Here is a 57,092-nt window from a genome sequence, read left to right as displayed (position 1 = left end):
CTTTCAATGGCTTGTGGGGTTGGTGCCCCCTGTTCCCCGATCCTGCGTTGCGCCGCTTGCGGGTAGAACCACTACCCGCTGCACGACGCGCCTTGTCTCGGAAAACAGGGGGCGCCAACGCGGACGTGCGATTCAATCAGCGTCTCCTTAATCATGGGGGAGCAACCGCAGATTGCAACGGGTTGGCGTTGGTCCGGACGGGCAGAGCCGGTATGATTCCCGGCGTCATCCGCATGGGCCCCGGCACGCCAACGATGAATTCCTCCCAGGAGCTGCTCGATCACTTGAGCCGCAACAGTTCGCCATACCAGGATCCGCTCACGCGGATTCGCTGGGATGCGCTGTCGCCGGAGGACTTCTGGATCCCGGAAGAGGCCGTCTCGCTATTCGGTACGCCGGAATACTCGGCGTTGTCCGCCGAGCAGAAACGCCGCCTGTCGCAGTACGAGTTCCTTTACTTCATCAGCGGGGCACTGTGGCTGGAGGGCCTGTTCATGGAGCGCATCTCGCGCATCTCCATGCACTCGACCGGCCGGCTGGACCGACTGAACTACCGCCTGCACGAGCTGCGCGAAGAGGCCGGGCACAGCCTGATGTTCATCGAGTTCATGCGGCGCAGCGGCCTGGAGCTGCCGGAGAAGCGCTTCCCGAAGCCGCGTCTCGCCACCCTGGTCGGACGCTTCGCCCCGTTCGAGTCCTCGATCTTCTGGATCGCGGTGATGATCGGCGAGGAAGTGCCGGATCGGATGAACCGGCTGATCCACCAGCGCCGCGACCAGATAAGCCCCACGGTGCATGACGTCGTCACCACCCACATGATCGACGAGGCCCGCCACATGGCGCATGCCCGCGACACGCTGGAAAGCTACCTGGACTCCCTGCCCGCCTGGCAGAAGACCACCTACCGGCCGCTGATGCGCCGGGTATTCCGTCAGTTCGTGCACGCCTTCTACTACCCGACGGCGGATATCTACCAGCTCGCGGGCCTGCCCGCGGGTCCGGACTACCGCCGATTGGCACGCGACAATCCGCGCCGGGCCGCCTTCATCGACACCTGTGTCGACCCCGCGCTGCAGATCCTGCGCGCTCAGGGGCTGGTCCTGAACTGGCGATAGGGAAACATTCCGGCCAGGACCAGCACCCGGACCCGGCGCCGCCGCGTCCCGCGCGGCCACGCCGCTTGATTGGGTATCATCCAGTCCATGGCCCCGCACCTTCAGCTCCGACCTCCAAGCACGACCTGGCGTCAGATCGAGCTCGGCATCTTCATCGTGCTGCTGGTGATGATTGGTCTGCGGGTCTGGTTCCAGCCACCCTCCGCACTGGAGCAGCTCACCTTTCGCGAGGAGTTGCAGGTCGTTCTGGTGGACACCCCACTGGGCCGTTCGGAACTTGCAGTGGCCAACGGCCACGACCAGCTGGACCTCGACCTGCTGCACGGCTTTGCGCAGGAGCTGGGCACGCGCATCCGGGTCACCCGCGTGGACACGGCGGCCGAGGCTCACCAGCGGCTGCGCGAACAGCGCGTGGATCTCGCCGCCGGGTTGCTGGTCGATCCCAACGACCCCGCGGTCAAACCAGGGCCGGAGATCCTTGCGATCCAGCAACTCCTCGCCTTCTGGCGTGACAACGAATCGAACTCGGCCCTGTCCGCCCTCAACGATCTCCCCGCCGGAACCCGCCTGGGGTTCACCGCGCAATCTCCGTTGCCGGAACGCCTGCAGAACCACCTGGCCCACGTCGAGGCGGCAAGACAAAGGAGCTCAGGCATGGCGGAGGGGCCGGAATCCGGCGATCCGGAAGAGAATCCCTTGGAGATCCTGGGCGACGAGCCCCGTGACCCTCCGATTGAACTGGTACCGCTGGGAACTGCCGAGGCGCTGCGCCAGGCACTAGCCGCAGGCGAGATCGACTATGCCCTGATGAACTCGCTGGAGTTCGGGCGGCTGCGGCGCCTGCATCCGGAGCTGCGCACCGCGTACGAGTTCGAGCGCGGTGCGACCGTCACCTGGCTGTTCCCGTCCGGGTTCGACCACAGCCTGATCGAAGCGGCGGAACGCTATATCGAGCGCCTGCGCGAGAGCCGCGAACTGGAGCTGATGACCGACCGTTACCTGGGCCACCTGGAGACCCACGACCTGGTGGACGCCCTGACCTTCGCCCGCCGAGTGGAGGACCGCCTGGATCGCTTTCGCGACCTGTTCGAGAGCGCCGGCGAGCAATACGGCCTGGATTGGCGCTTCATCGCGGCGGTGGCCTATCAGGAGTCACACTGGAATGCCAACGCCGTGTCGCCCACCGGCGTGCGCGGGCTGATGATGCTGACCCAGAACACCGCTGCGGGTCTCGGCATCGACGACCGCACCGATCCCGCATCGAGCGTGGACGGTGGCACGCGATACCTGCTGGATCTGCGCGAACGACTCCCGGAGCGAATCCCGGAACCGGACCGCACCTGGATGACCCTGGCGGCCTACAACGTCGGCCTCGGTCACCTGCACGACGCCCGTCGCCTGGCGGATGCGCATGGCGACGATCCGGATCGCTGGCTGGACGTGATGCAGTGGCTCCCGCGCCTGGCCGACCCCGAATGGTACGAGCGCACCCGCTATGGCTACGCCCGTGGCTGGGAGCCGGTCGTCTACGTGCAGAACATCCGCAGCTACTACGACAAGCTGATCCAGCGCTTCCCCGAAAGCGGCGACCACAGACCGCCGCCCCCCGAGCCGTATCGCCGGGTCCCGGTGTCGCTCTAGGTGTGGAGTCTCACAAGGATGTCCACGGGACGACCGGACTGCATTCAGCACCGGCGGATCAATATCGAGCCCTCGTGCGTCTCTCCCCGAACACCCTCCGGAAAGGCCTGCATGACCCGTTCTCTCGCCGTTGTTCTGCTCTCTCTGGTAGCGCTTCTGGGGACGCCGCTTATCGCCCTGGCCCAGGATGCCGGGGATCCAACCGGCGCTGCGAACGCAGCCGCCATCATCGAGGCCGGCGGCGCCGAAGTGCCGGTGGAGCGCTATCGCGCCGACGGCGACGCCGTGCTGCTGTGGTTCCCGTCCGAGCACGGGTTGCGCGACGGCCACCGCACCCAGGCCCTGGCCCTGCAGGCCATCGGCATCGAGGTCTGGCTGGTGGACCCCTTCAGCGGCCACTTCCTGCCGGAGGCGGCCTCCAGCTTCGATGACATGCCCACCACGACCGTCGCGGACCTGATCGAGTCGGCTCACGCCGATACCGGTCGAGCCGTCTTCGCGTTCGGCCACGACCGCGCCCTGCCCTGGCTGCTCACCGGGCTTTACCAGTGGCAGCTCGCCCACCCGGATGCGGACCACCTGGCCGGCCTGCTGATGGCCAGCCCCTACCTGCACACCGGCGTGGACACCGAAGGTACCGAGCTGCAGGCCATCGTCGGACTGACCAACCTCCCTGTGTACATTCTGCAACCGGCGCAATCCCCACAGCGCCAGCAGCTCGGCCGCATCCGCGCGGGTCTCTCGGAGGGCGGCAGTGCTGTGGGCGCCCGCCTGCTTCCCGGGATCCGCGACCGGTTCTTCTTCCGCCCCGATGCCACGGCCGGCGAGCAACTCGCGAGCGAGCACTTCCACCGCGAGATCGCCTTCGGCATGGAGATGCTCTCGCGCCTGCCCCGCCAGCGGACGCCGGCCGTGGCCGAGGCGGACACCGACCTGGCCGTGCGCACCCCCACCGGCAGCGACGCGCAACTGAACACCCTGGACGAACCCGTGGCTGCCCCGCCGCTGGAACGGCCCGACCTTGCCGGCGACACCCGGCGTCTGGAGGACTATCGCGGCGAGGTCGTGCTGGTGAACTTCTGGGCAAGCTGGTGCCCGCCCTGCGTGCACGAGATGCCATCCATGCAGTTGCTGGAGGATGAACTGCGCGCGGAAGGCTTTCGCATCCTCGCGGTGAATCTCGGCGAGGACGAGGCCACCATCCGCCGCTTCATCGAGGACGAAGTGCAAACGGACTTCACCATCCTCCTCGACCCGGACCAGGCCTCCCTGAATGACTGGCGCGCGATGGCCTACCCCACCAGCTACGTCATCGACCGCGAGGGCCAGCTGCGCTACTACCTGTTCGGCGCGATCGAATGGACCGAACCCGGCGTCATCGACCAGATCCGCGAACTCCTCGACGAACAGGCGCAAGGGTAACGCCGCCGCCCGAAATACCCGCCACACGTGGGCCCTTGCGCGTGCTCGGCAATATTCGGGACTACGCTTGAGGAATGGCGGATGCCGAGGAGAATCCGATGGAAAAGCCCCAACCCGCATCGCCCCGTGTATGCGGCCTGCTCGCGAGCCTGGCACTGCTGGTGGCCTCGCCCACCTTCGCGGAGGTGGAGGTGGGCATCACCGCCGACATGGCCGAGTTCGAGGTGCGCCACGGCGACGAGCGCGTGACGGTCACCCGCGACCAGGACACCTTCGCCACGATCGACCTGGACTACGCGCAAATCGCGCGCCCCTGTCCGCCCTTCTGCATCCAGCCGATGAGCCTGGGTCGCGGGGTCGAGACGCTGGGTGAACTGGAGTTCATCGATTACCTGCGCCAGACCACCGAGCGCGACGACCTGCTGATCATCGATTCACGCACCCCACGCGAATATCGCCGCGGCACCATCCCCGGGGCCATCAACATCCCCTGGGATCGCCTGCACTTCGCCTCCGGGGCCGACCCGGACGACGTACGCAATGTGCTCAGCGACCGGTTCGACGTGGTGTTCGACGGCGACTTCTACGACTTCAGCCACGCCAAGACCCTGGTGCTGTTCTGCAACGGCCCCTGGTGCGGGCAGTCCCCCACCAACATCCGCACGCTGACCAACCTCGGCTACCCGGCCGAACGCATCAAGTGGTACCGCGGCGGCATGCAGATGTGGCACGCCTTCGGCCTGACCACGGTGGAAGGCTCCACCGACGAATAACGCACGACCGTCCGGCCGGCTATTCGGGCTCGGTCATGAGGGTACGGACGCGGTTGATGACGTCGGGGTCGTCCCATTTGATGGCGCTGTTGACGGAATAGCGCACGCGGCCGTCACGGCCGAGGATGAAGGAGCTGGGGAAGGCGAATACGCGCCAGTCGGCGGCGACCCGGCCATCGAAATCCATCAGCACCGGGAAATCCACCTGGACCTCGTCCATGAAGGCGGAGATGTGCTCGGCGCTCTCCTGGTAGTTGACCGAAACGATGGCAAAACCCTTGCCCAGGGTCTCGGCCATGCGGTTCATCGACGGGATCTCGTGGACGCAGGGCGGGCACCAGCTGGCCCAGAAGTTCAGCAGGACCACCTGCCCTGCGTAATCGGACAGCAACTGCTCATCGCCCAGGTGATCGGTGAGCGTGAAGTCGTCGACTGGTGGCGGGTGATCGCGCGCTACCAGCCCCCGGCCGGCCTCGACGTCGCGCGCGAGCTCCGGCATCGGCGCCACCGCCAGCGGGCGCGGGACACTCGCCAGCAGCCGGCCCGCCTGCAGCAACTGCGCGGGCAGACGGGCCGCCATGGCCCTTTCCTCCGGTTCGGGGTCGGAACGGCGCAGGTAGTAGAAGTCGCGCACCCCCGGGATCATCTGCACGAACACCGCGCTGCCACCCCGGCGCAGGTCGGTCAGGATCTCGTCCAGGTGCCAGCGGTAGACGCCCTGGGTCGGCTGCAGCAGAAACACGGGGAGGCTGGTGGCCCGCACGACATCCACAAACTCCGCGGGCGCCCCGGCGACCGGCGTGTCCACCATCAGGTTGGGGAAGGCCAGGGCCGCCCCGAGCACGTAAGCCGAGTCGGGCCCGTCTTCCTGCCACTTGCGCAGGCCGCGCAGCGCGGTGATGGCCGGGCGACCGGAGGCCACCAGCATGACCTCCTTGCCCGTCTCTTCATGCGCGGCGCGCAGCAACGCGGCCACGCTGACACCATCCAGGCTGCGCATGCTCTCGTTGGTGCGGGGGAGGAAATGGGCATCCAGCAGGTCCACCTGCCAGACCTCAATGCCCAGGGCCGCCAGCTCGCGGCCGAACTCGGCATGGTTGGCGTGTGCGCCCGCCTGCGGCAGCAGCCAGAGGTAGAGGCGCTCACCCTCGGCCGGGTAGACGGTCACGTCCAGCTCCACGCCGGCGGGATCCGTCACGGTCATCGAACGCGGCTCCGCGACGTCGGCCAGCACCGGCGCAGCCAGAATCAGGCACAGCAGCAGGCCAAGACGTGGCAGAACGCTCATCGACAAGGGACGCACGGATCAGGTAGACGGAAGGCGACTATAGCGCCCTGTCGGGCGGGCGGAAACATCGCCGGCCCATCCAGCAAACGGGATCAGCGCGGGTGAATGTGCCGGTAGGTACGCAGGCGGCGGGTCTTCTCCACCATCCGCCACAGGGAACGGCTGTTGTTGTAGCGCGAGACATGCTGCAGCGGGACCCACAGGATGTCGTGCGACTCGTGGCTGCCGGGCACCGGCAGGCGGTCATCGATCTCCAGCAGGAAGCGCACGTCGATGTGCTCGTGCATCGGGAAATGCGGGCTGGCGGGGATGGTGTGGATATCCAGGTCGAAGATGTCTTCCTCGACGAGCCGGATATGCTCGGGGGACAAGCCGGTTTCCTCGTGTGTCTCGCGCAGCGCCACCTGCAGGATATCCGCCTGACCATCGGCATGCCCGCCTGGCTGGAACCAGCGATGGTGCTTGCCGTGCAGCAGCAACAGGGCCTGCTCGCGATCCGGACTGACCACCCAGGCCGAGCCGGTCACGTGGGCCGGCGTCAGGTCGCAATTGAAGCAGTCCGGGTGGTCGTTGACGAAATCCAGCGCGCGGCGGACGAAGCCGGCCTCCTCGATGAAGGTCGTCTGGTGACGGGCGAGCAGGTCCAGCAGCTGCGCGCGATGCATCTCAGGTACCGGCGGGGTTGTGCAGCGCGTGGATCGCCGCGCGCGCCGCCTCGTCCACGTCGCCCTCGCGGCCGGCCAGGGTCAGACGCCCGAAGGCGCCCACCGCGCGCACATCGATCAGCGACACATTGGCCGCCTTCAACGCCTGATTCGCGGCATAGATGATGTAGCCGGCCGGCTCCGCCTCGAGGATGAACATGCTCTGATCCGGCAGGATCATGTTCCCGCGGCGGTTCTGGCGGTTGATCAGCACGGTGTGATCCGGGGTCATCCCGCGGATGGTCTCCTGCCAGGGGATGCGGCAGGGCTGACGATCCTCCTGGCTGGCGCCCAGGCGCGAGAGCAGCACGCGACCGGCCTCCTGCACCTCGCTCTGGTCGCGGTGGTGGATCACCATGGAACCGAACTCGCGCTCCACGACCTGCTGCGCGAGGTGCACGTTGGTCGCCTTCAGCGCCACGTCGGTCAGACGGTGCACCGCCATCCCCGGCGAAACCTCCACCCACAGGCAGGAGTCCCCCGGTACGGGCAGAAAGCCCTGGGAGACCGTAGCCATGTATTCCGCCAGCTGCGGCTGGAGGGAATCCATGTAGACGTAGGTACGCAGCTGGATCATCGATTCGCTCTGGGCCGGGGCCTGGGCCCCATGGGTCCCGCGCGTCGCGGCCCGAACCCGCGCGGGGCGTCCGCGCACAGGTTACGCAAGCCGCCTGCTACCGCCGGCCTGCGTGAGTACACGGGAGAATTGAGGGGCGTATTGTGAACGCAGCGGGCCTCAAGCTCAATCTCCGGGCCGCATCGGAGCCCCTGCAACGCGCCGACACAACCCCCGTATGGCCTCGTATAATGCTACGCCAGCCCAGCCGCCACAGGGATTGTCATGACAAAGCAGGACGCGGAACACCTCCTGGCCCGCGTGGAAGATGCCGACCTCGACCTGGCCGAGACCCTGCGCGAACTCGTCGACTGGCTGCGCCCGGAAGATCCCCGCAATGTGGCCCCGGTTATCGGCCGGATCGAACAACTGACCCTGGCGCTCGCGGACCACCCGGGCCTGCAGGAACGGCTGCGTCAGCGACTGGAGGACGGGCTGGAGGACGCCCGGCACCTGACGCTGTACACCGGGATCGGCCTGTTCTCGCGCAAGGGGTTCTTCCGCGAGGCGGCGGAGCTGATCTACGAGCGCATCAACCCGCGCCCGATGGATCGCCAGGATCTGAAAGATGTGCTGTTTCACGTCTTTCATCAGACCGACGATGCGGTCTGGGTCGCTGCCCTTCCGGACGATGCCTGGTGGCGCCTGCTGGAGGCACTGGGCTGCCTGTCCGGCGAGCATCCCGGGGTCCTGCACCGGGCCCGCGAGGAGATCCTCTACGCCCTGGAGATGCTGTCCATCTGGGTGGCGGCCGAGGAACTGGAACCGGAACTCCTGCGCCTGGACCCGTCGATCGCGGAGCGCAACTCGGCGTTTGTGGCCCAGGAGCGCGAGATCTCCGCCTACGTGCGCGACTATCGTGCCGCGCTGGAGGACCCCAACCGCGAACGCATGGACGACCGCCACGCCCGCGTGCTGCTGGAGCAGTGCGGCGAGCAGATCGCGCGCCTGCGCCAGCTGGCCATCACCCACGGCAACAGCCTGTCCCTGACCCACCTGCTGGAACGCCTGGACCAGACCCTCCGGCGCATCCACAAGCTGCTCGACCTGCTGGAACCCGATGCGGAGCGCGATACCCGCGCCGCCTCGGTCGGCGTGTTCCGCGAACTCATCACCATCAGCGCCCGCCAGCACGGGGTGCGCGCGCTGTGGCAGGACAACATCAAGCTGGTCTCGCGCAGCATTACCCAGCATGTCAGCGACACCGGCGAGCACTACATCACCCAGTCGCGCGGCGAATACTTCCAGATGCTGCGCTCCGGGGCCGGCGCCGGGCTGATTATCGCGGTTATGGCGCTGATCAAGATCCAGATCGGGGCCCTGGACCTGTCCCAGGCGGCCTACACACTGTGGACCAGCCTGAACTACGGGCTCGGTTTCGTGCTCATCCACATCCTGCACTTCACCGTCGCCACCAAGCAGCCGGCCATGACCGCCGCGCGCCTGGCCGCCGCCATCGAGGAGAGCGAACGGGGGACGGCCGACCCGCGCAAGATGGCGGACCTCCTGATGCGGGTGGGACGCTCGCAGTTTGCCGCGGTGCTGGGCAACGTGGGCATCGCCCTGCCCACCGCGATCCTGATCGGGCTGTTTTCCGCCCGCCTGTTCGAGGCCCCGATCCTGTCCGGCCAGGAGGCCGACTACCTGATGGACGGCCTGCGCCCGATCATGGGGCTGGCGCTGTTCTTCGCCGCGATCGCCGGGGTCTGGCTGTTCGTCTCCGGCCTGATCGCCGGCTTCTTCGACAACCGCTGCGCCTATCTCGACCTGCCCGGCCGGCTGCGGGAACACCCATGGCTGCGCCGCCTGCTGCCCACCGGCGCCCGCCACCGCCTGGCTGACTGGATCGGCTACAACTACGGGGCCCTGATCGGGAACTTCCTGTTCGGCGTCCTGCTCGGGGTCACCGGATATGTCGGCTACCTGCTGAGCCTGCCGCTGGATATCCAGCACGTGGCCTTCGCCTCGGCCAATCTCGGCTATGTCACCGCCAGCGAGGCACCCGGGCCGGGGATATTCACGCTGTTCCTGGTCTTCGTGCTGCTGATCGGGGCCGTCAACCTGTGGGTCAGTTTCGGCCTCGCGCTGTACGTCGCGCTGCGCGCCCGGGGCGTGCGTATGGGGGCCTTCGACCGCGTCTTCCGCGCCTACGGCCATCATCTGCGCGAACGCCCGCGGGAATTCCTGTTCCCCCCGCGTGCCGTTGCCGCCGCCGACGACAACGACAACGACAAAGGCGATGCTCGGTAGCCACGCCCGGGGTCTCCTGCTGCTGCCGCTGGCCATCCTGTGGCTGGCCGGCTGTGCCGGAGCGGTGCCCAACCCGTCCGGCGGCGAGTCCCGCGTGCCGATCCTCGCCCCGGAGGTCATCCAAACCGCGGACGGTGATCGACTGCCGCTGCATCGCTGGGGTCCGGAGACCCCGGAGCGGGTGGTGCTGGCCCTGCACGGGTTCAACGACCACGGCGGCAGCATGCAGGCCCTGGGCGAGGCCCTCGCCGAGCACGCCATCGCGGTCTACGCCTATGACCAGCGCGGCTTCGGCGGCACGCGCAATGCCGGCTACTGGTCCGGTCATCGGATCATGGCCGACGACGCCCGCACCGCGCTGCGGCTGCTGCAGGCACGTTATCCCGACCGCACGCCCTACCTGGTCGGCAAGAGCATGGGCGGCGCGGTCGCCCTGCTGGCCGCGTCGGAGGCGCCCGACGCCGGGGACGGGACACCGCTCGTGGCCGGCACGGTGCTGATCGCCCCGGCCGTCTGGAGCCGGGGCGACATGCCCTGGTATCAGCGCTTCGGCCTGTGGCTGGGAGCGCGCCTGGCCCCCGGCTGGCGCCTGGACGGCGAGATGGCGGCGGAACTGGATATCCACCCGACGGACGACCCCGCCGTGCTGCAACAGATGCGCGACGACCCGCTCGTGCTGCGCGACGCGCGCATCGATGCCCTCGATGGCCTGACCACCCTGATGACCCACGCGCTGGAGACCGGTCCCGACCTGCCCGCGCCCAGCCTGACCCTGTACGGCGCGCGCGACGATCTGGTGCCACCGCGCCCCCTGGCGCGCCTGCTGGAGGGGCTTTCCGCGCAGGAGTCCGGTGCCCACCGCGCCGTGCTCTACCCCGAGGGCTACCACATGCTGACCCGCTACACCCGCGCCGAAACCACCTTCGCCGACATCGCCGCCTGGCTGCAGGACCCGCAAGCCCCCCTCCCCTCCGGCCACGAACGCAGCCTCGATGCGCTAACGCAATACCTTCGGGATCTAGACTGACTGGCCCCGCCGGCGCATCAAAGCTACGCTCGATGCAGCAACCTCTGGAGAACGCCCCATGAGCCACTCGACCTCCAACCGTCTTGACGACCTGGTGGCCCGCAGTCGGCGCGACCAGGCGGAGCGCGAACGCGGCTATCGCGAGCAGGCCCTGAAGATGTATCCGTGGGTTTGCGGGCGCTGCGGGCGGGAGTTCACCCGCGCCAATCTGCGCGAGCTGACGGTACACCACCGCGACCACAACCACGACAACAACCCCCCGGACGGCAGCAACTGGGAACTGCTGTGCCTGTACTGCCACGACAACGAGCACCAGCGCTATACCGATGCCACCCCCGGAAGCGGCAAGACGGGCGGCACCACGGCCACGCACAACCCGTTCGCCGGGCTGGCCGGCATGCTCAAGGGGGACAACGATCCACAGGATGACGATTCGGGGGCGTAAACCCCCGCGACCGCTTCACAGCCGGCGCCACCAGAACTGCAATGGCTTGTGGGTTCCCTGCGTCTCGCCAATATCCGGCCAGGGAAACTGGCAGACCAGGCCCTCGGCCCGGGTGTAGCCGCGCCTCCTCCAGAAACCGTCCAGCGGCCGATAGTCCGCCGGGCGCCGCGGATGATCCTGCGGGCGCACCACCGCACAGAAGGTGGCATGCGCAAACCCCAACCGGCGGGCCGCCGCCTCGCGCTCGTCGAAGAACCGGTGCCCGGCTCCCTGACCACGAAACTCCGGCTCCAGCACTGACTCCGCGAGGTAGTAGTACGCCGCCGGGTCCAGCCCCTGCTCGCGAAACGGGGCCTGGAATTCCGCCTCGGCCGCGGCCAGAGGCAACGCGGTGGAAGCGCCCACCACACGGCCATCTTCCAGCGCCAGCACCAGCGTGCTGTCCGGGCAGTCCGCATAGTCCTGCAGGTACCGCGCCTCGTACTCCGCACTGCCGTCGTAGAGGTACGGCCACTCGCGGAACACCGCGATACGCAGGCGTGCCACGGCGTCCAGATAGGGCGTTATACCCGCCCCGCCCACGGTCCTGAATTCCATTCGTTTCGGCCTCCTGCGCTCGCGCTCAGACCGCTCCCGGGGTGTCGGCCGGGGCCGGCTGCCCCACACCGCGCAGCAAACGGCCGAGGATATCGGTCCCGCTCAGGATGCGGCGCTGATCATCGGTCCACAGCAGGATGACATCGTCGCCGACCACGGTGTCGCCACTGCTGGCCGGGCGCACCTTGAAATGCGGCACCAGCCCGCCCAGACGTCGGCCCCCATCACGCACCACCAGAGGATGATGGCAGTGATGCTGGGGATCAAAGCGTTCCGGTGCAAACAGGGCCTCGCGGGTAAACTCCGGGACCCGGATCACCGTGCGCGGCTCGCCTTCGGGGTCGGTAATCACTATCCATCCCCGCCCCGGCCGATTGAGCCGAACCAGGAACGGATCATCGGTCCGCGGCGCGATCGCGGGGAAGACCGGGCGCCCGTCCGCGAATTCCATGGCGACCACGCTGTCCGGATCCAGCGCCTGCCCCTCGTGCTGCACCAGGATGTCGTCCAGCTCCAGGAAATTGCGGGCACCGCGGCCCTCGACCCGCGTGATCTCGCTGCCGTGCGCCTGCATATGCAGATCGATCAGATAGTGCAGATCGCGCTCCGGAAAGAACCGGATCTCCTCGCCGCCGAGCCAGCGATCCAGCACCCAGGCCGTGGGGCGCGCCACCGGATACATCAGGAACTGGTAGAACCGCAGCAGCGGATAGAGCGCCCCGGCCACCTTCAGCGCGTGCCGGGAGAAATAGGACTGCGGCAGGATCTCGGCAAAGATCGTGATCACGACCGTGGAGAACAGGAACGCCGCCACGCCCCCCATCACCGAGCCCGACAGCAGCGCCAGGAGCACGTTGACGGCGACATTGCCCCAGAGGATGGTCACCAGTGCAAAGTTCGCATCGCCGCGCAGGGCCAGCAGGCGTTCCGCGCGCGGATCCCCCTTCTGCGCCTGGACCTCCAGTTCCAGCTTGCTGCGCGAGAACAGCCCGAGATTGAGCCCGGACAGGATAGCCGATTGAGAGAGGCAGACGAGGATACCCAGCCAGGTCAGGAGGCTCATGGGGTCTTTACCTTGGCTCGCGCATACATGGCATCAGGGTACCGCGCCGTACGCCGTGCGCGCCCGCACGGAACAGGCCCTGCGCTTTGCGATACCACCCCAAGCCGCTGCAGAGCATCTACACTCGAAGACGGGGCCGGTGCCTGCCGGGCCGGCCCCGCAGCGGTCCCGTCGCCCCGTCCAACGGGTACCCGGGGCCACCGTCTACGCCACAGGAGGATCTGCATGGACACTGTCTGGATCGTTGTCGCCGATGCCGCGCGCGCCCGCATCTTTGCCTGCGAGGGCCGCGCCTGTCAGGGGATGCACGAGAGCGAGACGCTCTCGCACAGCGAGTCCCGCGCCCACAACCAGGATCTCGTCTCGGATCGCCCCGGGCGCAGCTGGAGCAGTGCCAGCGGGGATGCGCGGCACGCCATGCAGGAGAGTACCGATCCCGCCGCCAACGAACGCAACCGTTTTGCCCGCCAAGTCGCCGAGCGGCTCAAGGCCGCCTATCACGAGGGCACCTTCAAGCGACTCGTGATCGTCGCCGCGCCGACTTTCTTGGGCGCCCTGCGCGAGGTACTGGACCCGACCGTCGCCCAGAGCGTTACCGCCGAGGTGGCCAAGAACGTGACCAAGTCCACCGACGCCGCCAGCCTGCGCAAGCACCTGCCGGATTTCCTCTACTGACCGACCCGCCCCGGCCCCGACCCGGGGCCGGCCTTCACCACGCGCGCCACACCCAAGCGACGGGCGCGCGATTGTGTGCATGGATCCGAGTTTTCCTGGCTCAGTGCATCAGGTCATCGGGCTGCAGCGTTCCGAGCAGACGCGGCCCGTCAGTATGCGGCTCGAACACGGCCATCTCGGCCTCGTCGATCTCCACCTCCGCGGCGTGGCGCAGGTTCAGGTCATGGCCCACGATCACAATGTTCTTCCCCGGGGCTTCGGGCGGCGTGTTCAGGTGCCGCCGCAGCCCTTCGATCAGCTCCTCGCGGCGCGCAGCATCCTGAATAATCGGCAGATTGTAGAGTTCGGTCCGGATCTCGTACTCGCCGAACCCGTAGTGCGCGGTCTCCCAGTTACGGCAGAACTCGCTGGTCAGCACCTGCTCGACCGGTATGGCGTGCCGCTCGAAGCCCTTGCCCACCTGCCGCGCCTGTTCCCGCCCGCGGGTGCTCAGGTTGCGCTGCCCTTCGCAGTCCGTCATGTCGGAGAGGTCATAGTCGTCGTGCGACCGATCCGTGGCCGCATGCCGCCAGTAGATCACCAGCCCGCCCGCCTGCAGGCGCTCGATCAGGGCCTTCGGTGCCAGCGGCTCGGCGCCGGCCGGGGCCACCATCGCCAGCATCAGGGCCAGTACTCCACCCACCATCCCGTTCCTCACCACATCACCCCCGATCTTTCCGCCCTCCCCTTTGCGTAGACGCTCCGGCGTCATTCTGCCCGGCCACGCGACCCCGGCCCGCCAGGGCGGGCCGGGGTCGCTTAGTCGAAATCCTCCGGGGTCAGTATGCCGAGCACGCGGGGCGCATCCCCGCCCGGCTCGAACACCGCGATCTCGCCTTCGTCGATGCGCACCCGCGCCGCGCGCTGGAGGTTGATGTTGTGCCCCACGATCACCACGTTGCTGTCGCCATCCTCCGGCGGCGTCACGAGATAGTCCCGCAGGGCCGTCACCAGCGCCTGCTGTCGCTGACGGTCGCGCACCGGCGGCACGTTGAACAGGTCGTCCCGAACCTCCCAGGAGCCCTCGCCGAAGGCGATCCGGGCGCTGTCGATATTGCGGCAGAACGCCGAGCTCAAAATGCGCTCGACCGGGATCGCGTGACGTTCGAAGCCGGCGCCGACCCGGCGCGCCTGCTCGCGTCCGCGGTCGTCCAGATTGCGCTGCAGTTCGCAGCGGCTCATGTCGGTCAGGTCCTGATCGCGGCGGCTGTGATCGGTCGCGGCGTGGCGCCAGTAGATCACCAGCCCGCCCGCCTGCATGCGCTCGATCAGGGCATCGGGCTCGAGCGCATCGGCACTCGCCAACGTGGGCAGGAACAGCAGGGTCAGCAACAGCCACAGGCCGGAACGAAACATCGGCATCTCCTCGCAAGAACACGCATTCAGTAGGCCTGCAGACCACGCGGCGGGGGCACCGGTTCGGTGCATCCGCCGACGGCACTCAACGCGACACTGCGTTGACGCCCCCCGACCCCAGCCCTAGTATGCCGTCACTGCCTTGCCCGGAAACCCGCGCCCCCATGACCTACTGTGTCGCCATCGACCTGGACGACGGCCTCGTCTTCGCCTCCGACTCCCGCACCAATGCGGGCGTGGACCAGGTGAGCACCTACAGCAAGATGCACACCTTCGAGATCGAGGGGCAGCGGGTATTCGTGGTCCTCGCGGCCGGCAACCTGGCCACCACGCAGTCGGTGGTGCAGCAGCTCAAGCGCGACATGGAGGAAGGCGCCGAGGAAAGCCTGGCGACGGTGGAGCGCATGTCGGATGCCGCCGAATACCTCGGCCGGCTCAACCGCGAAGAGGCGGAGAAGCATTCCGAGGCCCTGTCCCGCTCCGGTATCAAGGCCGAGGCCACCCTGATCATCGGCGGCCAGATCGGCGACGATGCCCCGGCGATCTTCATGGTCTACCCGCAGGGCAATTACATCACCACCTCGCAGCAGACGCGCTTTTTGCAGATCGGCGAGAGCAAGTACGGCAAGCCGATCCTGGACCGCATCATCGAACCGGCCACCCCGCTGGGGGATGCCGCGCGCTGCGCGCTGGTCTCCATCGACTCGACCATTCGTTCGAACCTGACTGTGGGGCCCCCGATCGAGGTGATGGTCTACGAGCGCGGCACCCTGACCTTCGACCATTACCTGTGCCTGGAGACCGACGACGCCTACCTGCGCTCGCTCACCCAGGCCTGGGACACCAACATCAAGAAGGCCTTCACCGACCTGCCGCGCTTCGACTGGGAGTCCGCCCACGCGCGCAAGCAGCGCGGGACGCGGGTCAGCCGCGGCTCCGGCAAGGCCGCAGCGCCCACTTCGAGCAAAGCGAAAAAGTCCCGCCGCTGAACGGATCGCAGCTTCACCCGCGATCCATCGAATGCCTCCCTATGCCGCCTGCGTCTGGGTTTGCGCCGGCGCGATCCGGAACCAGGTCTCCACGTTCGCACCGTGGATGTCCCCGATATCCCGCTGCAGCACATCCATGAAGGCATGCAGGCCGTCTTCCGCGATCAGCTCCTCCACATGCGCACTGGAGGCGTGGCGGCGCGCCTGGATCACCAGGCGCAGCGGCAGTTCGTTGCGCGGCAGCTTCTCCAGCGCATCCTGCACCTGAGTCAGGGCGTGGGTCACCGAACGCGGGAAGGCGGTGTCCTGCAGCAGGAACCGCACCACGTCCACACCGTTGATCCGCCGCTTAACATGCTGGCGATACATCTGGAAGCCACTCCCCGAGCGCAGGATGCTGGTCCATAGCAGCCCCTCGTAGGGCTCGGGATCCTCGCCGTCCTTTTTCAGGAGTTTGAGGGCGCCCACGTCGACATGCCGGGTGGACATGTCGGCGCGCTCCAGATTGCGCCCCAGGCGGATGAAGTCATAGGCCGCATCATGACTCATGGTGCCGGCCAGCAGCCCTGTCAGGGTCTGGCAGCGCTGAACCACCTCGGAGAGAAACTCGAACCGGCCGCGCTTGCCGATGCCCTGATCGATATGGTCACGGGCGAACAGGTACAGCTCGTTCATCACCTCCCAGGCCTCGGAGGGAACCAGATCGCGGGTGGTACGCACATTCTCGCGCGCCGCCCGCAGGGAGTTGAGCACCGAACTCGGGTTGTCGGCATCCGTCAGCAGGAATTTCACACAATTGCGTTCGTCGTCCCGCTGATAGTGATTATCGAACAGGTCCTCGTTGCCGGTGACCTCGACCAGGCCCTTCCACGACACCTGCACCGATTTCGGCATGTCCAGCGCCAGCAGATTGAAGGCCGTGACCATGCGTGCCGTATTCTCGGCGCGCTCGACATAGCGCGCCATCCAGTAAACGCGTTCGGCGACTCTCGAGAGCATCTCAGTTCTCCTCGTCCACGATCCAGGTGTCCTTGCTGCCCCCGCCCTGCGAGGAGTTCACCACCAGCGAGCCCTTGCGCATGGCCACGCGCGTCAGCCCGCCGGCGGTCACGTCGGTGCGCACCCCCTGGAGGATGAACGGGCGCAGGTCCAGATGGCGCGGCTCGATCTCGTCGCCGCACAGGGTCGGGGCGACGGAAAGATCCAGCGTCGGCTGGGCGATATAGTTGCGCGGGTCCTTCTTGATCAGCTGGGCAAACTCGGCCCGCTGCTTCTTGGTCGCGTGCGGGCCCACCAGCATGCCGTAGCCGCCGGACTCGTTGGCCGGCTTCACCACCAGCTCGTCGAGGTGGTCCAGCACATAGGCGCGATCCTTCTCGTTCACGCAGAGATAGGTCGGCACATTGGGGATGATCGGTTCCTGGTCCAGGTAGTAACGGATGATCTCGGGGACATAGGCGTACATCACCTTGTCGTCGGCCACGCCGGCACCGGGGGCGTTGGCCAGGCCCACGTTCCCCTTGCGCCAGGCGCGCATCAGTCCGGGCACGCCCAGCATCGAATCGGGGTTGAACACCTCCGGGTCGAGGAACTCGTCATCGATGCGCCGGTAGATCACGTCCACGCGCTCAAGACCGTCGATGGTACGCATGTAGACGCAGTCGTCGTCCCCGACGACCAGGTCCGCGCCCTCCACGAGCTCGGCGCCCATGCGCTGGGCCAGGAAGGAGTGCTCGAAGTACGCGGAATTGTAGATGCCGGGCGTCAGCACCGCGATCTCGGGATAGTCCTGCGGGCGCGGCGAGATCGACGCCAGCATGTCGAACAGCTGAGTCGGGTATTCATCCACCGGCAGGATGCTGGAGCTCTCGAACATCTCCGGGAACACGCGCTTGGTGACCTGGCGGTTTTCCAGCATGTAGGAGACCCCGGAGGGTACGCGCAGGTTGTCCTCCAGCACGTAGAACTGCCCCGATCCGTCGCGCACCAGGTCGGTACCGCAGATATGCGCCCAGACGCCCTGCGGCGGCTTGATGCCGATGCACTGCTCGCGGAAATTCTTCGACTGGTTCAGAACGTAGCGCGGGATCACCTTGTCCTGAAAAATGCGCTGCTCGTTGTAGATGTCGTCGATAAAGAGATTCAGCGCGTTCAGGCGCTGCTCCAGGCCGGCGGACACCTGGTCCCACTCCTTGCGCGCGATCACCCGGGGGATGATGTCGAACGGCCAGGCGCGGTCGATATTCTCGCCCTCGGTATACACCGTAAAGCTGATCCCCATCTCGAGGATCGCGCTGTCCGCGGCCTGCTTGCGGCTGTGGATCTCGCCCTCGTCCAGCGAGGCCAGATATTCCGCCAGCGCCTTGCCCGGCCCGCGCGGCTTGCCGGGCTTATTGATCAGTTCGTCATAGAATGGGGCGGGGTCATAGCGCTTCCAGTCGATGGCCATTCGTCGGATCCTCTGACGCGGTGGGCGGGTTCCTCTACAGTAACGCCTTTTCCGACCACTGGCGCGACGGCCAGGGCCACTCAGACGTCTCTCTGAGGCTTTCGTCCGCTACAGCCCGACCGAGGTTCCCATGCCCGACGCACTCGAACACCGCCTGATCGCGCTCTTCCAGCACCCGAAGATCCAGGGCTGCAACTGGCAGCCGCGGCTGTTCTGGCACGCCGCCGCGGACGGGTCACCGTTTGGGCGCCTGCGGGTGGACGGGGGCGAACTGGAGGTCTTCCTGGCCACGATCGTCGGCGAGGCTTCCACCGAGCAGGCGCGCCTGGACCGCGAACAGGACGGGAGAGGCCGCTTCATCGCGGCCAATGCGCGCCGCCACGAGCTGCCGCTCTTCACACGCCTCTGACACACCCCGGAATCATCACGCACCCGGTCATCGCGAGGAGCGCAGCGACGTGGCGATCTCCCGGGGCGGCCCCTGCGGGGCATTCCAAGGCAGTGCTTGTAGCGGAGCCCGGCGAGCGGCGCCGCTCAGGCAGGCTTGCGGAATTCGACCTGTTTCCAGTAGCCGAACAGGCTGGCCGGGGCGACCATGCAGGGTTCCTGCCCGGTGACGCGGACAAAGTCCTCGAACTCCATATCGGGGCGAAATCCGACGGCCTTGGACAGCGGGCGCAGGCAGCGCTCGAAGCCGCGCAACAGCCATTGCTGCGAGGCGAAGTGATTCACCACCAGCAGGCGACCGCCGGGGCGACAGACCCGCCACATCTCGGCGAACAGGGCGTCGGGGTTCGGCACCACCGTGGCCACGTACATCGCCACCACCGCATCGAAGCTGTTGTCGGCAAAGCCGAGTTGCTCCGCGTCCATTTCGCAAAGCCCGGATACGGCCGGGAGTCCCCCGTTCAGGCGGCCCCGTGCGACCTCCAGCATCTCCCGGGAGACATCGATCCCGACGACCTCGCAGTCGTCCGGGTAGTCCGGCAGCGAGATGCCCGTACCCACCCCGACCTCGAGGATGCGCTTGCCGGAGAGCGGTGCCAGGGTTTCCTGCGCACTTGCGCGCCCGGTCGCGAACACCCGCCCGAACGTCGCGTCGTAATGACGGGCGTAGCGCCGGTAGCTCTTGCGAATGCTGACGAGATCCATGCCGAAGCGTCCCGAATCTGAATGGCCGGGCACCGCAACCCGGTGCCCGTGAACGAAACGAGCCCGATCAGGACTCGGGTTCGACTGCCTTCATGCTCAGACGAATGCGCCCCTGCTTGTCCACTTCGAGTACGCGAACCGTCACGGAATCCCCCTCGGCGAGGAAATCGCCCACGTTCTCGACTCGCTCGTCGGAGATCTGCGAGATGTGCACCAGGCCGTCGCGGCCCGGCAGGATGGAGACGAACGCGCCGAAATCCATGATCTTGGCGACCTTGCCGGTGTACTGCCGGCCCACCTCGATATCCGCGGTCAGCTCCTCGATGCGGCGCTTGGCCTCGAGACCCGCCGCCTGGTCGGTGGAGGCAACCTTGACCGTCCCGTCGTCCTGGATGTCGATGCTCGCGCCGGTCTCCTCGGTCAGGGCCCGGATGGTGGCCCCGCCCTTGCCGATCACATCGCGGATTTTGTCCGGGTTGATCTTCATGGTGATGAAGCGCGGCGCGTGGGAGGACATCTCGTCGCGATGACGCGGCAGCACCTCGTTCATGCAGCCGAGGATGTGCATGCGGCCCTCGCGCGCCTGCGCCAGCGCCTGCTCCATGATCTCGCGGGTAATGCCGTCGATCTTGATATCCATCTGCAGGGCGGTGACGCCGTCCGACGTCCCGGCGACCTTGAAGTCCATGTCGCCCAGGTGGTCCTCGTCTCCGAGGATGTCGGACAGCACCGCAAAGCGGTCCCCTTCCTTGATGAGGCCCATCGCGATCCCCGCGACCGGCGCCTTCAGCGGCACCCCGGCATCCATCAACGCGAGCGACGTACCGCACACCGAGGCCATGGAGCTGGAGCCATTGGATTCGGTGATCTCGGAGACCACGCGGACCACGTACGGGAAGTCCTCGTCGTTCGGCATGGCCGCGGCGACGCCGCGCTTGGCCAGACGCCCGTGCCCGATCTCGCGGCGCTTGGGCGAGCCCACGAATCCGGTCTCGCCGGTGCAGTAGGGCGGGAAGTTGTAGTGCAGCATGAAGCGGTCGCGGCGCTCGCCCTCGATCGCGTCGATCACCTGGGCGTCACGGTCGGTCCCCAGCGTCGCGACTACCATGGCCTGGGTCTCGCCGCGCGTGAACACCGCGGAGCCGTGGGCACGTGGCAGCACGCCGGTGTCGATGCGGATCGGGCGGACCGTCTTGTTGTCGCGGCCGTCGATGCGCGGATTGCCGTCGAGGATGCGATCGCGCACCAGACGGTACTCGAGATCGTGGAAGGCGGTCTTGATGGCATCCGCCGATGGGCCGGACTCGGCGTCGCTGGCGAGGGCCTCGACGGCCTGGGTACGCAGCTCGCCGATGCGCTGGGTACGCGCCTGTTTCTCGGCAATCTGGTAGGCCTCGACCAGGGCATCGCCCACTACGGCCTTCACCTGATCCTCCAGCGAATCGCTGGTGGCCGGGGCCTCCCACTCCCAGGCCGGCTTGCCGGCCTCGGCCGCCAGCTCGCGGATCGCCTGGATCGCGGCCTGCATCTGCTCGTGGCCGAACATGACCGCCCCCAGCATCGCCTCTTCGGAGAGTTGGTTGGCCTCGGATTCAACCATCAGCACGGCATTCTCGGTGCCGGCCACGACCAGATCGAGGTCGGACTCCTCCAGCGCGCTGTAGGTCGGGTTCAGCAGGTACTCGCCGGCGCGGTAGCCAACCCGCGCGGCCCCGATCGGACCCGCGAACGGGACCCCGGACAGCGCCAGCGCCGCGGACGTGCCGAGCATCGCGGGGATGTCGGGATCCACCTCGGGGTTGATCGACATCACCGTCGCGACCACCTGGGTCTCGTTCTTGAAGCCTTCCGGGAACAGCGGGCGGATCGGGCGATCGATCAGGCGCGAGGTCAGGGTCTCCTTCTCGCTCGGACGCCCTTCGCGCTTGAAGAACCCGCCGGGGATCTTGCCCGCGGCGTAGGTGCGTTCCTGGTAGTTCACGGTCAGGGGAAAGAAGTCGCGTCCCGCATCGGCCTCCTTGCGGGCGACCACGGTGACCAGGACCACGGTCTCGGCCATGTTGACGAGGACGGCGCCACTGGCCTGGCGAGCGATGTCACCGGTTTCGAAGGTGACCGTATGGTTTCCGTACTGGAACGACTTCTTGTATGCCACGTTATTTCCCGTTTCCCGTGTTCATCCAACGTTGATGCCTGAATTCTGGCCTTCGCGGGCCATTGCGCGGCCCCGAAAGCGAACAGGCCCGCACCAGTGGCGCGGGCCTGTCGTGCCGGCCTTAGCGGCGCAGCCCAAGCTCCTGAACCAGGGCCTGATAGCGGTCCTGGTCGTGGCGCTTGAGGTAGGTCAGCAGCTTGCGACGCTGGCTGACCATCTTCAGCAGGCCGCGGCGCGAGTGATGATCCTGCTTGTGCTTGTCGAAGTGCCCCATCAGATGCTGGATGCGGGCCGTCAGCAGCGCGACCTGGACCTCCGGCGAACCGGTGTCGTTGGCATCGCGCTTGTGCTTCTCGACGATGGCCGATTTTTCTTCGGTAGTGAGCGACATGAAAACCTGACTCCTGAGATTACTTGACCGTTAATCGACCAGTGGCGCTGGCGATAGGCGCGCAATGGTACCACGGCCCACGCCGGCATGAACAGAATACAACCACCCGCTTGCCGGGCCGCCGTCAGGCCGCGGGAACGAACAGCCGCCGGGCCCGCACCTGCCCCGCGTCGTCGCGCACCCCCACCGCCAGGAAGGCCCCTGCGGCATCGAACACCCGGACCAGGGCCCAGCCGGTTTCGGATTCGCGCGGGGCATCGGACGCGCCCGGGGCCTCGGCGATCACCGCCGTCGCCGCCGCGGGATTGCCGTGGCGCATGGCGGCACTGGCGGCCGCATCCAGGGTGACCGCCGGCCAGTGCGCGAGCGCCGCCTCGGCGGGTTGCAGCAGGGCTTCGATGGCCGCGGCCCCGCCGGCCTCGAACGCGGCCTCGACCGTCTCCAGCGACACCATGGACTCGGCATCGAAATGGCCATGCCCGACCCGGTGCAGGGTATCCACCGCCGCACCGCACCCCAGCGCATGCCCGATATCGGCGACCAGCGACCGGATGTACGTGCCCTTGGAGCAGTGCACCTCCAGGCGCAGCCGGTCCGGGGCGGTCTGCTCGATACGCAGGGAATGTATACGGACCGGGCGCGGCGGCCGCTCGACCTCCACCCCGCGCCGCGCCAGCTCGTACAGCCGCTGGCCCTGGTGCTTGAGCGCCGAGACCATCGGCGGGACCTGGGCCTGATCGCCGCTGAAACGCTGCTCCAGCTCGCGCAGGGTGGTCGAATCAATCGCCGGCACCCGGGACTCGCGGATCACCTCGCCATCGAGGTCGGCGCTGTCGGTCTCCACTCCCAGCTGTGCCTCGGCGATGTAGCGCTTGTCCGCATCCAGCAGCCAGCCGGAGACCTTGGTCGCCTGACCGAAGCACAACGGCAGAAGGCCGGTCGCCCGCGGGTCCAGTGCCCCGGTGTGACCGGCCTTCTTCGCCTGCAGCAGATACTTGACGCGACCCAGCGCCTGGTTGGAACTGCGCCCCCGAGGCTTGTCCAGCAACAGGATGCCGTCGACCTCGCGCCGCTTGCCCGCCATGGATGGATCGCCCGACCGGAAACGCCGGGGCTCAGGCCCCGCGTTCCGGCCCTTCGCCCGGGTCACGGGCGTCCTCGGCATCCCCCTGTGAGGACTCGCCGCTACCGTCCCCGGCATCGGGATCGTCCGCGTGGTGCGCACGATCCTCGGCCAGTGCCTGGTCGATCAGCGACGACAGGTGCGCCCCGCGCTCCGGGGTGTCGTCGTAGGTGAAGCGCAGCTGCGGCACCGAGCGCAGGCGCATGCGCTGCCCCAGGGCCCGGCGCAGGAACCCGGCGGCATTGTTCAGCCCCTGCTGCGCCTCCGCGCCCTTCTCGGCTCCGCCCAGCTGGGTGAAATACACCCGGGCATGGGCCAGGTCGCGTGACACCTCGACCCCCGCCAGGGTGATCATACCGACGCGCGGATCCTTGACCTCCATGCGGATGAGCTCGGCCAGCTCGCGCTGGATCTGCTCGCCGACCCGGTCCGAGCGATGAAAGTCGCGGTTTCCGGGCATCAGAGGGTCCGTGCCACCTCGACGCGCTGGAAGACCTCGATCTGGTCGCCCGCCTTCACGTCGTTGTAGTTCTTCACCGCGATCCCGCACTCGGTGCCGGCCTTGACCTCGTTCACGTCGTCCTTGAAGCGACGCAGGCTTTCCAGCTCGCCCTCGTAGACCACCACGTTATCGCGCAGCACGCGGATCGGATTGCCACGCTTGACCGCGCCCTCGACCACGAGACAGCCAGCGACCTGGCCGAAGCCGGAGGCCTTGAACACATCGCGGACCTCGGCCAGACCGATCACCTCTTCGCGGATCTCGGCCGACAGCAGGCCGGACAGCGCCTGCTTCACGTCGTCGATCGCCTCGTAGATCACCGAGTAGTAGCGCACGTCGATCTCGTTCTCGGCGGCCAGGCGCTTGGCGCCCGCATCGGCACGCACGTTGAACGCGATCACGATCGCCTCGGAGGCCATCGCCAGGTTCAGGTCGGACTCGGAGATCCCGCCAACCCCGGCGGAGACCACTTTCACGCGCACCTCATCGGTGGACAGCTTGATCAGCGACTCGCGCAGGGCCTCGGCCGAGCCTTGGACATCCGCCTTGATCAGGATGTTCACGGTGGCGATCTCGCCTTCCTGCATCTGGTTGAAGATGTTCTCCAGCTTCGCCGCCTGCTGCGCGGCCAGCTTGCGCTCGCGCTGCTTGGTGTCGCGATGTTCGGCCACCTCACGGGCAGTCTTGTCGTCCGCGACCACCAGGACCTCGTCACCCGCCTCTGGCACACCGGACAGGCCGAGGACCTCCACGGGCATGGACGGACCGACTTCCTTCACCGCCGTGCCGGTATCGTCGAACATCGCCCGCACGCGGCCGTACTCCTTGCCCGAGAGCAGGATGTCGCCGTGCTTGAGCTTGCCGGACTGGACCAGGATGGTGGCCACCGGGCCGCGGCCCTTCTCCAGGCGCGATTCGATGACCACGCCACGCGCCGGGCCCTCGTCCGGGGCCTTCAGTTCCATCACCTCGGCCTGCAGGCCCAAGGCCTCCAGCAGTTCGTCGATCCCCTGTCCGGTATGGGCAGAGACTTGGATGAACTGGGTATCGCCGCCCCAGGCCTCCGGGATCACTTCGTGCTGGGCCAGCTCGTTCATGACCCGCTCCGGTTCGGCCTCCGGCTTGTCGACCTTGTTGACCGCGACCACAACGGGCACACCCGCCGCCTTCGCATGCTGGATAGCCTCTATGGTCTGCGGCATCACGCCGTCGTCCGCGGCCACCACCAGGATCACGATATCCGTGGACTGGGCGCCCCGGGCCCGCATCGCGGTAAACGCGGCATGGCCGGGTGTATCCAGGAAGGTCACACCATCGTGGTTGTTCTTCACATGGTAGGCGCCGATGTGCTGGGTAATACCGCCGGCTTCGCCGGAGGCGACCTTCTCCTTGCGGATGTAGTCCAGCAGCGAGGTCTTGCCGTGGTCCACGTGACCCATCACGGTCACCACCGGCGGGCGCGGCTTGGCCTCGGCGGTCTGCTCCAGACCGGTATCGATCTCGTCCTCGACCGAGGTCTCCTTGGCCGCGATGGGGTTGTGCCCCATCTCCTCGACCACCAGCATCGCGGTGTCCTGGTCGATGGACTGGTTGATGGTGGCCATCACACCCATGCCCATCAGCGCCTTGATCAGCTGCGGCGCCTTGATCGCCATCGCCTGCGCCAGGTCCGCCACGGTAATGGTCTCCGGCACCTCGACATCCCGCACCACCGGCGCGGTCGGCTTGGCAAAGCCATGCTTGCTGGTCACCGCCTGGGCGGCCGCGGACTGGGCCTTGCGGCTCTCGCCCTTCTTGCGGCGCCCGCGACGATCGCCGGCCACATGCAGCTCCTTGCGATCGTCCTTGCGCCCACCCCTGCGAGCACCCTTGCCGGCCTTCGCATCGCCTTCCGGTGCCGTGGGCGCGGCCGCCCTGGCCGCCGCCTCGCGTTCCAGACGGGCCTGTTCTTCCTTCTCGCGCTTGGCCTCCTGGGCCTCCAGTTCCTTCTGCCGGCGCTTCTGGCGTTCCTCGCGTTCAGCCGCCTCCTGCTTGCGTGCCTCGGCCGCCTTGCGCTGGGCCTCGCGCTCGGCCTCGACCTGCAGGGCCAGCTGCTCGGTGCGGCTCAGCGGACGTTTCGGCTTGGCCGGCTCCGGCTCCGGTTCCGGCGCGGCCTCCTCGGCGGGCGCCGCCTCGACGGGTTCGGGTTCGGGCTCCGGCTCGGCGGGCGCCTCGGGCTCCTCGACCGGGGGCTCCTCGGCCGCCGGGGTCTCCTCGACCGGCGACTCGGCGACCGGCTCCTCCACCGGGGCCGCGGCGCGGGTCTCTTCGGGGGACTCCGGCGCCGGGGCCTGTTCCTCGACCGCCGGGGCCTCTTCTACCGGCGCCTCGGGCTGCGCCTCGGCGGGCTTGCGCTTCAGCGTGCGCTTCTTGCGCACCTCGACGTTGACCGTCTTGGAGCGGCCCTGACCGGAGCTGACCTTGAGGGTCTGCGCCTGGGTGCGGCGTTTCAGGGTCACGCGCCCCGACTCGCCGCCTTCGCCGTGCGACTGGCGGAGGTGATCGAGCAGCTTGCGCTTTTCGGCATCGGTGATCGCCGCCTCGGGACCATCGACCTCGACGCCCGCCTCCTTGAGCTGAACCATGAGGCGGTCAACCGGTGTCCCCACCGATTCCGCGAATTGCTGCACTGTCATTTGCGCCATGGCGCCTACCTCCATTCCAGATTCTTTTCAGGCCTGCCGACAGCCCGGATACGGGTTCGCGATAACGGCGACCGGGGCTTAATCCCCGGTCTCGAACCACGGGGCGCGCGCGGTCATGATCAGCGTCGACGCCTCTTCCGTATCCAGACCGGTCATCTCGACCACATCGTCGGATGCCTGCTCCGCCAGGTCCTCCATGGTGCACACGCCATGTGACGCCAGCTTGTTCGCCAGCGCCGCGGTCATGCCCTCCATGTTCAGGAGATCCTCGGCGGGCTGATAGCCCTCACGGCCTTCCTCGGCCGCAATGGCCTTGGTCAGAAGCGCATCGCTCGCGCGGTTGCGCAGCTCCTCGACCATGTCCTCGTCGAATTCCTCGATCGCGAGCAGCTCGGCCTCGTCCACGTAGGCCACCTCGTCCAGGGTGGTAAAGCCTTCCTGGACCAGGATGCCGGCGACTTCCTCGTCGACATCCAGGGCCTCCATGAAGAAGGTGACCAGCTGCTGTGCCTCGGCCTCGCTCTTCTCGGCCGCCTGCTCCTCGGTCATCACGTTCAGTTCCCAGCCGGTAAGCTGGGAGGCCAGGCGGATGTTCTGCCCACCGCGACCGATCGCGAGCGACAGCTTGTCCTCCTCGACCGCGATGTCCATCGACTGCTTGTCCTCGTCGACCACGATCGACAGGACCTCGGCCGGCGACATCGCATTGATCACGAACTGGGCCGGGTTCTCGTCCCAGACGATGATGTCGATACGCTCGCCCGCCAGTTCATTGGAGACCGACTGCACACGCGAGCCGCGCATGCCGACACAGGCACCGACCGGATCCAGGCGCGGATCGTTCGAGCGCACCGCGATCTTGGCGCGCATGCCCGGATCGCGCGCTGCGCCCATGATGTCGATGATGTTCTGCCCGACCTCCGGCACCTCGAGCTTGAACAGCTCGATCAGGAACTCCGGCGCGGTACGGCTGAGGATCAGCTGCGGGCCGCGCGCCTCGGGACGGATCTCCTTGAGGAAGCCGCGCAGGCGGTCATTGGTGCGTACGGTCTCGCGCGGGATCATGTGCTCGCGCGGGATCAGCGCCTCGGCGTTGCTGCCAAGATCCACGTAGGTCCCGTTGCGATCGGTGCGCTTGACGATACCCATGACCAGCGTGCCTACGCGATCCTGGTACTCCTCGACCACCTTGGCGCGTTCGGCCTCGCGCACCTTCTGCACGATGACCTGCTTGGCGGTCTGGGCGGCGATACGCCCGAAGTCGACGGCCTCGACCGGCTCCTCGATCACGTCGCCAACCTGCGCATCGGGGTTCTTCTGCTGGGCATAGGACAGCAGGATCTGGTACTCCGGGGACTCGAACTCCGGGTCCTCGTCGTCCACCACGGTCCAGCGCCGGAAGGCCTCGTAGTCGCCCTCCTCGCGGTCGATGCTTACGCGCACGTCCATCTTGCCGCCGTGGTACTTGCGGGTCGCCATCGCCAGGGCCGATTCCAGGGCGTCGAAGATGATGTCCTTCTCCACTCCCTTCTCGTTCGCCACGGCATCGGCGACCAGCAGGATCTCCTTGTTCATGTCTTGCCTCTCCGCACTCGGCAGTCACCTGCCGATTCAACAAAAGCGTAGCAGCGTCCCACGCAGCAGCCGCGTTACAGCTGCTCCAGGACGCGCGCGTTGTGGATCGCGGCCAGCGGCAGCTCGTAGGCCATGCCGTCCACTTCCACCTCGATCATGGGTTCGTCCACCGACAGCAGCACGCCACGGAAATTGCGGCGATCGTGCTCCGGCCATGACAGGCGCACCTTCACCGGGTGTCCGATGTAGCGCCGGAACTGCTCGGGGGTAAACAGGGGGCGTTCAACGCCCGGGCTGGAAACTTCCAGGGTGTAGTTGCCCTTCAGGACCTGCTCGACTTCCAGTACCGCGCCCACCTGCTCGCTGACCCGCGCGCAGTCATCCACGGTGACGCCGTTCTCGCCGTCGATAAAGATCCGCACGACGGGCGGCTTGGAACCGGCGTGATACTCCAGCCCCCAAAGCTGCATGCCCTCCCCCTCGACCACCGGGGTGAGCAGCGTGTTCAGTTGTTCAGCCTTCTGCGACAAGGGCGTCTCGATCGACTCCGTCCCGATGGCGGGACCCGGAAACAAAAAAAGGGCGCCGAACGCCCCTCGTACACCTCTAACGATGGCTGCAGCGACACGTCCGCTGCGAGGCGCGCGGGAGCGCGGCCTTAAGGACCCAACCCGGCCGCGAGCAGTTGCGGCCGGACCATCGATCCTTAACAAAAAGGCCCCATACGGGGCCTCTCTGACAATTGGTAGCGGGGGCAGGATTTGAACCTGCGACCTTCGGGTTATGAGCCCGACGAGCTGCCAGACTGCTCCACCCCGCATCCGAGACGCAGAACTATACCAAAGCGCCGTCCGGCGCCGCAAGGGTTTCCGATGATTATTTACCGGGTGCGGCGCTCGCCGGTGCGCAAGTGCGGGCGCAGGTCGTAGCGCCAGATGTACCCCGGCAGCGCGAACATCGCGAACAGCGACAGGGTGATCACATAGAACTCCCAGCCCTGCGAATGGATGCCACCGGTTGCCTGGAACTCCAGCCCCTTGCCGATCAGCCCGGCGAGGATATAGAGCCCGAACCACTCGAAGATCCGGGTCCAGGGCCCCTTGGTCCCATTTTTCGGCAGCACCATCAACGCGATGCGTTCACTCAGCCACGGCAGGTTCGCGCTGATGAACGCGACTACCACAAACCCCCAGACGAGGGCCTCGAACGGAATCCACTGTGTCACGACTTACCCAATGATTGCGTAGTGGGTGAGAGACAGCAGAAGCCCCGGGAAAATTCCCAGCAGCAGTACCGCCAGCCCGTTGATGCTGAGCGCGGTGGCCAGCGCGCCGGACGGCTGCACCGGCTCCTCGGCGCCCTCCTGCGGGTCATCGAAGAACATCATCTTGACCACGCGGAGGTAGTAGAAGGCGCCAATGATGGAGAAGATCACCGCAACGATCGCCAGCCACACCAGGTCGGCGCCCACGGCCGCCTGGATCACCGCCAGCTTGGCGTAGAACCCGACGGTCGGCGGCACGCCGGCCATCGAGAACAGCAGCAACAGCATGATGAAGGCGAACCAGGGGTTACGCTTGGCCAGGCCCTTGAAGTCGTCGATCTGGTCGGCTTCATACCCCTTGCGCGACAGGAACACGATCATGCCGAAGCCACCGGCCGCGGTGATCGCGTAGACGATCACGTAGAACATCGCCGAGGCGTAGCCGCTGTCGGTCCCCGCCAGGATGCCCATGAACAGGAAACCGATATGGGCAATGGTCGAGTAGGCGAGCATGCGCTTGATACTGGTCTGCGCGATCGCAATCACGTTGCCCACCGCCAGCGACAGCACGGCCAGGATGATCAGCATCCCCTGCCAGTCCGCGTGCATCGGGCCCATGCCCTCCACCAGCAAGCGCATCAGGAAGGCGAACGCGGCGATCTTCGGCGCGGTGGCAATGAACAGCGTCACCGCCGTCGGGGCGCCGTCGTAGACATCCGGCACCCACATATGGAACGGGACCGCCCCCAGCTTGAATGCGATCGCCACCACCAGGAACACCAGGCCGAACACCAGCGGGATGTTCAGGCTGTCGTCTGCGGCCACCAGCTCGGCGGCGATCACGGCGATATCCAGCGAGCCGGTCATGCCATAGATCATCGACATGCCGTACAGCAGCAGGCCGGAGGCCAGCGCGCCCAGCACGAAGTACTTCATCGCCGCCTCGGTCGCCCGGCTGTTGTCGCGCCAGAAGGCGACCAGCGCGTAGGACGACAGCGACAGCAGCTCCAGACCCAGGTACAGGGTCAGCAGGTTGTGCCCGGAGATCATGATCATCATGCCGAGCACCGCAAACAGGCCCAGCACGTAGAACTCGCCCTTGTGGATACCGCGCTCCATCAGGTATGGACGGGCATACAGGAACACCAGGAAGCTGGTCACGTACACCGCGACCTTCAGGATGTCGGCCATCGGGTCCTTCACGAAGGTATCCGAGAAGGTCAGGACCGTCTCCGGCCCCATCAGCCACAGCGTCAGGCCGGCCGCCGCGACCAGCGTCGCCTGCACCAGGCCGTAGGTGACATCGCGCCGCGAATCCGGCAGGAACGCGTCGATCACCAGGATCAGGCACGCCATCCCGAGCACGAACATCTCGGGCACGGCGGGGAGGAAATTGGGGATCTCGAAATTCATGTCAGGCGTCCCTTCAGAGCTTCGACTGCGCGATATGCGCCACGAGGTGGTCGATGGTCGCGTTCATCACATCCAGCAGCGGCGCCGGCCACACACCCAGCAGCAGGGTGAAGAAGGCCAGCACGCCCATCAGGAAGAACTCGCGGCGGTTCATGTCGGACAGGCCGGCCACGTTGTCATTGGCCACCGCGCCGAAGATCACGCGCTTGACCAGCCACAGGGTGTAGCCCGCGGCCAGGATCAGCGTGGTCGCGGCGAGGAAGGCGATCCAGAAGTCCGCCTTGAACGCGGCCAGGATGACCATGAACTCGCCGACGAAGCCGGAGGTGCCCGGCAACCCGGTGTTGGCCATCGCGAACAGCACGAAGAACGCGGCGAACCACGGCATGGTGTTCACCACGCCACCGTAGTCGGCGATCTGCCGGCTGTGCAGGCGGTCGTACAGCACGCCAACCGCGAGGAACATCGCCGCCGAGATGAAGCCGTGCGAGATCATCTGCACCATGCCGCCGGCAATACCCAGCGAGGCCCCTTCCCAGTCACCGGTGTTGGAGTAGATGTAGAAGGCGAGGAAGAAGCCCAGGGTCACAAAACCCATGTGCGCGATCGACGAATAGGCGATCAGCTTCTTCATGTCGCTCTGGATCAGCGCCACCACGCCGATGTACACGATCGCGATCAGCGACAGCACGATCATCAGCGTATCCAGCACCGCGCTGGCATCCGGGGTAATCGGCAGCGAGAAGCGCAGGAAGCCGTAGCCCCCGATCTTCAGCATGATCGCCGCCAGGATCACCGAGCCGCCGGTGGGCGCCTCCACGTGCGCATCCGGCAGCCAGGTATGTACCGGGAACATCGGGATCTTCACCGCGAACGCCATGAAGAACGCGAGGAAGATCAGTATCTGCGCGGTCATGCCGATCTGCAGGGCATGGAAGTCCTGGATCAGGAAGCTGCCGGACTGGATGTACATCCAGATCAGCGCGACCAGCATGAACACCGAGCCGAGGAAGGTGTAGAGGAAGAACTTCAGCGTCGCATAGACGCGCCGCGGCCCGCCCCAGATCCCGATCACCAGGAACATCGGGATCAACATCGCCTCGAAGAACACGTAGAACAGCACCGCGTCCATCGCCGCGAACATGCCGATCATCAGGCCTTCCATCACCAGCATCGCGGCCATGTAGTAGGCGATGCGGTCCTTCACCGATTCCCAGGCCGCCACCACGACCACCACGGTGATCAGCGTAGTCAGCAGGATCAGCGGCATGGAGATCCCGTCCACACCCAGGTGGTAGTTCACGTTGAACGCGGGAATCCACGAAGCCAGCTCCTGGAACTGCATCTCCGCGGTGCCACGCTCGAACGCGAACCACAGCGGCAGACTGGCCACAAAGGTCGCCACGGCCACCGCGAGCCCGAGCCGCCGCGCAACATGGGGCGCGTCGCGCCCGGCGGCAAGCACCAGGAAGCCGCCGAGAATCGGCAGCCAGATCAACAGACTCAAGATAGGCCAGTCAGCAAACATGGTCGTTCCTTGAAACAGCGATGGACTTCGAGCGCATGGGTGTCGAAGCCGCTCAGATCACGTAGGCGAACATCAGGACCAGCAGGCCGATGATCATCACGAACGCATAGTGGTAGAGGAAGCCGGACTGCATGTGGCGAATGCGCGCGGCGATCCAGCCGACCGAGCGCGCAGTCCCGTTGACCAGCAGCCCGTCGATGATCAGCGCATCACCGTAGCGCCACAGCGCACGGCCCAGTCGCACGGTCCCGCCGGCGAAGAACCAGTCATTGAAGCGGTCGAAGCCGTACTTGTCCTCGAGGATGCGCACACCCAGCTTCAGCCGTTCGGCAATCACGCCGGGCAGTTCGGGCCGCTTCATGTACAGGTACCAGGCCGTACCCAGGCCGGCCATGGCCAGCCAGAACGCGGGCAGCATCAGACCGTGCAGGACGAAGCCGACCACCCCGGTGTAGGTCTCGCCCTTGGTCGCCAGCACGTCCTGCTCCGGCAGCACGAACAGGCTGTCGGCGAAGAAGTCGCCGAACAGCATCGGGCCGATGAAGTAGCCGGCCACTACCGACGGGATCGCCAGCAGCACCAGCGGAACGGTCACCACCCACGGCGATTCCTTCGGCTGCAGCGGTCCGTGGTGATGATCGTCACCATGTTCGTCGTCGTGGTCATCGCCATGGTCAGGCATGTACTTGTGCGCCTGGTCATAGCGCTCTTCGCCATGGAACACCATGAAGAACATGCGGAAGGTGTACAGCGCGGTCACGAACACCCCGGCCAGGACCAGCCAGTAGGCGAACGTCGCCCCCGGGATCTGCGAGTACCCGACCGCCTCGATGATCGCGTCCTTGGAGAAGAAGCCGGAGAAAAACGGGAACCCGATCAGCGCCAGCGAACCGATCAGCGCGGTCACGTAGGTGACCGGCATGTGCCGGCGCAGCCCGCCCATCGCACGCATGTCCTGCAGGTGGTGCATCGCGATGATCACCGAGCCCGCGGCCAGGAACAGCAGCGCCTTGAAGAAGGCGTGCGTCATCAGGTGGAACAACCCGGCGGCGTAGGCCGAGGCCCCCAGCGCCACGGTCATGTAGCCGAGCTGCGACAGCGTCGAATACGCGACCACGCGCTTGATGTCGTTCTGCACGAGCCCGATCAGGCCCATGAAGAACGCGGTGATCGCCCCGATGATCAGGATGAACGACAGCGCCGGAACGGAGAACTCGTACAGCGGCGACATGCGCGCCACCATGAAGATGCCCGCGGTCACCATGGTCGCCGCGTGGATCAGCGCGGAGATCGGGGTCGGACCCTCCATGGAGTCCGGCAGCCAGACGTGCAGCGGCACCTGGGCGGACTTACCCATCGCACCGATGAACAGGAAGATCAGCGCCAGATCCAGCAGACCGAAGGTCCAGCCCGGCCAGATGGTGATGGTCGCATCCCGCATCGACTCGGCTTCGGCAAACACCTCGGTGTAGTTCAGGCTGCCGGCGTAGAACACCAGCGCGGCGATCCCGATCAGGAACCCGAAGTCCCCCACCCGGTTCACGATGAACGCCTTCATGTTGGCGTAGATCGCGGTCGGGCGCTTGTACCAGAAGCCGATCAGCAGGTAGGAGACCAGACCCACAGCCTCCCAGCCGAAGAACAGCTGCATGAAGTTGTTCGCCATCACCAGCATCAGCATGGAGAAGGTGAACAGCGAGATGTAGGCGAAGAAGCGCTGGTAACCCGGATCGTCCTGCATGTAGCCGATGGTGTAGATGTGCACCATCAGCGACACGAAGGTGACCACCAGCATCATCATCGCGGTCAGGTTGTCGACCAGGAATCCGACCTCGAACTGGATGCCGTCGGAGACCATCCAGGTGTAGACGGTCTCGTTGTAGACCCCGGCATCCCCGAACACGTGGGCCCAGAACACCACCACGGACAGGATGAACGAGATCGCCACCCCCAGGATGGTGACGCTGTGCGCGCCGGTACGCCCGATCTGGCGGCCGAACAGCCCGGCGGCAATCGCGCCGAACAGCGGCGCCAGAACGATAAGCAGATAGATCGTATCCATGGCCCGTTATCCCTTCATTGCGTCCATGTCCTGGACGTTGATGGTTCCGCGGTTACGGAACAGCAACACCAGGATGGCGAGGCCGATGGCCGCCTCGGCCGCGGCGACGGTCAGGATGAAGAACACGAACACCTGGCCCGCGAGGTCCTGCAGGAAGAACGAGAAGGCGATGAAGTTGATGTTGACCGCGAGCATCATCAGCTCGATGCACATCAACAGCACGATCACGTTTTTCCGATTCAGGAAGATCCCGGCCACGCTGATGGAAAACAAAAGCGCGGCCAGCACCAGGTAGTGCTCTAGCGTAATCATGTTCTAGCCCTGAGTTCTTTCGGGGGCGGCTTCCGCCCCCGGTGTCCGGGTCCCGCCGCGCGCGGCCGGGATCCCCGATTGGGATTGCACTCGGTTTGCCTACTTGGATTCGTCCTCGCCGCCCGGCGCATCGGCCCCGGACCCCTGCCCACCCCGGCGCGGGGCCTTCTTCTTCTCCGACGCCATGGTGACCATGCGCACGCGACCCTCGCGCGAGACCGCCATCTGCTTGCCCGGATCGATGGACTTGTTGTCCGGACGCTTGCGCATGGTCAGCGAGATCGCGGCGATGATCGCGACCAGCAGGATCACCGCGGCAATCTCGAACGGATACACGTATTCGGTGTACAGGATCGCGCCCAGGGCCTCGGTATTGGCGTACTCGGGCCCGGCGCGTTCCGGGACGTCCATGGTGATGTAGCGGGTGATCACCAGCACCAGCACGGTGGCCATGGCCAGCGCGACCACGATGCCCACCGGCAGGTACTCGGTGAAGCCCTCGCGCAGCTTGGCCAGGTTGATGTCCAGCATCATCACCACGAACAGGAACAGCACCATCACCGCGCCGACGTACACCAGCACCAGCACGATACCGAGGAACTCGGCCTCCGCCAGCAACCACAGGGCGGCGGCCGCCACGAAACACAGCACCAGGAACAGCGCGGCATGTACCGGGTTGCGCACACTGATCATGGCCAGCGCGCCGCCCAGCAGGATCGCGCCGAACAGATAGAAAAGGACGAGCTCGAAGGTCATGAGGCGTTCCCTGCGTTACCGGTAGGGGGCATCGACCGCGCGCGCCTGCGCGATCTCTTTTTCGAAGCGATCACCAATGGCCAGGAGCTTGTCCTTGGTCATGATCTGCTCGCCCCGGTTCTCGAAGTGGTACTCGAAGATGTGCGTCTCGACGATGGAATCCACCGGGCAGGCCTCCTCGCAGAAGCCGCAGAAGATGCACTTGAACAGGTCGATGTCATAGCGCGTGGTGCGGCGCGTGCCGTCGGCGCGCTCCTCGGAATCGATAGTGATCGCCAGCGCCGGGCAGACCGCCTCGCACAGCTTGCAGGCGATGCAGCGCTCTTCCCCATTGGGGTAGCGGCGCAGGGCATGCAGGCCCCGGAAACGCGGCGACATCGGAGTCTTCTCGTCCGGGTACTGCACGGTGAACTTGCGACTCAGCAGGTACCGCCCGGTCAGGCGCAGCCCCAGCAGCAGCTCGAAGAACAGGAAACTCTTGAAGAAACGGCGCACGGCTTTCATCTCGAACTCCTCACGCGAACCACGGGCCGACGTTGAAGGCGACCAGCACGCCCTCGACGAACAACCAGACGATGGTCACCGGGATCAGGACCTTCCAGCCCAGGCGCATGATCTGGTCATAGCGATAGCGCGGGAAGGTGGCGCGGAACCACAGGAAGGCGAACAGGAAGATCGCGGTCTTGAACAGGAACCAGTGGATCCCGTGATCCAGCAACGAACCGATCACCGGCAGATCGAAGGCGGCCGCCGGCAGGATCCCCTGGAACGGCGACAGCCAGCCGCCGAGGAACAGGATCGCGGTCAGCGCCGAGATCAGGATCATGTTGGCATATTCCGCGAGGAAGAACACCGCGAACGCCATGCCCGAGTATTCCACATGGAAACCCGCGACGATCTCGGACTCGCCTTCCGCGACGTCGAACGGGGCGCGGTTGGTCTCCGCGATCCCGGAGATGAAATACACGAAGAACATCGGCAGCAGCGGGAGCAGGAACCAGTGGTACATGCTCCCCGACTGCGCCTCGATAATCCCGCCCACGTTCAGGGTGCCGGCGGCCATCAGCACCCCGACCAGGGCAAAGCCCATCGCGATCTCGTAGGACACCAGCTGCGCGGCCGAACGCAGCGAACCCAGCAGCGCGTATTTCGAGTTCGAGGCCCAGCCGGCGATGATGATGCCGTACACACCCAGCGAGGTCAGCGCCAGCAGGTACAGGAGTCCGGCATTCACATCCGCCAGCGCCCCGCCCTCGAAGAACGGCACCACCGCCCAGGCGGCCAGGGCCGGGGCGATCGTCAGTACCGGCGCGCTCAGGAACAGAAAGCGGTTGGCGTTGGTCGGGAGGATGACCTCCTTGGTCAGCAGCTTCAGCGCATCCGCGATCGGCTGCAGCCAGCCCCGCGGGCCGACCCGGTTCGGGCCCACCCGCACGTGGGCGTAGCCAATCACCTTGCGCTCGGCAAAGGTGGTGTAGGCCACGGCCAGCATCAGCGGGATCACGATCAGCTGAATGCCGATCAGGATCTGCATCACGGTCGGCAGGCTGTAGAAGAGGTTCATCATCCAGTCGAACATGTCTTAAGTCCCTCAGGCCCGCGCCAGCGCGACCGTGGTGTTCGGCAGGCCGAGGGCCCCCATCGCCGCGGAGCCCGCGAAGGTCACGGCCAGGCCCGGCGGTACCGAATCGTCCAGCAGCAGGGTCAGTTCCGTCTCGGCCTTGCCCTGACGCAGCCGCACGCGACTGCCGTGGGCATGCCCGCCGGCGGAGTCGGGGTGCACCAGCACGCTCTCCGCCAGTTGCCCCTCGGGGCTGGTCTGCAACGGCTCGGCGCGGCGAAGCAGCGGATCGCCGCTGTAGAGAGCGGCCGCCTGCACGCGCTGAAGGCCCTCGCCGCTGCCGGCCTCGGGCAGTTCCACATGCACCTTGTTCAGGTTGACGCCCGTGTCGAAGCTGGCATCGGCCAGCTGCCCCTTCAGCTCGTCCCGCACCGCAGGCGAGTCGAGATAATCGAAGCCGGCCTGCTCCAGCAGGTTGCCCAGCACACGCCACACCTTCCACCCGGGGCGCGCGTCATCCGGCGTGCGCGCGGCGGCGCGGAAGCTCTGCCAGCGACCCTCGGCGTTCACGAAGGTTCCGGAGTGCTCGAAGCTGGTGGCGATCGGCAGCAGAACATCGGCGACCGCCTCGAGGTCCTCGTTCGCGAAACTGGTGAGTGCGACGACCAGCCCGGCCTGTTGCAGGGCCGCGCGGAAGGCGACCGGGTCGGCGCCGTCACGCCCCGGCTCGAGCCCGGCGATCACGAAGGCGTCGCGGCCCTGTTCCAGCATCGCGGCGGCATCGGCGCCGGCAGTCTCCAGCTCGCGGCCGGCCGGACCGCGATGCGGCAGTACACCCGCGAGCCATGCGCCCCCGGCATTGGCGCCCTGCGGGAGGTAGCCCAGGCTCGCCCCGGTATGCTTGGCGATCCAGCCGGCCAGGGCCCGCAACGTGGAGAAGGCCGGCCCCTGCATCGCGGCAGCCCCGAGCAGGACGTGACCCTGCTTCGCGTCCAGCAGGGCCCGCGCGGCGCGTTCGAAGGCCTCGCGCGTGGCGGGGTCGTCGGTCCCGGCCGCCTTGACGACCTTTTCCAGCTTCTTCGGCAGCGCCTTGCCGGCCGCGGCGATCTGTCCGGCGACCCCGGCCAGCGCCAGCACCTGGTCGTGCGCGTCACCGACCAGCTGGGCCTGCACCGGATAGGTCAGATCCAGCAGCATGTCGTTGATCAGGCTGACCCGGGCACCACGCGAGGCGGCCTTGCGCAGGCGGTGCGCAATCAGCGGCTGCTCGCGACGCGGGTTGCTGCCGACCAGCAGGACGCCATCGGCGTTTTCCAGATCGCCGATCGCGGCACCCAGATAGGGGAACAGCGGCGCTGCGGCCTCGTCGCGGAAATCGCGCTGGTTCACGCGGTGATCGATATCGGTCACACCCATGCCGCGCAGCACCTTCTGCGCGAGATAGTGCTCCTCCAGCGAGAGCGAAGGCGACAACAGGGCGCCGATGCGCTCCGGAGCGACCTCTTTGAGGCCCTCGACCGCATAGCTCAGCGCGGTCTCCCAGGAGACCTCCTGCCACTGGCCATCGACCTTGATGCGCGGACGGGTCAGGCGATCCTCGGCGTACAGGCCCGTGTAGCTGAAACGGTCGCGGTCGGAGATCCAGGTCTCGTTGACGGCCTCGTTCTCGCGCGGGACCACGCGCATCGCGCGGCCGTCATCGGTATGCAGGAACAGGTTGGAGCCCACGGCATCGTGCGGGGCAATGGTGGCGGCCTGGGCATATTCCCAGGCACGCGCGCCATAGCGCGACGGCTTGGCGGTCAGCGCGCCCACCGGGCACAGGTCGATCACGTTGCCCGACAGCTCGTGGGCGACGGTCTTCTCGACGTAGGTGCCGATGCGCATGTGCTCGCCGCGCCCGGTCGCCCCCAGCTCGCGCACCCCGGCGATCTCCTCGCCGAAGCGCACACAGCGGGTGCAGTGGATGCAGCGGGTCATCTCGGTCTCGATCAGCGGACCGATGTCCTTGTCCTTCACCACGCGCTTGGCCTCGGTGTAGGTGGACACGCTCTCGCCGTAGCCCATGGCCACGTCCTGCAGCTCGCACTCGCCGCCCTGATCGCAGATCGGGCAATCCAGCGGGTGGTTGATCAGCAGGAACTCCATGGTCCCCTTCTGCGCGCGCAGCGCCAGCGGGGACTGGGTGTACACCTTCATCCCGTCCATCACGGGCGTCGCACAGGCCGGCAGCGGCTTCGGCGCCTTCTCCACCTCCACCAGGCACATGCGGCAGTTGGCCGCCACCGACAGCTTCTTGTGATAGCAGAAGCGCGGGATGCGGATATCGGCATCATCGGCGACGTCGATGAGCATGGCGCCCTTTGGCGCCTCCACCGTACGGCCGTCAATCTCGATGCTGACCAGATCCTGTTTCTGATCCTGACTCATGCTCGATTCCTGATGCGATGGCGCGGTAGAGCGTCAGGCGGCGTCTGCCACCGGGCTCCGGCCGTGCTGGATGTAGTATTCGAATTCGTGGCGGAAGTGCTTGACGAAGCTGCGCACCGGCATGGCCGCGGCGTCGCCCAGGGCGCAGATGGTGTGCCCCTCGATCTTGCTCGCCACGTCGTCCAGGCGTTCCAGGTCCTCGGGACGGCCCTGGCCTTCCACGATGCGGGTCAGCATGCGGTAGAGCCAGCCGGTCCCCTCGCGGCAGGGCGTGCACTGGCCGCAGGACTCGGAGAAGTAGAAACGCGAGATGCGCTGCAGGGCCTTGACCATGTCGGCGGTCTCGTCCATCACGATCACCGCGCCGGAACCCAGCATGGAGCCGGCATGGGCGATGGAGTCGAAGTCCATGTTCGCCTGCAGCATCGCGTCGCCCGGGACCACCGGCACCGAGGAGCCGCCCGGGATCACCGCCTTCAGCTTGCGGCCGTTCAGCACCCCGCCGGCCATCTCGAGGAGATCCTTGAACGGCGTGCCCAGCGGGATCTCGTAGTTGCCCGGCTTGTTCACATGCCCGGAGACGGAGAACAGCTTCTCGCCACCCGACTTGGGCACGCCGAGATCCGCGAACCACTGGCCACCATTCCGAATGATGGACGGGATGGACGCCAGCGACTCGGTGTTGTTGATCGTGGTCGGCTTGCCGTACAGACCGAAGTTGGCCGGGAACGGCGGCTTGAAGCGCGGCTGGCCCTTCTTGCCCTCCAGCGACTCCAGCAGGGCCGTCTCCTCGCCACAGATGTAGGCGCCCGCGCCCAGCGACGGGTGGAGATCGAAGTCGACCCCGGACCCGAAGATGTCCTTGCCCAGATAGCCGGCCTCGTAGGCCTCTTTCAGCGCCGCGGTGAAGCGCGTGTTCACCTCGTCCATGAACTCGCCGCGCATGTAGTTGTAGCCCACGGTCGCGCCAATGGCGTAGCCGGCGATCGCCATGCCCTCGATCAGGGCATGCGGGTTGTACATCAGGATCTCGCGGTCCTTGCAGGTGCCCGGCTCGGATTCGTCCGAATTGCAGACGATGTACTTCTGGCCCGGGGTGTTGCGCGGCATGAAGGACCATTTGAGCCCGGTCGGGAAGCCCGCGCCGCCGCGGCCGCGCAGGTTGGAGGTCTTGACCTCCTCGATCACGTCCTCGGGGGCCATCTTGCCCTTGTAGACCTTCTCCAGCGCCTGGTAGCCGCCGACGCTCTTGTAGGTCTCGAGCGAGGCCGGATCGTCCAGGTAGCGGGTCGCAAAGCAGATCTGGTTGGCCATGCTACTTCTCCAGACCGTCGAGGATCTCGTCGACCTTCTCGGGCGTGAGATTCTCGTAGTAGACGTGATCCACCTGCATCATCGGGGCGCCACAGCAGGCCGCCAGGCACTCCTCTTCCATCTTCAGGTAGAACTTGCCGTCCGGGGTGCTCTCGCCGAGCTTGATGCCGAGACGGTTCTCCAGATGCTCGATGATCTGCTCCGAGCCGCGCAGCATGCAGGAAATGTTGTTGCACACCATGATCGTGTGCTTGCCGACCGGCTCCAGCTCGTACATCGAGTAGAACGAGCCCACCTCGTAGACCGCGATCGCCGGCAGGCCGAGGTACTCGGCGACGGCGTCCATTTTGGCGGTGGAGAGATAGCCATCCTCGTGCTGCACCGCGCGCAGGGCGCCCAGCACCGCAGAGCGCTTCTGGTCTTCGGGATAGCGCGCCAGCCAGGCGTCGATCTCTTCGCGCTCGTGGTCGCTGAGCTCCACCTTCTTGCCGGCGGGCTTGTGGAAGGCGACGGTTTTCTGTTCGGCAGCCATCAGCGGTCGATCTCCCCGAATACGATGTCCTGGGTCCCGATAATGGCGACCACATCGGCCAGCATGTGGCCGCGCGCCATCTCGTCCAGCGCGGACAGGTGCACAAAGCCCGGCGGGCGAACCTTCAGGCGATAGGGCTTGTTGGAACCATCGGAGACCAGATACACCCCGAACTCGCCCTTCGGATGCTCCACCGCGGCGTAGGCCTCGCCTTCCGGCAGGCACATGCCCTCGGTGAACAGCTTGAAGTGGTGAATCAGGGCCTCCATGTCGGCCTTCATCTCCTCGCGCTTCGGCGGGGTGATCTTGTGATCCTCCAGCAGCACCGGGCCCGGGTTCTGGCGCAGCCAGTCCACGCACTGACGGATGATGCGGTTGGACTGGCGCATCTCCTCGATGCGCACCAGATAGCGGTCGTAGCAGTCGCCGTTGACGCCCACCGGGATATCGAAATCGAGGCGGTCATAGACCTCGTAGGGCTGCTTCTTGCGCAGGTCCCACTCGATGCCGGAGCCGCGCAGCATTGGACCGGTAAAGCCCAGCTGCTTGGCACGGTCGGGATCGACCACGCCGATGCCCACGGTGCGCTGCTTCCAGATCCGGTTGTCGGTCAGCAGGGTCTCGTATTCGTCCACGCAGCCGGGGAAGCGCTCGGTGAAGGCCTCGATGAAGTCCAGCAGCGAGCCCTGGCGGATTTTATTCAGGTCATCCACCACTTCCTGGGATTTCCAGGAGGACGGCTGATACTTGGGCATCGTGCCCGGCAGGTCGCGCGCGACGCCGCCCGGACGGTAATAGGTCGCGTGCATGCGCGCACCCGAGACCGCCTCGTAGCAGTCCATCAGGTCCTCGCGCTCGCGGAAGGCATACAGGAACACCGCCATCGCGCCGATATCCAGCGCGTGGGCACCCAGCCACATCAGGTGATTCAGGATGCGGGTGATCTCGTCGAACATCACCCGGATGTACTGCGCCCGCAGCGGGGCCTCGATGCCCAGCAGCTTCTCCATCGCCAGCACGTAGCCGTGCTCGTTGGCCATCATCGACACGTAGTCGAGACGGTCCATGTAGCCGATGGACTGGTTGTACGGCTTGCTCTCGGCGAGCTTCTCGGTGCCGCGGTGCAGCAGGCCGATATGCGGGTCGGCGCGCTGCACGACCTCGCCGTCCATCTCCAGCACCAGACGCAGCACGCCGTGGGCGGACGGATGCTGCGGCCCGAAGTTCAGGGTGAAGTTGCGAATCTCAGGCATTCTCGGCTCCTTCGCCCGGCTTCTCGCCCTCGCTGTAGCGATGGTCGTCGCGGATCACCTTGGGCACCAGCACGCGCGGCTCGATGGTCACCGGCTGGTACACCACGCGCGCCTGTTCGGCGTCGTAGCGCATCTCGACATGACCAATCAGCGGGAAATCCTTGCGGAACGGATGCCCGACGAACCCGTAGTCGGTGAGGATGCGGCGCAGGTCCGGATGCCCGGAGAACAGGATCCCGAACAGGTCGAAGGCCTCGCGCTCGAACCAGTTGGCCGAGGCCCAGACCTCCACCAGCGACTCGATCTCGGGAAATTCCTCATCGTCCAGCCAGGCCCGCATGCGGACGCGGCGGTTGTGCGCCACCGACAGGAGGTGGGCCACCACGGTGAAGCGCGGCCCGTCCCAGTTGGAATCTTCCGGCGCGTCATCGAAGGTGAAGCGACCCGAGGTCGCAGCCTCGACTCCCCGGGAGAAGCCCGTATTGGTGGCGGAATCGGTACCCCACTCGTCCTGGCCGTATTCGAGGTAATCCACCCCGCACAGGTCGATCAGGATCTCGAAACCCAGCGCATCACGAAGCTTCTCGCCCGCCTCGCGCCAGGACCCGGGCGTGATATCGACGGTGATCTCGTCGTTCGCCTCGTGCAGGCTTTCCAGGGCATCGCCCAGTTCCGCCCGCAGGGCGTCGATCCAGTTGTCTTGTTCAGCCATCGGAAACCCCGGGTGCGTCAGCGCGCGATGGTGTTCGTGCGCCGGATCTTGTTCTGCAGCTGGATGATGCCGTAGAGCAGCGCCTCGGCCGTCGGCGGGCAACCCGGCACGTAGACATCCACCGGCACGATGCGGTCGCAGCCGCGCACGACGGCGTAGGAGTAGTGGTAGTACCCGCCCCCGTTGGCACAGGAGCCCATGGAGATCACCCAGCGTGGCTCGGGCATCTGGTCGTAGACCTTGCGCAGGGCCGGGGCCATCTTGTTGACCAGGGTGCCGGCGACGATCATCACGTCCGACTGGCGCGGACTGGGCCGGAAGATAATCCCGAAGCGGTCGAGGTCATAGCGCGCCGCACCGGCGTGCATCATCTCCACCGCGCAGCACGCCAGGCCGAAGGTCATCGGCCACAGGGAGCCGGTACGGGCCCAGTTGATGAGCTTGTCCGCCGAGGTCGTGACGAAGCCCTTTTCAAGAACGCCTTCTATTCCCATTCCAGCGCCCCCTTCTTCCACTCGTAAATGAAACCGACCACCAGAATGACGAGAAACAGCGCCATCGCAAGAAGCCCGAACAGGCCAATGGTGTCTAGCGACACTGCCCACGGGAACAGGAAGGCGATCTCCAGATCGAAGATGATGAACAGGATCGCCACCAGGTAGAAGCGCACATCAAACTTGAGCCGCGAGTCCTCGAAGGCCTCGAAGCCGCACTCGTAGGGCGAGTTCTTGGCGGCGTCCGGCTTGCGCGGACCCACCGCCATACCGACGATCAGCGGTACGATCCCGATCACGATGCCCACTGCGATGAACAGCAGGATGGGTAGATAACCTTCCAGCATTTCTCTCTCCCGTACGCCGCCTCTGGCGGGCAGGTTCGCGAGGCGTCGCGTGGATCGGGCGCGCCGGCGAGCCGTTCAGCGTTGCTGGTTGAAAGCGCGGGTACGGACCGCCCTCGTGGAGACGAGACAGGACCGCACACCGGGCACGGAGTCTAGGTGATGCCCAAAAACGGTGTCAAGTATTCGTAATTTTATAAGACGCTGATTTTATTGTTATTTGGCCCGGGCACTCAGGAACAGAGAGCAACCCGGGCCATCCAGAATTTGGTGCAGATGGTGGGACTCGAACCCACACGGCTTGCGCCACTACCCCCTCAAGATAGCGTGTCTACCAATTCCACCACATCTGCCGTTTGGTACAGGTACCCGGGATCAGTCGGGCACGTCGGCCGGCCGGCCGGATTGCGGGGTATCGCCCGCGGGCTCCTGCCCCGGGACCACCTCGCGCGGAAGATCCGGCGGACCGTCACCTTCCTCTTCCATGGCCTCCATCTGGTCCAGCAGGCTCTCGGCCTCCGGGCTGGAGGCGGCCAGATAGGCCAGTGTCAGGCTATTCAGGAAGAACACCACCGCCAGAAACGCGGTCGAACGGCTCAGAAAGTTGGCCGAACCGGCCGCCCCGAACACCGTTGCCGAAGCCCCGCTGCCGAAGGCGGCGCCAGCATCGGCCCCTTTGCCGTGTTGCATCAGGATCAGCGCGATCAGGCCGATCGAGACCGCGACCTGGACAACCAGGAGCAGGCCGTAAATCATGCTGCGACTCGCTCGCCCGCGGCACGGACGATGGCGGTGAACCCGTCGGCATCCAGCGAGGCGCCGCCGATGAGACCGCCGTCGATATCCTCCAGCGCCAGCAGCCCGGATGCATTGTCGGCCTTCATGCTGCCGCCGTAGAGAATGCGCAGCTCCGCGGCGATGCGCGGGTCGCGGCCGGCGACGCGATTACGGATGAAGGCATGCACCTCCTGGGCCTGTTCCGGCGTGGCGGTCAGCCCGGTGCCGATCGCCCAGACCGGCTCGTAGGCCACCACGGCACTGGCGAAGGCCTCGACCCCGGCCGCGTCCAGCACCGCATCCAGCTGCTCGGCCACGACGCTCTCGGTACGGCCACCCTCGCGGTCGTCCTTCTGCTCGCCGACACACAGGATCGGAATCAGGCCGGCCGCCTGGGCCGCAACGAATTTCGCGGCCACCCAGGCACTGTCCTCGTTCTGCCGCTCACGGCGCTCGGAGTGCCCGACGATCACGTAACGGCAGCCGACCTCGGCCAGCATGGCGCCGGCCAGTTCGCCGGTGTAGGCGCCCTTCTCCTCGTCCGAGCAATCCTGGGCACCCACCGCAATGGGGCCGCCCGAGAGGTCGTCGGCGATTTCGGCGAGGTAGACCGCGGGCGGACACACCGCCACGTCCACGCCCCGGATATCGCCCAGGCTGCCCTTCAGGGCGCTCAGGAGCGCGCGGTTCGCGTCCCGCGAACCGTTCATCTTCCAGTTTCCGGCGACCAGCGGCGTGCGCATGCGGATCTTCCTCCTGCGGTCGGACGCACCCCATGGATAGACGGGGTCCGATCATGATGATTAGAGCGGCGGGATGTTACCGGCGCACCGGGAGCAAATCAACCAAGCCGGCACGCGCCACGCCGGCGGCGCCCGGCGCGGGGTGACGCAGGGAGAGCCGCCCGCGGGCGCCGAGGGCGTCAGATCGCCGCGCGGATACTGTCGGCGATGCGCTCAGCGGCCGAGCGGGTCTCGTTCGCGTCCTCGCCCTCGACCATCACCCGCACCAGCGGTTCGGTACCCGAGGGACGCAGCAGCACCCGACCGCGCTGGCCCAGCTGACCCTCGACCGCGGCAACCTCCGCGCGTACCGGCTCGGCCTCCAGGCAGCCCGAAGCGGCACCGCTGACGGGCACATTGATCAGGCACTGCGGGAGCTTGGGGATCGCCGCGGCCAGCGCCGACAGCGGCTGGCCGGTGCGATGCATCAGGTGGGCGACCTGCAGCGCCGCGACCGTGCCATCACCGGTCGTGGTGTGCTCGAGGCAGACGATGTGGCCCGACCCCTCGCCACCCAGGGTCCAGTCGCGACGCCGGAGCTCCTCCAGCACGTAGCGATCCCCGACCTTCGCGCGCACGAACGGGATGCCGGCGCCATTCAGGGCCTGCTCCAGGCCGAGGTTGGTCATCAGCGTCCCGACCACCCCACCATCGAAGCCCCCGCTCTGCTGCCGCGCCAGCGCCAGGATGCCGAGGATCTGATCGCCGTCCACGACCGTGCCATCGGCATCGGCCAGGATCACGCGGTCACCATCGCCGTCCAGGGCAATCCCGAGGTCCGCCCCGCTGGCGCGCACCTGCGCCGCCACCTTCTCGGGGTACAGGGCGCCCACGCCCTCGTTGATGTTGTAGCCGTCAGGACTCGCGCCAAGGATCTCGACACGGGCGCCCAGCTCCTCGAATACATGCGGGGAGACGTTGTAGGTGGCCCCATGGGCGCAGTCGATCACCACCTTCATGCCGCGCAACTCGGAGCGCGCCGGGATGGCGCTCTTGCAGAACTCCACATAGCGCCCGGCCGCATCGCTGATGCGCACGGCCTTGCCCAGTCGCGCCGCGTCGATCGGCTGCGCCGGCTGATCCAGGCGCGCCTCGATCGCGGCCTCGGTCGCATCCGGCAGCTTGTCGCCCTCGGGCGTGAAGAACTTGAACCCGTTGTCGTGGAACGGGTTGTGCGAGGCGCTGATCACGATGCCCGCGGTCGCACGGAAGGTATGGGTCAGGTAGGCGATCGCGGGCGTGGGCATCGGCCCCAGCAGCGCGACATCCAGCCCGGCGGCCGACAGCCCGGCCTCCAGCGCCGACTCGAACATGTACCCGGACACCCGCGTGTCCTTGCCCACCAGCACCGGGCCCTGGCGCTGGCCGTTCTCGCCCAGCACCTCGCCCACGGCATAGCCCAGTCGCAGCGCAAACTCCGGCGTCATGGGCCACTCGCCGGTGCGCCCGCGAATCCCGTCCGTCCCGAAATACTTGCCCATCAGTTCCCTCGATTGTCCTGCTCTTCGCCGCCATCCGGCCGCAACTCCGAGTATAGCGCCAGCGCGTCGCGGGTCGCCGAGACGTTGTGCACACGCAGGACACGCGCCCCGGCCTGCGCCGCCAGCATCGCCGCCACGGCACTCCCCGGGTCCCGCTCGGCGACCGGGCGATCCCCCAGCAACTGGCCGATCATCGATTTGCGCGAAACGCCGACCAGCAACGGCAGGCCGGCCCCGGCCAGATGCGGCAGGCCACGAAACAGGGCGACGTTGTGCGCCAGGGTCTTGCCAAAGCCAAACCCCGGGTCTAGCAGGATCTGGCCTCGCGGCACGCCGGCGGCCCGCAATTCGCGCACCCGCTGGTCCAGAAAGGCCGCGATCTCGGTCACCACGTCGTCATAATGCGGCGCACGCTGCATCGACTGCGGCTCGCCCTGCATATGCATCGCGCAAAGCGCCACGCCATCCTCGCGCGCCGCCTCGACCGCCGCCTCCAGGGCCCCCTCGGCTCGGAAGCCGTTGACGTCGTTGAGCAACCCGGCGCCGGCCGCGACCGCCTCGCGCATCAACGCCGGCTTCATCGTATCCACGGACAGCGGCACACCGATTTCCGCGTGCAGCGCCTCGATCACCGGCAGCACCCGGCGGCGCTCCTCCTCCAGTGGTACCGGCTCCGCGCCGGGACGCGTGGACTCACCCCCCACATCGAGGAGATCCGCCCCCTCCGCGACCATGGCGCGGGCGCGCGCCAGGGCCTCTTCGACCCGGGCATATTGCCCGCCATCGGAGAACGAGTCCGGGGTCACATTGAGGATACCCATGATGCGTGGCCGCCCCAGGTCCAGGCGGCGCGCTCCGCATTGCAGCACGGGTGCATCGGTCGGCACGATCTTTCTCCTTTGCCACCAACGACAAAGGCCGCCAGGAAAGGGCCTGGCGGCCTGGGTTCGACGCGTCGGCGGGGGCCCCACTCAGGACTGCGGCGCGGGCCCGCCTACAACACCCTTGTTGTCGTCGTCATCGCGACCTTCGGAGCCGTCACCCGAGCCACTGGCGTCGGACTCCTCGCCGGCCTGCGCGGTACCGCCGGGGCCGCCGCCGCTGTCCCAGTCGGCGGGTTCGCGGGGTTCGCGCCCGGCCATGATGTCCTCGATCTGCTTGTCGTCGATGGTCTCGTACTTCACTAGTGCCTGGGCCATCGCATGCAGCTTGTCGATGTTGTCCACCAGGATCTGCTTCGCGTGCTGGTAATTCGTGTCGATGATCTGGCGCACCTCGGCGTCGATCTCGCGCGCGGTCTCGTCGGACATCGGCTTGGACTTGCCCATCTGCCCGCCCAGGAAGGGATGCCCCTCTTCCTCGCCGTAGTCCAGCGGGCCCAGCTTGTCCGACAGGCCCCACTTGGTGACCATATTGCGCGCGATCTGGGTGGCACGCTCGATGTCGTTGGAGGCCCCGGTGGTCACCTTGTCGTGGCCGAAGATGATCTCTTCCGCCAGGCGCCCACCGAACAGGCTCGCCAGCTGGCTTTCCAGGCGCGTCTTCGAGTGGCTGTAGCGGTCTTCCTCCGGCAGGAACATGGTCACCCCGAGGGCGCGCCCGCGCGGGATGATGCTGACCTTGTACACCGGGTCATGCTCCGGCACCGTCAGGCCGACGATCGCATGCCCGGCCTCGTGATAGGCGGTCAGCTTCTTCTCGTCCTCGGACATCACCATGGACTTGCGCTCGGCGCCCATCATGATCTTGTCCTTGGCGCGCTCGAAGTCGGACATATCCACCAGGCGCTTGTTGGCCCGGGCCGCGAACAACGCCGCCTCGTTGACCAGGTTGGCCAGATCCGCCCCGGAGAAGCCCGGCGTACCACGGGCAATCAGGTCCGGGCGCACATCCTCCGCGATCGGGGTCTTCTTCATGTGGACCTTGAGGATCTGCTCGCGGCCGCGCACGTCCGGCGGCGGCACCACCACCTGGCGGTCGAAGCGGCCCGGGCGCAGCAGCGCCGGGTCCAGCACGTCCGGGCGGTTGGTCGCGGCGATCACGATGACCCCCTCGGTGCCCTCGAAGCCGTCCATCTCGACCAGCAGCTGGTTCAGCGTCTGCTCGCGCTCGTCGTGACCACCGCCCATGCCGGCGCCGCGCTGGCGGCCGACCGCATCGATCTCGTCGATGAAGATAATGCAGGGAGCGTGCTTCTTGGCCTCGGAGAACATGTCGCGCACGCGCGAGGCACCCACGCCGACGAACATCTCGACGAAGTCGGAACCGGAGATGCTGAAGAACGGCACCTTGGCCTCGCCGGCGATGGCCTTGGCCAGCAGCGTCTTGCCGGTACCCGGAGAGCCCACCATCAGCACCCCGCGCGGGATCTGGCCGCCCAGCTTCTGGAACTTGGACGGGTCGCGCAGGAAGTCCACCAGCTCGGTGACCTCTTCCTTGGCCTCGTCGCAGCCGGCCACGTCACCGAAGCCGACCTTGACCTGGTCCTCCGACATCAGCTTGGCCTTGGACTTGCCGAAGGACATCGCGCCCTTGCCGCCGGCGCCACCGCCCTGCATCTGGCGCATGAAGTAGATCCACACGGCGATCAGCAGCAGGATCGGGAACCAGCTGATCAGGATGCTCATCAGCAGGGAACGCTCGGCCTCCTCGTGGGCATTGACCTCCACATTGTTCTGCAGCAGGTCGCCGATCAGGCCCGGGTCGTTCGGATTCACCGTGGTGAATCGCTGGCCTTCCAGCGTGGTGCCCTCGATCTTCTCGCCCTTGATGGTCACGTTATCCACGCGACCGCCCTGCACATCGCGGATGAACTCGGAGTAGGTAATGCTCCGCACATCCTGCGTCTGCTGCTGTGGGCCGAAGTTGTTGAAGACAGACATCAGGACGACGGCAATCACCGCCCAGATGATCAGGTTCTTGGCCAGACCGTTCAAAACGACACCTCGAAAAACATCAATCGTCAGTTGCAGGCAGCTTTACACATCCCGGGGCTCGCGTGCCAATACATACACTTCCCGTGACCGAGGCCGCGAGGCCTTCGGTTTGCGCACCTTGACCGAGCGAAACCGGCGGCGCACCTCGGCCAGGTAGGCATCGGAACCTTCGCCCTGAAACAGCTTGACCAGAAAAGCCCCCCGGGGGTTCAGAATCTGGGTGGCCAACTCCAGCGCCAGTTCACACAGATGGATGGAACGCGGCTGATCCACGGCATCCGTACCGGTCAGGTTGGGGGCCATATCGGAAAGCACAAGGTCGGCCGGCTCGTCCCCGAGCGCGCTCAGGATCGCATCCAGCACGGCGTCCTCGCGGAAGTCGCCGGTCACGATCTCCGCACCCGGCACGGGATCCATGGGCAGGATATCGGTCGCGACCAGGACCCCTTTGCGGCCGATCTTCTGCGCGGCGTACTGGGTCCAACCGCCCGGCGCCGCACCCAGGTCCACCACGCGCATCCCGGGCTTCAGCAGCCGGTCGCGCTCGTCGAGCTCCTGCAGCTTGTAGACCGCGCGCCCGCGGTAGCCCTCCTGCTGGGCCCGCTGGACGTAGGGGTCATCGAAATGTTCCTTCAGCCAGCGCTGGCTGGAGCGGCTACGCTTGGGCATGCCCGATCCTTGCGCCGGCACTCGGCGTGCTACAATTTTGGCTTTCCAACACCGAAAAACGGCCTCCCGTGAATCTGACCGACGCGCAACGCCGCCACCTGCGCAGCCTCGCCCATCCCCGCAAACCCGTCGTGACCATTGGCCGCAACGGGCTGACCGACGCGGTTCTGGCGGAACTGGAACTGGCGCTCACCCACCACGAACTGGTCAAGATCAAGGTGAATATCGGGGATCGCGAGGCCCGCAACGGGGCCGTCGAGGAACTGTGCGAGCGCACCGGCGCCGAGCGGATTCAGCGCATCGGTCATGTCGCCACCCTGTTCCGGCGCAACCCGGAGGACCCGAAGGTCTCGCTGGACCCGGCCTGACAGCCGGATACGGCGGCGTCAGTTGACGTAGCGGACCTCCAGGATCTCGTACTCCGTCTCCCCGCCCGGGGCCTGCACGGTGACCACATCGCCCTCTTCCTTACCGATCAGCGCCCGCGCGATCGGGGAAGACACCGAGATCATGTTGTTCTTGATGTCGGCCTCGTCCTCGCCCACGATCTTGTAGGTCACCTGGCGCCCGTCCTCGGTCGCCTCCAGCACCACCGTGGTGCCGAACACGACCTTGCCGGTCTGCGGCAGGGCCGTGACGTCGATGATCTGGGCATTGGAGAGCTTCGCCTCCAGCTCGCGGATGCGGCCCTCGATGAAGCTCTGCTGCTCGCGCGCGGCGTGATACTCGGCGTTCTCCTTGAGGTCACCATGCTCGCGCGCCTCGGAGATCGCGTTGACCACGCGCGGGCGGTCCTCGCCCTTCAGCTTCTTCAGCTCTTCCTTCATCTTTTCCGCGCCAGTCACGGTCAAGGGCGTCTTGTTCATGCGCTTTTCCCTCCGAGATTTTCCTGGTGGAGGTCCTGCAGCCGGAAGACGTCGTTCGCCCCCAGATGATCCAGGGCCTGCACGGTGGCCTTGGCCCCAGCAATGGTGGTGGTATAGCCCACCTTGTGCATCAGCGCCTCGCGGCGGATGGTGTAGGAGTCGGAGGTCGACTGCTTGCCCTCCACGGTGTTGATGATGAAGCTGATCTCGTCGTTCTTGATCATGTCCACGATATGCGGACGACCCTCGGTGACCTTGTTCACGCGGGTCACCGCGATCCCGGCCTCCTCCAGCACGTTCGCCGTGCCCCGGGTGGCCAGAACCTCGAAACCCAGCTCGACCAGGCGGCGCGCGACTTCACCCACCAGCGGCTTGTCGATCTCGCGCACGGACACGAAGGCCTTGCCGGTGGACGGCAGCAGCACGCCCGCCCCCAGCTGGCTCTTGGCGAAGGCCTCGGCGAAGCTGCGACCGACCCCCATCACCTCGCCGGTGGACTTCATCTCCGGCCCCAGGATCGGGTCCACGCCCTGGAACTTGGCGAACGGGAACACCGATTCCTTTACCGAGTAGTAATCGGGGTAGACCGCATCGCCCACGCCCTGCTCGGGCAGGGTCTGCCCGGCCATGCAGCGGGCGGCAATCTTGGCCAGCGGCCGGCCGACGCTCTTGGAGACATACGGCACGGTGCGCGAGGCGCGCGGATTGACCTCCAGCACGTAGATATCGTCGCCCTTGATCGCGAACTGGGTGTTCATCAGGCCGACGACCTTGAGCCCCAGCGCCATCTTGCGCACCTGCTCGACCATCTCGTCCTGTAGCGCCATCGACAGCGAGAACGGCGGCAGCGAACAGGCGGAGTCGCCCGAGTGCACGCCGGCCTGCTCAATGTGTTCCATGATCCCGCCGATGATCACGTTCTCGCCATCCGAGATGGCATCGACATCGACCTCGATCGCGTCATCCAGGAAACGATCCAGCAGCACCGGGGCATCGTTGGAGACGGACACCGCGTTCTGCATGTAGCTGCGCAGGTCCTCGCGGTCGCGCACGATCTCCATCGCGCGGCCACCGAGCACGTAGGACGGACGCACCACCAGTGGGTAGCCGATCTCGTCGGCCAGCTTCTCCGCCTCTTCCTCGCTGCGCGCGGTGCGGTTCGGCGGCTGCTTGAGTCCCAGCTTGTTCAGCAGGGCCTGGAAGCGTTCGCGGTCCTCGGCCAGGTCGATCGAGTCCGGGCTGGTGCCGATGATCGGCACGCCGGCCGCCTCGAGGTCACGGGCCAGCTTCAGCGGGGTCTGTCCGCCGTACTGCACGATCACGCCGGCCGGGTTCTCGGTCGCCACAACCTCCAGCACGTCCTCCAGGGTCAGCGGCTCGAAGTACAGGCGATCCGAGGTGTCGTAGTCGGTGGAGACGGTCTCCGGGTTGCAGTTGACCATGATGGTCTCGTAGCCGTCCTCGCGCATCGCCAGCGCCGCATGCACGCAACAGTAGTCGAACTCGATGCCCTGGCCGATGCGGTTCGGCCCGCCGCCCAGGACCATGATCTTCTGCTTGTCGGTCGGCTCCGCCTCGTTCTCCTCTTCGTACGAGGCGTACATGTAGGCAGTGGTGGTCGCGAACTCGGCCGCGCAGGTATCCACCCGCTTGTACACCGGGCGCACGCCCAGGCCGTGGCGGTGCTTGCGCACGGCCTTCTCGGTCTCGTTGAGGATCGTTGCCAGGCGCAGGTCGGAGAAGCCGCGCTGCTTCAGGCGGTACATCTCCTCGGCCTTGATGTCGCCCAGGATGCGGTCGCGCAGGCCCTTCTCGACATCCACCAGTTCCTGGATCTGGGCCAGGAACCAGGGATCGATCGCGGTCAGGTCGAAGATGTCCTGGATCGAGAAGCCGGCGCGGAAGGCATCGGCCACGTACAGCACCTGCTCCGGGCTGGGGTTGGCGAGCCGGGTGCGCAGCTGATCGACCACGTCGTCGGCATCCAGGTCAATGCGCTCGTCGAGACCGTCCATGCCGGTCTCCATCGAACGCAGCGCCTTCTGGAACGACTCCTGGAAGGTGCGGCCGATGGCCATCGCCTCGCCCACCGCCTTCATCTGCGTGGTCAGCCGCGCCTCGGCCTGCGGGAATTTCTCGAAGGTGAAGCGCGGGATCTTGGTGACCACGTAGTCGATGGACGGCTCGAACGAGGCCGGGGTCAGCCCGCCGGTGATCTCGTTTTTCAGCTCGTCGAGGGTGTAGCCCACCGCCAGCTTGGCCGCGACCTTGGCGATCGGGAAGCCGGTCGCCTTGGAGGCCAGCGCGGAGGAACGCGACACCCGCGGGTTCATCTCGATCACGATCATGCGCCCGTTCTCGGGGTTGATCGCGAACTGCACGTTGGAGCCACCGGTTTCCACGCCGATCTTGCGCAGCACCGCCAGCGAGGCGTCGCGCATGATCTGGTATTCCTTGTCGGTCAGGGTCTGCGCCGGGGCCACAGTGATCGAGTCCCCGGTGTGGATACCCATCGGGTCCAGGTTCTCGATGGAGCAGATGATGATGCAGTTGTCCGCCTTGTCGCGGACCACCTCCATCTCGAACTCCTTCCAGCCCAGCGCCGATTCCTCCAGCAACACCTGGTTTACCGGCGAGAGGTCGAGCCCGTTCTTGACGATGTACTCGAACTCCTCGCGGTTGTAGGCGATACCGCCCCCCGAGCCGCCGAGGGTGAACGACGGGCGGATGATTACCGGGAAGCCGATCTTCGGCTGGATCTCCTGCGCCTCCTCCCAGGAGTGCGCGAGCATCGCGGTCGGGGTGTCCAGACCGATATCGGCCATCGCCGCCTTGAAGTGATCGCGGTCCTCGGCCATGTCGATCGCCGCCTCGTTGGCGCCGATCATCTCCACCCCGAACTTCTCGAGCACGCCTTCCTTCGACAGGTCCAGCGCGCAGTTCAGCGCGGTCTGACCGCCCATGGTCGGCAGCACCGCATCCGGGCGCTCCTTCTCGATGATCTTGGCGACCGTCTCCCACTCCACCGGCTCGATGTAGGTGGCATCCGCCATCTCCGGATCGGTCATGATGGTCGCCGGATTGGAGTTCACCAGGATCACCCGGTAACCCTCCTCGCGCAGGGCCTTGCAGGCCTGGGCGCCGGAGTAGTCGAACTCGCAGGCCTGACCGATCACGATCGGGCCGGCCCCGAGGATCAGGATGCTCTGGATGTCGGTACGCTTGGGCATGTGACGGCTCTCGCAGGCTGTCGATATCGGAAATTCGGGAGGAGGAGCTTTAGCGACGCGCGGCGCGCATCATCTCGACGAAGTCGTCGAACGCCGGGGACACGTCGTGGGGGCCCGGGCTGGCTTCGGGGTGTCCCTGCAGGCTGAAGGCCGGGCAGTCGGTGCGGGCGATCCCCTGCAGCGTGCCGTCAAACAGCGACCGGTAGGTCGGCGTCAGCGTATCGGGCAGGTTGTCCTCGTCGATCGCAAAACCGTGGTTCTGCGACGAGATCATCACCCGCCCGCTTTCCTCGTGGCGGATCGGGTGGTTCGCCCCGTGGTGGCCGAACTTCATCTTCACGCTCTTGCCGCCGCTGGCGATCCCCAGCAGCTGATGCCCGAGGCAGATGCCGAACAGCGGCAGCTTGCGCTCGCAGATGTCGCGGATCGCCTCGATCGCGTAGGTGCAGGGTTCGGGGTCGCCCGGGCCGTTGGACAGGAACACCCCGTCGGGCTTCAGCTCCATCACCTCGTCCACCGGTGTCTCGGCCGGCACCACGGTCACGCGACAACCCCGGTCCGCCAGCTTGCGCAGGATGTTCTGCTTCATGCCGAAGTCGTAGGCCACCACATGAAATTCGGCCTGCTCCGGGACCACCCGGGCCGGCTCCTCGCCGAGCTGCCAGGTGCCCTCCAGCCATTCGTAGCGGCTGCGCGTGGTGACTTCGCGCGCCAGGTCCATGCCCTTGATGCCGGGAAACTCGCGCGCGGCGGCCAGGGCCGCTTGCTCGTCCACCTCACCGGCCTGGATGCAGCCGTTCAGCGCGCCCTTCTCGCGCAGAATGCGGGTCAGCTTGCGGGTATCGATCCCGCTGATCGCCACGATGCCGTGACGCAGCAGGTAATCCGGCAGCGACTCGCGCGAACGCCAGTTCGACACCAGCGGCGGCAGGTCGCGGATGATCAGCCCGGCGGCATAGGCGCGGGTGGACTCGTCATCCTCCGGGTTGGTACCGGTGTTGCCGATATGCGGATAGGTCAGCGTGACCATCTGCCGGTGGTAGGAGGGATCCGTCAGGATCTCCTGATAACCGGTCATCGCGGTGTTGAACACCACCTCGCCGACCGTCTGGCCCTGGGCGCCAATCGCCTGACCATGAAACACAGTGCCATCTTCCAGGACGAGCAGAGCGGGCGCGGACACAGGGGACCTCCGGATGGTCTGGGTCGGGGCCGCCAGGCGGTTCGCCGGCGGCGGTACTGCGATCGATTCGGGTCTTTGACCCGGCCTCGCCCGCACCGTTTCAACAGGGACAGGGCCCTGTTCTGGACAACGGTTCGGTGCTCGCGGGACGGGTACGGATACGCCTTCAAGTGTACGCGAGCGCCGCGCGCGGCGTCCAACGAGATGCCCGCTTGCGACGTCATCCGCCTCTCCGCTCCAGCCCGGCGATCGTTCATTCTATGCCGTTGGTGGCTGGCCCCCGTTCGTCGCCTGGTGTTTCACCTGCCTTCGGTCCGCCGCCTGCCTCGTGGTGGCTGGTCCTGGTTCAGCATCCGGTGTTTACGGTGCCTTCGGTCCGCATACTGCCTGGCGCTGACTCGCCAGCGCGCCCCGAGGTCCTTTCTTGCTTGCCCAAGAAAGTGAACCGTACCGACTTTTCCGGAGGCTCTGATCCTTGGGAGGATAGAGCGATGAGTGAGACGACACGGTATAGCCCGGAGGTCCGGGAACGGGCGGTGCGGCTGGTGTGGGAACACCAGGAGGAGTATTCGTCGCAGCATGCGGCGATCCAGTCGATTGCACCGAAGATTGGCTGCACGGGCGAGACGCTGCGGCTGTGGGTCCGCCGCGCGGAGCGCGAGCGGGACGATGCCTCGGCGTTGTCGGATAACGAACGGGCACGCCTGAAGGCGCTGGAGCGGGAGAACCGCGAGCTCAAGCGCAGCAACGAGATCCTGCGCAAGGCCTCGGCGTTTTTCGCCCAGGCGGAGCTCGACCGCCACGAGAAGTGATGCGGGCGTTCATCGACGCCCATCGCGAGGCCTACGGGGTCGAGCCGATCTGCCGCGAGTTGCCGATCGCCCCGTCGACCTACTACGAGCACAAGGCCCGGGAACGGGATCCCGGGCGGCTTCCCGCCCGCGTCCGGCAGGACGCGGCGCTGGACGCGAAGATCCACGACGTCTGGGAAGACAACTTCAGGGTCTACGGTGTGCGCAAGGTCTGGCATGCCCTCCGGCTGGAGGGCTGCGACGTCGCGCGTTGCAGCGTGGCGCGGCGGATGCGCGCCCTGGGTCTGCGCGGGGTGACGCGGGGCAAGGCCCCGCGCACCACCCGTCCGGCGCTCGGGATCGCGCTCCCG

General features: G+C 66.6%; 52 protein-coding genes, 2 tRNA genes, 1 pseudogene and 1 other annotated feature. Of the genes and pseudogenes, 12 read left to right on the top strand and 43 right to left on the bottom strand.

What is annotated here, in order from left to right:
• The first annotated feature begins 254 nt into the window (after nt 1–254).
• From D106_RS0113380 to D106_RS0113365, 4 genes are all read left to right on the top strand, one after another.
• Nucleotides 255–1,115 (top strand): diiron oxygenase, encoded by an 861-nt coding sequence (locus D106_RS0113380; RefSeq protein ID WP_018867827.1) that lies wholly within the window; start codon nt 255–257, stop codon nt 1,113–1,115.
• A gap of 87 nt (nt 1,116–1,202) precedes the next feature.
• Complete coding sequence (mltF, locus tag D106_RS0113375) at nt 1,203–2,756, top strand: membrane-bound lytic murein transglycosylase MltF (RefSeq protein WP_018880347.1); 1,554 nt, start codon at nt 1,203–1,205, stop codon at nt 2,754–2,756.
• Nucleotides 2,757–2,867: 111 nt separating this feature from the next.
• The gene (locus D106_RS0113370; protein WP_018880346.1) at nt 2,868–4,178 is read left to right on the top strand and encodes a peroxiredoxin; all 1,311 of its coding nucleotides are present in this window, start codon (nt 2,868–2,870) and stop codon (nt 4,176–4,178) included.
• A 74-nt stretch (nt 4,179–4,252) separates the two neighbouring features.
• The gene (locus D106_RS0113365; RefSeq protein WP_018875910.1) at nt 4,253–4,951 is read left to right on the top strand and encodes a rhodanese-like domain-containing protein; all 699 of its coding nucleotides are present in this window, start codon (nt 4,253–4,255) and stop codon (nt 4,949–4,951) included.
• A 19-nt stretch (nt 4,952–4,970) separates the two neighbouring features.
• Here the strand turns inward: D106_RS0113365 and D106_RS0113360 are convergent, their stop codons facing one another.
• The 3 genes from D106_RS0113360 to D106_RS0113350 form a co-directional block, all read right to left on the bottom strand.
• A complete protein-coding gene (locus D106_RS0113360) occupies nt 4,971–6,239 on the bottom strand; it encodes a TlpA disulfide reductase family protein (RefSeq protein WP_018880345.1) in 1,269 nt (422 codons plus the stop codon).
• Between the two features lie 92 nt (nt 6,240–6,331).
• Nucleotides 6,332–6,904, bottom strand: a complete 573-nt coding sequence (locus tag D106_RS0113355; RefSeq protein ID WP_018875908.1) for an NUDIX hydrolase — start codon at nt 6,902–6,904, stop codon at nt 6,332–6,334.
• A 1-nt stretch (nt 6,905) separates the two neighbouring features.
• Complete coding sequence (locus D106_RS0113350; protein ID WP_018867821.1) at nt 6,906–7,520, bottom strand: BMC domain-containing protein; 615 nt, start codon at nt 7,518–7,520, stop codon at nt 6,906–6,908.
• A gap of 264 nt (nt 7,521–7,784) precedes the next feature.
• Between D106_RS0113350 and D106_RS0113345 the strand changes: the two genes are divergently transcribed.
• From D106_RS0113345 to D106_RS0113335, 3 genes are read left to right on the top strand one after another with little or no spacing between them, the layout of a single operon-like run.
• Nucleotides 7,785–9,809, top strand: coding sequence for a site-specific recombinase (locus tag D106_RS0113345; RefSeq protein ID WP_018880344.1), 2,025 nt, complete (start codon nt 7,785–7,787; stop codon nt 9,807–9,809).
• The gene (locus tag D106_RS0113340) at nt 9,799–10,836 is read left to right on the top strand and encodes an alpha/beta fold hydrolase (protein ID WP_018880343.1); all 1,038 of its coding nucleotides are present in this window, start codon (nt 9,799–9,801) and stop codon (nt 10,834–10,836) included. Before D106_RS0113345 ends, D106_RS0113340 begins: the two co-directional genes overlap by 11 nt.
• 58 nt (nt 10,837–10,894) lie before the next feature.
• Nucleotides 10,895–11,281: a YajD family HNH nuclease gene (locus tag D106_RS0113335; RefSeq protein WP_018880342.1), complete on the top strand. Its 387-nt coding sequence runs from the start codon at nt 10,895–10,897 to the stop codon at nt 11,279–11,281.
• A 15-nt stretch (nt 11,282–11,296) separates the two neighbouring features.
• Here the strand turns inward: D106_RS0113335 and D106_RS0113330 are convergent, their stop codons facing one another.
• Both D106_RS0113330 and D106_RS0113325 read right to left on the bottom strand, forming a co-directional pair.
• Nucleotides 11,297–11,878, bottom strand: a complete 582-nt coding sequence (locus D106_RS0113330; RefSeq protein ID WP_018880341.1) for a GNAT family N-acetyltransferase — start codon at nt 11,876–11,878, stop codon at nt 11,297–11,299.
• A 25-nt stretch (nt 11,879–11,903) separates the two neighbouring features.
• Nucleotides 11,904–12,941 carry a DUF21 domain-containing protein gene (locus tag D106_RS0113325; RefSeq protein ID WP_018877173.1) on the bottom strand — a complete coding sequence of 346 codons (1,038 nt, stop codon included), beginning with the start codon at nt 12,939–12,941 and terminating at the stop codon, nt 11,904–11,906.
• A 225-nt stretch (nt 12,942–13,166) separates the two neighbouring features.
• Between D106_RS0113325 and D106_RS0113320 the strand changes: the two genes are divergently transcribed.
• Nucleotides 13,167–13,616: a host attachment protein gene (locus tag D106_RS0113320; protein ID WP_018867815.1), complete on the top strand. Its 450-nt coding sequence runs from the start codon at nt 13,167–13,169 to the stop codon at nt 13,614–13,616.
• Between the two features lie 100 nt (nt 13,617–13,716).
• Here D106_RS0113320 and D106_RS0113315 read toward each other — a convergent pair whose 3' ends face one another.
• Together D106_RS0113315 and D106_RS0113310 are read right to left on the bottom strand one after the other, a co-directional pair.
• A complete protein-coding gene (locus tag D106_RS0113315) occupies nt 13,717–14,301 on the bottom strand; it encodes a histidine phosphatase family protein (protein ID WP_018877172.1) in 585 nt (194 codons plus the stop codon).
• Nucleotides 14,302–14,414: 113 nt separating this feature from the next.
• A complete protein-coding gene (locus D106_RS0113310; protein ID WP_018880340.1) occupies nt 14,415–15,011 on the bottom strand; it encodes a histidine phosphatase family protein in 597 nt (198 codons plus the stop codon).
• A 164-nt stretch (nt 15,012–15,175) separates the two neighbouring features.
• Here D106_RS0113310 and D106_RS0113305 point away from each other — a divergent pair, with 164 nt between their 5' ends.
• Nucleotides 15,176–16,000, top strand: a complete 825-nt coding sequence (locus tag D106_RS0113305; RefSeq protein ID WP_018880339.1) for a proteasome-type protease — start codon at nt 15,176–15,178, stop codon at nt 15,998–16,000.
• 39 nt (nt 16,001–16,039) lie between these two features.
• On the opposite strand, the gene D106_RS0113300 is transcribed toward D106_RS0113305, so the two are convergent.
• Nucleotides 16,040–16,999, bottom strand: a complete 960-nt coding sequence (locus tag D106_RS0113300) for an alpha-E domain-containing protein (RefSeq protein ID WP_038045986.1) — start codon at nt 16,997–16,999, stop codon at nt 16,040–16,042.
• Between the two features lies 1 nt (nt 17,000).
• The gene (locus tag D106_RS0113295; protein ID WP_018877170.1) at nt 17,001–18,449 is read right to left on the bottom strand and encodes a circularly permuted type 2 ATP-grasp protein; all 1,449 of its coding nucleotides are present in this window, start codon (nt 18,447–18,449) and stop codon (nt 17,001–17,003) included.
• Between the two features lie 130 nt (nt 18,450–18,579).
• On the opposite strand from D106_RS0113295, the gene D106_RS0113290 reads away from it, so the two are divergent.
• Nucleotides 18,580–18,858, top strand: coding sequence for a hypothetical protein (locus D106_RS0113290; protein WP_018867809.1), 279 nt, complete (start codon nt 18,580–18,582; stop codon nt 18,856–18,858).
• 125 nt (nt 18,859–18,983) lie between these two features.
• On the opposite strand, the gene D106_RS0113285 is transcribed toward D106_RS0113290, so the two are convergent.
• From D106_RS0113285 to rlmE, 31 genes are all read right to left on the bottom strand, one after another.
• Nucleotides 18,984–19,601, bottom strand: a complete 618-nt coding sequence (locus D106_RS0113285; protein ID WP_018867808.1) for a class I SAM-dependent methyltransferase — start codon at nt 19,599–19,601, stop codon at nt 18,984–18,986.
• A 67-nt stretch (nt 19,602–19,668) separates the two neighbouring features.
• Entirely contained in the window at nt 19,669–21,756 is a 2,088-nt protein-coding gene (gene pnp, locus D106_RS0113280; protein WP_018877169.1) for a polyribonucleotide nucleotidyltransferase, read from the bottom strand.
• 121 nt (nt 21,757–21,877) lie between these two features.
• Nucleotides 21,878–22,147, bottom strand: coding sequence for a 30S ribosomal protein S15 (gene rpsO / locus D106_RS0113275; protein WP_018867806.1), 270 nt, complete (start codon nt 22,145–22,147; stop codon nt 21,878–21,880).
• A gap of 124 nt (nt 22,148–22,271) precedes the next feature.
• Nucleotides 22,272–23,231, bottom strand: a complete 960-nt coding sequence (gene truB, locus D106_RS0113270) for a tRNA pseudouridine(55) synthase TruB (protein WP_018867805.1) — start codon at nt 23,229–23,231, stop codon at nt 22,272–22,274.
• Between the two features lie 31 nt (nt 23,232–23,262).
• Nucleotides 23,263–23,730 carry a 30S ribosome-binding factor RbfA gene (rbfA, locus tag D106_RS0113265; protein WP_018867804.1) on the bottom strand — a complete coding sequence of 156 codons (468 nt, stop codon included), beginning with the start codon at nt 23,728–23,730 and terminating at the stop codon, nt 23,263–23,265.
• Nucleotides 23,730–26,471 (bottom strand): translation initiation factor IF-2, encoded by a 2,742-nt coding sequence (infB, locus tag D106_RS0113260; protein ID WP_028485127.1) that lies wholly within the window; start codon nt 26,469–26,471, stop codon nt 23,730–23,732. Before infB ends, rbfA begins: the two co-directional genes overlap by 1 nt.
• 63 nt (nt 26,472–26,534) lie before the next feature.
• On the bottom strand, nt 26,535–28,031 hold the full coding sequence (gene nusA / locus D106_RS0113255; protein WP_018880336.1) for a transcription termination factor NusA: 1,497 nt from the start codon (nt 28,029–28,031) through the stop codon (nt 26,535–26,537).
• Nucleotides 28,032–28,105: 74 nt separating this feature from the next.
• Nucleotides 28,106–28,561: a ribosome maturation factor RimP gene (rimP, locus tag D106_RS0113250; RefSeq protein WP_018867801.1), complete on the bottom strand. Its 456-nt coding sequence runs from the start codon at nt 28,559–28,561 to the stop codon at nt 28,106–28,108.
• A gap of 213 nt (nt 28,562–28,774) precedes the next feature.
• A tRNA-Met gene (locus D106_RS0113245) sits at nt 28,775–28,851 on the bottom strand.
• Nucleotides 28,852–28,911: 60 nt separating this feature from the next.
• Entirely contained in the window at nt 28,912–29,256 is a 345-nt protein-coding gene (locus tag D106_RS0113240; protein ID WP_018867800.1) for a DUF2818 family protein, read from the bottom strand.
• 3 nt (nt 29,257–29,259) lie between these two features.
• Entirely contained in the window at nt 29,260–30,708 is a 1,449-nt protein-coding gene (gene nuoN, locus D106_RS0113235; RefSeq protein WP_018880335.1) for an NADH-quinone oxidoreductase subunit NuoN, read from the bottom strand.
• Between the two features lie 13 nt (nt 30,709–30,721).
• Nucleotides 30,722–32,236 (bottom strand): NADH-quinone oxidoreductase subunit M, encoded by a 1,515-nt coding sequence (locus D106_RS0113230; RefSeq protein WP_018867798.1) that lies wholly within the window; start codon nt 32,234–32,236, stop codon nt 30,722–30,724.
• Nucleotides 32,237–32,288: 52 nt separating this feature from the next.
• Nucleotides 32,289–34,298: an NADH-quinone oxidoreductase subunit L gene (gene nuoL, locus D106_RS0113225; protein WP_018880334.1), complete on the bottom strand. Its 2,010-nt coding sequence runs from the start codon at nt 34,296–34,298 to the stop codon at nt 32,289–32,291.
• A gap of 6 nt (nt 34,299–34,304) precedes the next feature.
• The gene (nuoK, locus tag D106_RS0113220) at nt 34,305–34,610 is read right to left on the bottom strand and encodes an NADH-quinone oxidoreductase subunit NuoK (protein WP_018141813.1); all 306 of its coding nucleotides are present in this window, start codon (nt 34,608–34,610) and stop codon (nt 34,305–34,307) included.
• A gap of 99 nt (nt 34,611–34,709) precedes the next feature.
• On the bottom strand, nt 34,710–35,366 hold the full coding sequence (locus tag D106_RS0113215; RefSeq protein WP_018877164.1) for an NADH-quinone oxidoreductase subunit J: 657 nt from the start codon (nt 35,364–35,366) through the stop codon (nt 34,710–34,712).
• Nucleotides 35,367–35,381: 15 nt separating this feature from the next.
• On the bottom strand, nt 35,382–35,870 hold the full coding sequence (gene nuoI / locus D106_RS0113210) for an NADH-quinone oxidoreductase subunit NuoI (protein WP_018141815.1): 489 nt from the start codon (nt 35,868–35,870) through the stop codon (nt 35,382–35,384).
• A gap of 10 nt (nt 35,871–35,880) precedes the next feature.
• Nucleotides 35,881–36,945: an NADH-quinone oxidoreductase subunit NuoH gene (gene nuoH, locus D106_RS0113205; protein ID WP_018867795.1), complete on the bottom strand. Its 1,065-nt coding sequence runs from the start codon at nt 36,943–36,945 to the stop codon at nt 35,881–35,883.
• 12 nt (nt 36,946–36,957) lie between these two features.
• Nucleotides 36,958–39,357, bottom strand: coding sequence for an NADH-quinone oxidoreductase subunit NuoG (nuoG, locus tag D106_RS0113200; protein WP_018880333.1), 2,400 nt, complete (start codon nt 39,355–39,357; stop codon nt 36,958–36,960).
• 33 nt (nt 39,358–39,390) lie between these two features.
• Nucleotides 39,391–40,671, bottom strand: a complete 1,281-nt coding sequence (nuoF, locus tag D106_RS0113195; protein ID WP_018875889.1) for an NADH-quinone oxidoreductase subunit NuoF — start codon at nt 40,669–40,671, stop codon at nt 39,391–39,393.
• Nucleotide 40,672: 1 nt separating this feature from the next.
• On the bottom strand, nt 40,673–41,203 hold the full coding sequence (gene nuoE / locus D106_RS0113190) for an NAD(P)H-dependent oxidoreductase subunit E (RefSeq protein WP_012982125.1): 531 nt from the start codon (nt 41,201–41,203) through the stop codon (nt 40,673–40,675).
• A complete protein-coding gene (locus tag D106_RS0113185; RefSeq protein WP_017941350.1) occupies nt 41,203–42,456 on the bottom strand; it encodes an NADH-quinone oxidoreductase subunit D in 1,254 nt (417 codons plus the stop codon). Before D106_RS0113185 ends, nuoE begins: the two co-directional genes overlap by 1 nt.
• Nucleotides 42,449–43,168 (bottom strand): NADH-quinone oxidoreductase subunit C, encoded by a 720-nt coding sequence (locus D106_RS0113180; RefSeq protein ID WP_018867791.1) that lies wholly within the window; start codon nt 43,166–43,168, stop codon nt 42,449–42,451. The genes D106_RS0113185 and D106_RS0113180 overlap by 8 nt, the downstream gene beginning before the upstream one ends.
• Nucleotides 43,169–43,185: 17 nt before the next feature.
• Complete coding sequence (locus D106_RS0113175) at nt 43,186–43,662, bottom strand: NADH-quinone oxidoreductase subunit B family protein (protein WP_012982122.1); 477 nt, start codon at nt 43,660–43,662, stop codon at nt 43,186–43,188.
• The gene (locus D106_RS0113170; RefSeq protein WP_017941353.1) at nt 43,653–44,009 is read right to left on the bottom strand and encodes an NADH-quinone oxidoreductase subunit A; all 357 of its coding nucleotides are present in this window, start codon (nt 44,007–44,009) and stop codon (nt 43,653–43,655) included. The genes D106_RS0113175 and D106_RS0113170 overlap by 10 nt, the downstream gene beginning before the upstream one ends.
• Nucleotides 44,010–44,274: 265 nt before the next feature.
• A tRNA-Leu gene (locus D106_RS0113165) sits at nt 44,275–44,359 on the bottom strand.
• Between the two features lie 22 nt (nt 44,360–44,381).
• The gene (gene secG, locus D106_RS0113160; protein ID WP_018867790.1) at nt 44,382–44,762 is read right to left on the bottom strand and encodes a preprotein translocase subunit SecG; all 381 of its coding nucleotides are present in this window, start codon (nt 44,760–44,762) and stop codon (nt 44,382–44,384) included.
• The gene (tpiA, locus tag D106_RS0113155) at nt 44,759–45,526 is read right to left on the bottom strand and encodes a triose-phosphate isomerase (RefSeq protein ID WP_018880332.1); all 768 of its coding nucleotides are present in this window, start codon (nt 45,524–45,526) and stop codon (nt 44,759–44,761) included. The genes secG and tpiA overlap by 4 nt, the downstream gene beginning before the upstream one ends.
• A 179-nt stretch (nt 45,527–45,705) precedes the next feature.
• Nucleotides 45,706–47,046 (bottom strand): phosphoglucosamine mutase, encoded by a 1,341-nt coding sequence (glmM, locus tag D106_RS0113150; RefSeq protein WP_018877160.1) that lies wholly within the window; start codon nt 47,044–47,046, stop codon nt 45,706–45,708.
• Complete coding sequence (folP, locus tag D106_RS0113145; RefSeq protein ID WP_018880331.1) at nt 47,046–47,933, bottom strand: dihydropteroate synthase; 888 nt, start codon at nt 47,931–47,933, stop codon at nt 47,046–47,048. Before folP ends, glmM begins: the two co-directional genes overlap by 1 nt.
• A gap of 84 nt (nt 47,934–48,017) precedes the next feature.
• Nucleotides 48,018–49,982 carry an ATP-dependent zinc metalloprotease FtsH gene (gene ftsH, locus D106_RS0113140; RefSeq protein WP_018867786.1) on the bottom strand — a complete coding sequence of 655 codons (1,965 nt, stop codon included), beginning with the start codon at nt 49,980–49,982 and terminating at the stop codon, nt 48,018–48,020.
• Nucleotides 49,983–50,024: 42 nt separating this feature from the next.
• The gene (rlmE, locus tag D106_RS0113135) at nt 50,025–50,651 is read right to left on the bottom strand and encodes a 23S rRNA (uridine(2552)-2'-O)-methyltransferase RlmE (protein ID WP_018867785.1); all 627 of its coding nucleotides are present in this window, start codon (nt 50,649–50,651) and stop codon (nt 50,025–50,027) included.
• A gap of 68 nt (nt 50,652–50,719) precedes the next feature.
• On the opposite strand from rlmE, the gene yhbY reads away from it, so the two are divergent.
• Nucleotides 50,720–51,019 (top strand): ribosome assembly RNA-binding protein YhbY, encoded by a 300-nt coding sequence (yhbY, locus tag D106_RS0113130; RefSeq protein ID WP_018867784.1) that lies wholly within the window; start codon nt 50,720–50,722, stop codon nt 51,017–51,019.
• A gap of 18 nt (nt 51,020–51,037) precedes the next feature.
• Here yhbY and greA read toward each other — a convergent pair whose 3' ends face one another.
• Genes greA through carA form a run of 3 tightly spaced genes read right to left on the bottom strand, consistent with a single transcriptional unit; the run spans nt 51,038 to nt 55,930 of the window.
• On the bottom strand, nt 51,038–51,517 hold the full coding sequence (greA, locus tag D106_RS0113125; protein ID WP_018867783.1) for a transcription elongation factor GreA: 480 nt from the start codon (nt 51,515–51,517) through the stop codon (nt 51,038–51,040).
• Nucleotides 51,514–54,747, bottom strand: a complete 3,234-nt coding sequence (carB, locus tag D106_RS0113120) for a carbamoyl-phosphate synthase large subunit (protein ID WP_018880330.1) — start codon at nt 54,745–54,747, stop codon at nt 51,514–51,516. Before carB ends, greA begins: the two co-directional genes overlap by 4 nt.
• 49 nt (nt 54,748–54,796) lie before the next feature.
• Entirely contained in the window at nt 54,797–55,930 is a 1,134-nt protein-coding gene (gene carA / locus D106_RS0113115) for a glutamine-hydrolyzing carbamoyl-phosphate synthase small subunit (protein WP_018880329.1), read from the bottom strand.
• Nucleotides 55,931–56,421: 491 nt separating this feature from the next.
• Here carA and D106_RS15310 point away from each other — a divergent pair.
• Nucleotides 56,422–57,092, top strand: a pseudogene (locus D106_RS15310) (IS3 family transposase); the annotation flags it as partial.
• Nucleotides 56,700–56,816: a sequence feature (AL1L pseudoknot), on the top strand. (Overlaps the previous pseudogene by 117 nt.)

The sequence above is a fragment of the Thioalkalivibrio sp. ALE9 genome (assembly GCF_000377445.1).
GTDB lineage: Bacteria > Pseudomonadota > Gammaproteobacteria > Ectothiorhodospirales > Ectothiorhodospiraceae > Thioalkalivibrio.
The sequence above is the reverse complement of the archived record's forward strand: the minus strand, read 5'-3'. Positions and strand labels throughout refer to the sequence as shown.

Bases quoted from the DNA above. Each gene is read 5' to 3' on its own strand.
- D106_RS0113380 (WP_018867827.1), top strand. From the start codon at position 255: ATGAATTCCTCCCAGGAGCTGCTCGATCACTTGAGCCGCAACAGTTCG.
- mltF (WP_018880347.1), top strand. From the start codon at position 1,203: ATGGCCCCGCACCTTCAGCTCCGACCTCCAAGCACGACCTGGCGTCAG.
- D106_RS0113370 (WP_018880346.1), top strand. From the start codon at position 2,868: ATGACCCGTTCTCTCGCCGTTGTTCTGCTCTCTCTGGTAGCGCTTCTG.
- D106_RS0113365 (WP_018875910.1), top strand. From the start codon at position 4,253: ATGGCGGATGCCGAGGAGAATCCGATGGAAAAGCCCCAACCCGCATCG.
- D106_RS0113360 (WP_018880345.1), bottom strand. From the start codon at position 6,239: ATGAGCGTTCTGCCACGTCTTGGCCTGCTGCTGTGCCTGATTCTGGCT.
- D106_RS0113355 (WP_018875908.1), bottom strand. From the start codon at position 6,904: ATGCATCGCGCGCAGCTGCTGGACCTGCTCGCCCGTCACCAGACGACC.
- D106_RS0113350 (WP_018867821.1), bottom strand. From the start codon at position 7,520: ATGATCCAGCTGCGTACCTACGTCTACATGGATTCCCTCCAGCCGCAG.
- D106_RS0113345 (WP_018880344.1), top strand. From the start codon at position 7,785: ATGACAAAGCAGGACGCGGAACACCTCCTGGCCCGCGTGGAAGATGCC.
- D106_RS0113340 (WP_018880343.1), top strand. From the start codon at position 9,799: ATGCTCGGTAGCCACGCCCGGGGTCTCCTGCTGCTGCCGCTGGCCATC.
- D106_RS0113335 (WP_018880342.1), top strand. From the start codon at position 10,895: ATGAGCCACTCGACCTCCAACCGTCTTGACGACCTGGTGGCCCGCAGT.
- D106_RS0113330 (WP_018880341.1), bottom strand. From the start codon at position 11,878: ATGGAATTCAGGACCGTGGGCGGGGCGGGTATAACGCCCTATCTGGAC.
- D106_RS0113325 (WP_018877173.1), bottom strand. From the start codon at position 12,941: ATGAGCCTCCTGACCTGGCTGGGTATCCTCGTCTGCCTCTCTCAATCG.
- D106_RS0113320 (WP_018867815.1), top strand. From the start codon at position 13,167: ATGGACACTGTCTGGATCGTTGTCGCCGATGCCGCGCGCGCCCGCATC.
- D106_RS0113315 (WP_018877172.1), bottom strand. From the start codon at position 14,301: ATGGTGGGTGGAGTACTGGCCCTGATGCTGGCGATGGTGGCCCCGGCC.
- D106_RS0113310 (WP_018880340.1), bottom strand. From the start codon at position 15,011: ATGTTTCGTTCCGGCCTGTGGCTGTTGCTGACCCTGCTGTTCCTGCCC.
- D106_RS0113305 (WP_018880339.1), top strand. From the start codon at position 15,176: ATGACCTACTGTGTCGCCATCGACCTGGACGACGGCCTCGTCTTCGCC.
- D106_RS0113300 (WP_038045986.1), bottom strand. From the start codon at position 16,999: ATGCTCTCGAGAGTCGCCGAACGCGTTTACTGGATGGCGCGCTATGTC.
- D106_RS0113295 (WP_018877170.1), bottom strand. From the start codon at position 18,449: ATGGCCATCGACTGGAAGCGCTATGACCCCGCCCCATTCTATGACGAA.
- D106_RS0113290 (WP_018867809.1), top strand. From the start codon at position 18,580: ATGCCCGACGCACTCGAACACCGCCTGATCGCGCTCTTCCAGCACCCG.
- D106_RS0113285 (WP_018867808.1), bottom strand. From the start codon at position 19,601: ATGGATCTCGTCAGCATTCGCAAGAGCTACCGGCGCTACGCCCGTCAT.
- rpsO (WP_018867806.1), bottom strand. From the start codon at position 22,147: ATGTCGCTCACTACCGAAGAAAAATCGGCCATCGTCGAGAAGCACAAG.
- truB (WP_018867805.1), bottom strand. From the start codon at position 23,231: ATGGCGGGCAAGCGGCGCGAGGTCGACGGCATCCTGTTGCTGGACAAG.
- rbfA (WP_018867804.1), bottom strand. From the start codon at position 23,730: ATGCCCGGAAACCGCGACTTTCATCGCTCGGACCGGGTCGGCGAGCAG.
- infB (WP_028485127.1), bottom strand. From the start codon at position 26,471: ATGGAGGTAGGCGCCATGGCGCAAATGACAGTGCAGCAATTCGCGGAA.
- nusA (WP_018880336.1), bottom strand. From the start codon at position 28,031: ATGAACAAGGAGATCCTGCTGGTCGCCGATGCCGTGGCGAACGAGAAG.
- nuoN (WP_018880335.1), bottom strand. From the start codon at position 30,708: ATGAATTTCGAGATCCCCAATTTCCTCCCCGCCGTGCCCGAGATGTTC.
- D106_RS0113230 (WP_018867798.1), bottom strand. From the start codon at position 32,236: ATGTTTGCTGACTGGCCTATCTTGAGTCTGTTGATCTGGCTGCCGATT.
- nuoL (WP_018880334.1), bottom strand. From the start codon at position 34,298: ATGGATACGATCTATCTGCTTATCGTTCTGGCGCCGCTGTTCGGCGCG.
- nuoK (WP_018141813.1), bottom strand. From the start codon at position 34,610: ATGATTACGCTAGAGCACTACCTGGTGCTGGCCGCGCTTTTGTTTTCC.
- D106_RS0113215 (WP_018877164.1), bottom strand. From the start codon at position 35,366: ATGACCTTCGAGCTCGTCCTTTTCTATCTGTTCGGCGCGATCCTGCTG.
- nuoI (WP_018141815.1), bottom strand. From the start codon at position 35,870: ATGAAAGCCGTGCGCCGTTTCTTCAAGAGTTTCCTGTTCTTCGAGCTG.
- nuoH (WP_018867795.1), bottom strand. From the start codon at position 36,945: ATGTTCGACTGGATGATGAACCTCTTCTACAGCCTGCCGACCGTGATG.
- nuoG (WP_018880333.1), bottom strand. From the start codon at position 39,357: ATGAGTCAGGATCAGAAACAGGATCTGGTCAGCATCGAGATTGACGGC.
- nuoF (WP_018875889.1), bottom strand. From the start codon at position 40,671: ATGGCCAACCAGATCTGCTTTGCGACCCGCTACCTGGACGATCCGGCC.
- nuoE (WP_012982125.1), bottom strand. From the start codon at position 41,203: ATGGCTGCCGAACAGAAAACCGTCGCCTTCCACAAGCCCGCCGGCAAG.
- D106_RS0113185 (WP_017941350.1), bottom strand. From the start codon at position 42,456: ATGCCTGAGATTCGCAACTTCACCCTGAACTTCGGGCCGCAGCATCCG.
- D106_RS0113180 (WP_018867791.1), bottom strand. From the start codon at position 43,168: ATGGCTGAACAAGACAACTGGATCGACGCCCTGCGGGCGGAACTGGGC.
- D106_RS0113175 (WP_012982122.1), bottom strand. From the start codon at position 43,662: ATGGGAATAGAAGGCGTTCTTGAAAAGGGCTTCGTCACGACCTCGGCG.
- D106_RS0113170 (WP_017941353.1), bottom strand. From the start codon at position 44,009: ATGCTGGAAGGTTATCTACCCATCCTGCTGTTCATCGCAGTGGGCATC.
- secG (WP_018867790.1), bottom strand. From the start codon at position 44,762: ATGATTTACGGCCTGCTCCTGGTTGTCCAGGTCGCGGTCTCGATCGGC.
- tpiA (WP_018880332.1), bottom strand. From the start codon at position 45,526: ATGCGCACGCCGCTGGTCGCCGGAAACTGGAAGATGAACGGTTCGCGG.
- glmM (WP_018877160.1), bottom strand. From the start codon at position 47,046: ATGGGCAAGTATTTCGGGACGGACGGGATTCGCGGGCGCACCGGCGAG.
- rlmE (WP_018867785.1), bottom strand. From the start codon at position 50,651: ATGCCCAAGCGTAGCCGCTCCAGCCAGCGCTGGCTGAAGGAACATTTC.
- greA (WP_018867783.1), bottom strand. From the start codon at position 51,517: ATGAACAAGACGCCCTTGACCGTGACTGGCGCGGAAAAGATGAAGGAA.
- carB (WP_018880330.1), bottom strand. From the start codon at position 54,747: ATGCCCAAGCGTACCGACATCCAGAGCATCCTGATCCTCGGGGCCGGC.